The 57671-nt window shown below is 60.5% G+C and carries 47 protein-coding genes (2 of these 47 running past the window's edge); 27 read left to right on the forward strand and 20 right to left on the reverse strand.

Features of this window, described 5'->3' with window-relative positions:
* From N688_RS11245 to N688_RS11270, 6 genes are all read right to left on the reverse strand, one after another.
* Window positions 1-51, reverse strand: partial view of an alpha-ketoacid dehydrogenase subunit beta gene (locus N688_RS11245; protein ID WP_052889365.1) — the 5' end (the start) only. Its footprint begins 924 nt before the window's first position; only the first 51 of its 975 coding nucleotides appear in the window; its start codon is at window positions 49-51; its stop codon lies off the left edge, out of view.
* A 43-nt stretch (window positions 52-94) separates the two neighbouring features.
* On the reverse strand, window positions 95-1069 hold the full coding sequence (locus tag N688_RS11250; RefSeq protein ID WP_052889366.1) for a thiamine pyrophosphate-dependent dehydrogenase E1 component subunit alpha: 975 nt from the start codon (window positions 1067-1069) through the stop codon (window positions 95-97).
* A 68-nt stretch (window positions 1070-1137) separates the two neighbouring features.
* Window positions 1138-2508 (reverse strand): adenylosuccinate lyase, encoded by a 1371-nt coding sequence (purB, locus tag N688_RS11255; protein WP_052889367.1) that lies wholly within the window; start codon window positions 2506-2508, stop codon window positions 1138-1140.
* A 144-nt stretch (window positions 2509-2652) separates the two neighbouring features.
* Window positions 2653-3900, reverse strand: coding sequence for an ABC transporter permease (locus N688_RS11260; protein ID WP_081838747.1), 1248 nt, complete (start codon window positions 3898-3900; stop codon window positions 2653-2655).
* 5 nt (window positions 3901-3905) lie between these two features.
* Entirely contained in the window at window positions 3906-5462 is a 1557-nt protein-coding gene (locus N688_RS11265; RefSeq protein ID WP_052889368.1) for a sugar ABC transporter ATP-binding protein, read from the reverse strand.
* 6 nt (window positions 5463-5468) lie between these two features.
* Entirely contained in the window at window positions 5469-6437 is a 969-nt protein-coding gene (locus tag N688_RS11270; RefSeq protein ID WP_141727636.1) for a sugar ABC transporter substrate-binding protein, read from the reverse strand.
* Between the two features lie 399 nt (window positions 6438-6836).
* Here N688_RS11270 and N688_RS11275 point away from each other — a divergent pair, with 399 nt between their 5' ends.
* The 4 genes from N688_RS11275 (at window position 6837) to N688_RS11290 (ending at window position 10403) form a co-directional block, all read left to right on the forward strand.
* The gene (locus tag N688_RS11275; protein WP_162179538.1) at window positions 6837-7934 is read left to right on the forward strand and encodes a LacI family DNA-binding transcriptional regulator; all 1098 of its coding nucleotides are present in this window, start codon (window positions 6837-6839) and stop codon (window positions 7932-7934) included.
* 44 nt (window positions 7935-7978) lie between these two features.
* A complete protein-coding gene (locus N688_RS11280) occupies window positions 7979-9070 on the forward strand; it encodes a Gfo/Idh/MocA family protein (protein ID WP_052889371.1) in 1092 nt (363 codons plus the stop codon).
* Between the two features lie 143 nt (window positions 9071-9213).
* The gene (locus N688_RS11285) at window positions 9214-10050 is read left to right on the forward strand and encodes an amidohydrolase family protein (protein ID WP_052889372.1); all 837 of its coding nucleotides are present in this window, start codon (window positions 9214-9216) and stop codon (window positions 10048-10050) included.
* A 29-nt stretch (window positions 10051-10079) separates the two neighbouring features.
* The gene (locus N688_RS11290) at window positions 10080-10403 is read left to right on the forward strand and encodes an L-rhamnose mutarotase (protein ID WP_052889373.1); all 324 of its coding nucleotides are present in this window, start codon (window positions 10080-10082) and stop codon (window positions 10401-10403) included.
* 412 nt (window positions 10404-10815) lie between these two features.
* Here the strand turns inward: N688_RS11290 and N688_RS11300 are convergent, their stop codons facing one another.
* From N688_RS11300 to N688_RS11320, 5 genes are all read right to left on the reverse strand, one after another.
* Complete coding sequence (locus N688_RS11300) at window positions 10816-12258, reverse strand: xylulokinase (protein WP_202901900.1); 1443 nt, start codon at window positions 12256-12258, stop codon at window positions 10816-10818.
* An 81-nt stretch (window positions 12259-12339) separates the two neighbouring features.
* On the reverse strand, window positions 12340-13212 hold the full coding sequence (locus N688_RS11305; protein ID WP_052889376.1) for a sugar phosphate isomerase/epimerase family protein: 873 nt from the start codon (window positions 13210-13212) through the stop codon (window positions 12340-12342).
* Between the two features lie 25 nt (window positions 13213-13237).
* The gene (locus N688_RS11310) at window positions 13238-14083 is read right to left on the reverse strand and encodes an ATP-binding cassette domain-containing protein (RefSeq protein ID WP_081838749.1); all 846 of its coding nucleotides are present in this window, start codon (window positions 14081-14083) and stop codon (window positions 13238-13240) included.
* Entirely contained in the window at window positions 14080-15072 is a 993-nt protein-coding gene (locus tag N688_RS11315; RefSeq protein ID WP_052889377.1) for an ABC transporter permease, read from the reverse strand. Before N688_RS11315 ends, N688_RS11310 begins: the two co-directional genes overlap by 4 nt.
* Window positions 15073-15192: 120 nt before the next feature.
* Window positions 15193-16221 (reverse strand): sugar ABC transporter substrate-binding protein, encoded by a 1029-nt coding sequence (locus tag N688_RS11320; protein WP_052889378.1) that lies wholly within the window; start codon window positions 16219-16221, stop codon window positions 15193-15195.
* A gap of 324 nt (window positions 16222-16545) precedes the next feature.
* Between N688_RS11320 and N688_RS11325 the strand changes: the two genes are divergently transcribed.
* The 5 genes from N688_RS11325 (at window position 16546) to N688_RS11350 (ending at window position 24355) form a co-directional block, all read left to right on the forward strand.
* Window positions 16546-17838 carry an ROK family protein gene (locus N688_RS11325; protein WP_081838750.1) on the forward strand — a complete coding sequence of 431 codons (1293 nt, stop codon included), beginning with the start codon at window positions 16546-16548 and terminating at the stop codon, window positions 17836-17838.
* Between the two features lie 678 nt (window positions 17839-18516).
* The gene (locus N688_RS11335; protein ID WP_052889380.1) at window positions 18517-19011 is read left to right on the forward strand and encodes a DinB family protein; all 495 of its coding nucleotides are present in this window, start codon (window positions 18517-18519) and stop codon (window positions 19009-19011) included.
* A 33-nt stretch (window positions 19012-19044) separates the two neighbouring features.
* On the forward strand, window positions 19045-20034 hold the full coding sequence (locus tag N688_RS11340) for a hypothetical protein (protein WP_052889381.1): 990 nt from the start codon (window positions 19045-19047) through the stop codon (window positions 20032-20034).
* 1036 nt (window positions 20035-21070) lie between these two features.
* On the forward strand, window positions 21071-22861 hold the full coding sequence (locus tag N688_RS11345; protein ID WP_081838751.1) for an ABC transporter permease: 1791 nt from the start codon (window positions 21071-21073) through the stop codon (window positions 22859-22861).
* 87 nt (window positions 22862-22948) lie between these two features.
* Entirely contained in the window at window positions 22949-24355 is a 1407-nt protein-coding gene (locus tag N688_RS11350; RefSeq protein ID WP_052889383.1) for an ABC transporter ATP-binding protein, read from the forward strand.
* A gap of 85 nt (window positions 24356-24440) precedes the next feature.
* Here the strand turns inward: N688_RS11350 and N688_RS11355 are convergent, their stop codons facing one another.
* The gene (locus N688_RS11355; protein WP_052889384.1) at window positions 24441-26414 is read right to left on the reverse strand and encodes a serine/threonine-protein kinase; all 1974 of its coding nucleotides are present in this window, start codon (window positions 26412-26414) and stop codon (window positions 24441-24443) included.
* A gap of 237 nt (window positions 26415-26651) precedes the next feature.
* On the opposite strand from N688_RS11355, the gene N688_RS11360 reads away from it, so the two are divergent.
* Window positions 26652-26969: a MerR family transcriptional regulator gene (locus N688_RS11360; RefSeq protein ID WP_052889385.1), complete on the forward strand. Its 318-nt coding sequence runs from the start codon at window positions 26652-26654 to the stop codon at window positions 26967-26969.
* Window positions 26970-27345: 376 nt separating this feature from the next.
* Here the strand turns inward: N688_RS11360 and N688_RS11370 are convergent, their stop codons facing one another.
* A complete protein-coding gene (locus N688_RS11370) occupies window positions 27346-28290 on the reverse strand; it encodes a class I SAM-dependent methyltransferase (protein ID WP_052889387.1) in 945 nt (314 codons plus the stop codon).
* 939 nt (window positions 28291-29229) lie between these two features.
* On the opposite strand from N688_RS11370, the gene N688_RS11375 reads away from it, so the two are divergent.
* From N688_RS11375 to N688_RS23790, 3 genes are all read left to right on the forward strand, one after another.
* Window positions 29230-33936 carry a caspase family protein gene (locus N688_RS11375; RefSeq protein WP_052889388.1) on the forward strand — a complete coding sequence of 1569 codons (4707 nt, stop codon included), beginning with the start codon at window positions 29230-29232 and terminating at the stop codon, window positions 33934-33936.
* A complete protein-coding gene (locus N688_RS23565; protein ID WP_052889389.1) occupies window positions 33933-34544 on the forward strand; it encodes a hypothetical protein in 612 nt (203 codons plus the stop codon). The genes N688_RS11375 and N688_RS23565 overlap by 4 nt, the downstream gene beginning before the upstream one ends.
* Before the next feature lie 156 nt (window positions 34545-34700).
* Window positions 34701-34832 carry a hypothetical protein gene (locus N688_RS23790; RefSeq protein ID WP_272945039.1) on the forward strand — a complete coding sequence of 44 codons (132 nt, stop codon included), beginning with the start codon at window positions 34701-34703 and terminating at the stop codon, window positions 34830-34832.
* A 194-nt stretch (window positions 34833-35026) separates the two neighbouring features.
* Here N688_RS23790 and N688_RS11385 read toward each other — a convergent pair whose 3' ends face one another.
* Window positions 35027-36133, reverse strand: coding sequence for a MarR family winged helix-turn-helix transcriptional regulator (locus N688_RS11385; protein ID WP_081838755.1), 1107 nt, complete (start codon window positions 36131-36133; stop codon window positions 35027-35029).
* Between the two features lie 246 nt (window positions 36134-36379).
* Between N688_RS11385 and N688_RS11390 the strand changes: the two genes are divergently transcribed.
* Together N688_RS11390 and N688_RS11395 are read left to right on the forward strand one after the other, a co-directional pair.
* Window positions 36380-37141, forward strand: a complete 762-nt coding sequence (locus tag N688_RS11390; protein WP_052889391.1) for an ABC transporter ATP-binding protein — start codon at window positions 36380-36382, stop codon at window positions 37139-37141.
* Complete coding sequence (locus N688_RS11395) at window positions 37142-37930, forward strand: ABC transporter permease (protein ID WP_052889392.1); 789 nt, start codon at window positions 37142-37144, stop codon at window positions 37928-37930.
* 125 nt (window positions 37931-38055) lie between these two features.
* Here N688_RS11395 and N688_RS11400 read toward each other — a convergent pair whose 3' ends face one another.
* A complete protein-coding gene (locus tag N688_RS11400) occupies window positions 38056-38610 on the reverse strand; it encodes a hypothetical protein (RefSeq protein WP_052889393.1) in 555 nt (184 codons plus the stop codon).
* Between the two features lie 750 nt (window positions 38611-39360).
* On the opposite strand from N688_RS11400, the gene N688_RS11410 reads away from it, so the two are divergent.
* Window positions 39361-39942 carry a hypothetical protein gene (locus N688_RS11410; RefSeq protein ID WP_052889395.1) on the forward strand — a complete coding sequence of 194 codons (582 nt, stop codon included), beginning with the start codon at window positions 39361-39363 and terminating at the stop codon, window positions 39940-39942.
* A gap of 790 nt (window positions 39943-40732) precedes the next feature.
* On the opposite strand, the gene N688_RS11420 is transcribed toward N688_RS11410, so the two are convergent.
* Window positions 40733-41221, reverse strand: coding sequence for a quercetin 2,3-dioxygenase (locus tag N688_RS11420; RefSeq protein ID WP_052889397.1), 489 nt, complete (start codon window positions 41219-41221; stop codon window positions 40733-40735).
* A 172-nt stretch (window positions 41222-41393) separates the two neighbouring features.
* Here N688_RS11420 and N688_RS11425 point away from each other — a divergent pair, with 172 nt between their 5' ends.
* Window positions 41394-41858, forward strand: a complete 465-nt coding sequence (locus tag N688_RS11425) for a MarR family winged helix-turn-helix transcriptional regulator (protein ID WP_052889398.1) — start codon at window positions 41394-41396, stop codon at window positions 41856-41858.
* A gap of 126 nt (window positions 41859-41984) precedes the next feature.
* Here the strand turns inward: N688_RS11425 and N688_RS11430 are convergent, their stop codons facing one another.
* On the reverse strand, window positions 41985-43082 hold the full coding sequence (locus N688_RS11430; RefSeq protein ID WP_052889399.1) for a baeRF3 domain-containing protein: 1098 nt from the start codon (window positions 43080-43082) through the stop codon (window positions 41985-41987).
* Window positions 43083-43528: 446 nt separating this feature from the next.
* Here N688_RS11430 and N688_RS11435 point away from each other — a divergent pair, with 446 nt between their 5' ends.
* A complete protein-coding gene (locus N688_RS11435; RefSeq protein ID WP_052889400.1) occupies window positions 43529-44599 on the forward strand; it encodes a universal stress protein in 1071 nt (356 codons plus the stop codon).
* 114 nt (window positions 44600-44713) lie between these two features.
* Here N688_RS11435 and N688_RS11440 read toward each other — a convergent pair whose 3' ends face one another.
* Complete coding sequence (locus N688_RS11440) at window positions 44714-45907, reverse strand: NAD(P)/FAD-dependent oxidoreductase (protein WP_052889401.1); 1194 nt, start codon at window positions 45905-45907, stop codon at window positions 44714-44716.
* An 88-nt stretch (window positions 45908-45995) separates the two neighbouring features.
* On the opposite strand from N688_RS11440, the gene N688_RS23370 reads away from it, so the two are divergent.
* The 5 genes from N688_RS23370 to N688_RS11470 all read left to right on the forward strand — a co-directional run bounded on the left by N688_RS23370 (window position 45996) and on the right by N688_RS11470 (window position 50195).
* Window positions 45996-46544 carry a molybdopterin oxidoreductase family protein gene (locus N688_RS23370; RefSeq protein WP_337588100.1) on the forward strand — a complete coding sequence of 183 codons (549 nt, stop codon included), beginning with the start codon at window positions 45996-45998 and terminating at the stop codon, window positions 46542-46544.
* A complete protein-coding gene (locus N688_RS22330) occupies window positions 46441-47724 on the forward strand; it encodes a molybdopterin oxidoreductase family protein (protein ID WP_202901902.1) in 1284 nt (427 codons plus the stop codon). Before N688_RS23370 ends, N688_RS22330 begins: the two co-directional genes overlap by 104 nt.
* 279 nt (window positions 47725-48003) lie before the next feature.
* The gene (locus N688_RS23375; RefSeq protein WP_052889405.1) at window positions 48004-48558 is read left to right on the forward strand and encodes a QcrA and Rieske domain-containing protein; all 555 of its coding nucleotides are present in this window, start codon (window positions 48004-48006) and stop codon (window positions 48556-48558) included.
* A complete protein-coding gene (locus tag N688_RS11465; protein ID WP_052889406.1) occupies window positions 48555-48911 on the forward strand; it encodes a hypothetical protein in 357 nt (118 codons plus the stop codon). The genes N688_RS23375 and N688_RS11465 overlap by 4 nt, the downstream gene beginning before the upstream one ends.
* Window positions 48912-49091: 180 nt before the next feature.
* A complete protein-coding gene (locus tag N688_RS11470) occupies window positions 49092-50195 on the forward strand; it encodes a tellurite resistance/C4-dicarboxylate transporter family protein (protein ID WP_052889407.1) in 1104 nt (367 codons plus the stop codon).
* Here N688_RS11470 and N688_RS23160 read toward each other — a convergent pair.
* Window positions 50192-50584, reverse strand: a complete 393-nt coding sequence (locus N688_RS23160; protein ID WP_162179539.1) for a hypothetical protein — start codon at window positions 50582-50584, stop codon at window positions 50192-50194. The two genes, N688_RS11470 and N688_RS23160, sit on opposite strands and share 4 nt — an antisense overlap.
* 433 nt (window positions 50585-51017) lie before the next feature.
* Between N688_RS23160 and N688_RS11480 the strand changes: the two genes are divergently transcribed.
* Both N688_RS11480 and N688_RS23380 read left to right on the forward strand, forming a co-directional pair.
* Window positions 51018-51815, forward strand: coding sequence for a MerR family transcriptional regulator (locus tag N688_RS11480; protein WP_081838757.1), 798 nt, complete (start codon window positions 51018-51020; stop codon window positions 51813-51815).
* Entirely contained in the window at window positions 51796-52437 is a 642-nt protein-coding gene (locus tag N688_RS23380; RefSeq protein ID WP_052889410.1) for a VOC family protein, read from the forward strand. Before N688_RS11480 ends, N688_RS23380 begins: the two co-directional genes overlap by 20 nt.
* A 1431-nt stretch (window positions 52438-53868) precedes the next feature.
* On the opposite strand, the gene N688_RS11495 is transcribed toward N688_RS23380, so the two are convergent.
* Complete coding sequence (locus N688_RS11495) at window positions 53869-54411, reverse strand: dihydrofolate reductase family protein (RefSeq protein WP_052889412.1); 543 nt, start codon at window positions 54409-54411, stop codon at window positions 53869-53871.
* A gap of 334 nt (window positions 54412-54745) precedes the next feature.
* Here N688_RS11495 and N688_RS11500 point away from each other — a divergent pair, with 334 nt between their 5' ends.
* Both N688_RS11500 and N688_RS11505 read left to right on the forward strand, forming a co-directional pair.
* Entirely contained in the window at window positions 54746-55174 is a 429-nt protein-coding gene (locus N688_RS11500) for a tyrosine-type recombinase/integrase (RefSeq protein WP_052889413.1), read from the forward strand.
* Between the two features lie 1410 nt (window positions 55175-56584).
* Window positions 56585-57671 carry the 5' portion of an MDR family MFS transporter gene (locus tag N688_RS11505; protein ID WP_052889414.1) on the forward strand. Its footprint extends 419 nt past the window's final position, so 1087 of the gene's 1506 nt are visible here — the first part of the coding sequence; it begins with the start codon at window positions 56585-56587; its stop codon lies beyond the right edge, outside the window.

The raw sequence follows: 57671 nt of genomic DNA on the forward strand, positions 1-57671 counted from the left end.
CTCTTCAGCCAGCGCTACATTGATGGCCTGGGCATAGCTTAGCTCACGCATCTCTTGCGACGATGCCGCCGTTGACCCCTGCCCAGCTGTCTCGTTAAGCCTGGATGGATGCATACACTCCCTCCGTCAGAACCTCAGCTTCCGGCCACGGATCTGCCAGCGCCCGCCGTTCACATTCCTCCAAATAGGCCTTCACTTCCTCTTCCAGCGCGGTCAGCATGCGCTCCGTATCGACCTGCTGCTCGCAGAGCCGAGCGCGTAGCAGCTTGAGCGGATCGCGCGCGCGCCAGCGCTGAACCTCTTCCGCCGAGCGGTAAGCTGTGCCCGGATCGGCCTGATAGTGGCCCAGAAAGCGATAGGTACGGGCCTCGATAAAGATCGGTCCCTGACCGGCACGAGCCTGCTCGACGGCTTGCATAGTCCCCTCAGCAACGGCACAAACATCCATGCCATCGACTTCATACGTCGCGATGCCATAGGCGCGCACGCGAGCCGCAAAGCTCTCTCCCTTGATCATGCTGTAGGCCGGCGTCATCTCAGCATAGCCGTTATTCTCACAGAGAAAGATCACCGGCAAATCCCAGATGGCCGCTAGATTGAGAGCCTCATGAGCTGCACCTTGATTCAGCGCCCCCTCACCAAAGGTACAGAGAACCACGCTCGTGCGGCGCAGGTAGCGCTGCGCCAGGGCCACACCAGTCGCAATCGGTAGACCTGCCGCAACGATCGAATTAGGAGGCAATACTCCTTGAGCAACAGCGGTAAGATGCATTGACCCACCTTTGCCCCCACATAAGCCGCTGCGCCGCCCAAGCATCTCAGCAAAGGCTCGATAGGGATCAACACCACGCGCCAGTACATGACCATGACCACGATAGGTGGTCACGGTGAGATCCTCCTCCTGCAGCGCTTCAGCAGCCCCAACAGCGACCGCTTCCTGCCCTACACAGAGATGAATCGAGCCGGCAATCTGTCCCTGGTAGCTTAAGCGCAAACAACGCTCCTCAAAAGTACGAATCAAGAACATCAGACGATAGAGCTTCAGTAGCTTCTCGACGCTCCATTGCATGGCTAGGCTTGCTCCTCTCCGCTCTCAAACAAGGAACTGTAGCAGCGGCCTTCGCCCTACCTCCCCGGTCAATGTTCTTGCTGCTCAGACAGGGGCAGGGTCAGAGCAACCACCCGATCAACACTTGCCCGAGCTGATCCCAGATAGTGCTCCGGCTCCAATAACGAGCGAATCTGCTCGGGCGACAAATAGGCCTGGACCTCACGGTCGTTCTGTAGGGCTTCACTGAAAGAGACCTTCCCCTCAGAAGCCACCGCCATAGCAATGCGATAGACTACGTCGTGAGCCTTCTGACGCCCAATAAAGCGTCCTAGCTGTAGCATGACAGCCTCCGAGAGCGCCAGGCCACCTGTCAGCTCGATGTTGGCTCGCATACGCTCGGCATTGACAGAGAGATCTCGCGCCACGTGTAGCGCATATACAAGAGCACTATCGGTCAGGATGCAGCAGCGAGGGATGTACTCCCATTCGGCCTGCCAGGCCGCCATATCACGCTCATGCTCCTGTACCATAGTATCAAGAGCCAGAGCAGCATCTTGACGCACAATGCGCCCTAGTGCAGCAATCAGCTCGCAGATCATCGGATTTCGCTTATGGGGCATCGTACTACTGCCTACCTTGCCCCAGATAAAAGGCTCCTCCACCTCAGCAACCTCGGTCGCCTGCAGATGAATGATCTCCATCGCCACCTTGCCCAAAGTGGCACAGACCAGGCCCAGCAGGCCGACAAATTCAGCCAGATTATCGCGAGCCGTATGCCAGCAGATAGGCGGGACGTTCAACCCGAGCCGCTGCATTACCAGACGCTGTACCTCCAGGCCATGATCGCCCAGCGAGGCAAGCGAGCCAGTCGCACCCGCAAGCTGACCGACCAGCAGGCGCGGCTTGCAGGCGCGGAGCCGTTCTAGATGCCGATTCATCTCGGCCACCCAGACGGCGGCCTTGAAGCCAAAGGTAATAGGGGGACCATGCTGCCCATGAGTACGACCGGGCATCAGGGTATCTCGATAGCGGATCGCCAGCTCGCGCCAGGCATCACGCACCGCTAGCATGCGCTCTTCCAGCAAGGCCAGAGCCTCGCGCAGCTGCAAAATCAGGCCTGTATCCATAATATCCTGAGTCGTTGCTCCCCAGTGGACATAGGCCCCAGCCTCTCCACAGGCCTCGGAGAGGACCCGAATGGCCGGCACCAGTGGGTGAAAGGTCTCGGCGATCCCGCGGGCTAGCACTTCGAAATCCCACTGCTCACGCTCGACGCGCTCGGCGATCACCTGGGCCGCCTCGCGAGGAATCAGTCCCACTTCGGCTTCGGCCCAGGCAAGCGCCGCTTCAACCTCCATCCAGGCGCGCACCATCGCTCGATCGTCAAAGAGACGGCGCATCTCTTCCGTACCAAACTGATCACCAAAAAGCGTTGAATCGATTAGGTGTGCTCCCATCACTATTCCTTTTCTTTCCACTGACTGACAATGTTGGCGGAACCTCATGCTCCGCCCAGTAGTAATACCGCGCCTTCCACCGTCGCGCGTAGCAACGCGGCAGCAAACAGGCCAAGATCAGGCAGACCGTTTCCTCCTCTTTCCTCACTCCCTTGACCCCTTGCTGCTGACCAGCGCATTGTTGCGATGAGGCTCTCTGAGAGCGGGGGCAAGACCAGCCTGACGCAGATGCACACGTCCTCCTCGTCGAGAGCGATCCGCCACGGTATAGACGCCGGCAGCCACGATGAGCACGATTCCTTCGATTAATCCCTGGTAGTTGGCTCCCAGATTCAGAATATTGAAGCCGTTGGCCAGCATAAAGAGGATCAAGGTGCCGATCACTGACTTGACCACACTTCCAGATCCCCCAAAGAGAGAGGTGCCGCCCAAGATCGCGCCGGCAAGGACCGTCAGCTCCGTGCCACTCAGCGCGTTGGGGTTGATAGCTCCCAGCTTGCCGGCATAGAGAATGCCCACAAAAGCCGCCGTGAAGCCGCTCAGCACAAAGGTGCCAATCTTGTAGAGGCTGACATTGACGCCAGAGAGGCGGGCTGCTTCAGCGTTCCCCCCGACAGCGTAGAGGTGGCGTCCCAGTACCGTATAGCGGAGCAGCAACCAGACGAGAAACATATAGCCGAAGAGGAACCAGGTCGGATGCGAGAGGCTCCAATCCCAATCAGCGAAGAAGCTGGCCGCCAGCGCCGCCAGCCCCGCCACCGCCAGTAGACAGCTCTCCGGCGCCAAAGAGAGTTGATGAGCCCGTCGCGAGGCCAGCACAATCATCAGAGCAGCCACCACCACCAACACGATACCAGCCACCAACAGCACATGGGGAATGGTCCAGGAATCGTTCTCTAAGACGCTAAAAGCATCGCTTTGCGCACTGATGGTACGGGCATTGGTCAGGATCAAGACCAACCCACGAATAGCCGTCAACGTGCCTAGAGTGACGATAAAAGCATTGATGCCAACCACCTGCACCAGCAGCCCATTGATCAATCCGATCACCACGCCACTGAGTAAGGCAGCCATCACCGCCACTGGTACCCCGTACCGGTCAACCAGGCTGAGGGCAATCGCTCCCCCAAGGGCTGCCACCGAGCCAACAGAGAGATCAAAATTGCCACTGATCAGGACCACCGTCATAGAGATTGCCAGCAGACCTACCAGGGAGGACTGATCGAAGATGTTCGCTATATTGCGCGGGTCCAAATAGTTGGACTGGCTGCTGATGGCTGTAGCGACAGTCAAGAGTGCCGCCAGAGTGAGAAAGGCATAGACTACCCCGGCATTCCGCAGAGAGAAGCGCTCTCTCTCGAAGAGAAAGCGATATCTACGATCTGTGCTCATCCTTGTCACCCTTCGTCTTCTAGTGGAGTCGCCCCGCTGCTTTGCCGCTCTCTGGCTAAACCGCTGGCCAGCCGGACCAGCTCATCTTCCGAAGTCTCAGCAGCCAGGCGCTCCGCAACGATGCGGCCTTGGTGCACCACCAGAATGCGCTGAGCAACCGCTAAGAGTTCTTCAAACTCTGAAGAAACCAACACAACGGCCTTGCCCTCACGGGCGAAGCGACGAATCAGCTCCAGAATCTCAGCTTTGGCGCCCACATCCACACCGACAGTCGGCTCATCCAGCAGAAAAACTTTGACCGGACCATACATCCACTTGGCAAAGACGACCTTCTGAGCGTTCCCCCCACTCAGGGAGTCAACTGGAACAGCAGTGGAAGGAGCAACAATACGCAGGGCGGACATAGCCCGGAGAGCACGCTCCTGCTCTCGCTCCCAGCGCGGGATCAGGCCGGCAGTAGCAAGATGAGCCAGATCGGGCAGACTGATATTGCGCCAGATCGGCCAGTCCCGGATGAGACCCTGACGGGTCCGATCTTCAGGAACCAGGGCCAGGCCGGCTCGCACGGCACCCACCGGCGAGCGCGGAACCGGACGCCCTGCCACACGCACCAGGCCACGCGCCTCAGCATCAGCCCCAAAAATGGCGTGCAGAATTTCAGAACGCCCTGAACTCAGGAAGCCAGCCAGACCTACAATCTCCCCACTGCGCACAGTAAAGGAGACATCTTTCACCTTGTTGGGCGAATGCAAATGAGCCACTTCCAGCAGGATCGGAGCCTCTTGCCCTCCAGATGGCGGCCCACTCCTCCGACTGAGCAGTTTCTTGCCCACCATAGCTTCGATCAGCTGCTCCTCGCTCAAGGTGGCCGTCTCCATCTCGGCTACTACCTGGCCATCGCGTAAGACCGTCACACGATCGGTCAGGTGCAGTACTTCCTCCAAAAAGTGAGAAACATACAAGAAGGTAGTCTGCCCCTCACGACAGAGCTGGCGCACTAAGCGAAAGACCAGCTCACGTTCGCTTTGGGCTAGCGAGGCGGTTGGCTCATCCATAATGACCAGCTCAGCCCCACGCATCAAAGCCTGGAGAATGGCCACCATCTGACGCTGACCGATCGAGAGTTCGCTCACTGGTACGAGGGGATCGATAGTATAGCCAACACGCGACAGCAGCCGCTCAATTTCAGCCAGATGGCGCCGCTCGGTGCGCCACCAGCCACGGCGCCCGAGGAGGAGGTTATCAAGCACTGAGAGCGTCGGCACCAGCGGAATATGCTGGTAGATCGCCGCCACTCCGGCTGTACGCGCATCGGCAGGGGTACGCCAGCGTACCCGCTGCCCTTTCCAGAGAATCTCACCCGAGGAGGCTTCCAGAGCACCCGCCAGGATCTTAATGAGCGTCGACTTGCCGGCTCCATTGGCCCCTACCAGGCCATGAATTGAATGGGGGTGGATGCGCAGGTTAACCCCGCGCATCGCCACCGTCCCATTCGGGTAGACTTTGGTCACCTGGCGTAGCTCAACGAGCGGCGCCCCAGCCCCATGCTCCTTCGTGGACATAGTCGCTCACCATTGGGGAACACACTGATCAACGTTGTCCTTGGTAATCGGGGGAATGTCATAGGTCAGAAACGTGTGGCTATAATGCTGCTTCCCCGCCAGCTGATCGTAAATCGCTTGCAAGGCCAGCTCACCCATCGTCTCCGGCTTGTAGCAGACCGTACCCAGCATCTGCCCCTCTTTGACAGCCTGGATGCCGAGATGTGATCCCCCAATACCGATCACCTGCGCGTGCGAGTGGGCAGCCGTTACTGCTTTAGCACAACCGACCGCCATGTCGTCCGATTCAGCATAGAACAGGTCGATATCAGGATGAGCCTGGAGGATGTTTGCACAAGCGGCTTGCCCTTTATCAGGAAGCCAGTCACCAGGCTGGCTGGCTATAAACGTAAATTTGCCCTGCTGGCTCAGGATACTTTTGAAATCTTGCTCGCGCTCCTGGACCTCTGCAAAGCCAGCCTGCCCTTCGATGATCGCAACCTTGGCTCCCTGGGGAAAAGCTTTGAGGGCGATCTGGGCAGCCTGGGCCCCAGCCTTGATCTCATCCTGCGTAATGAGGGCCGTAAGCTTTGGATAAACATCTTTGAGCGGTCGATCTTTCCCGACCGCCGAGGCCACAGCAATGACCGGAATATGGGCCGCATAAATACGATCCACCAGCTGTTGGGCCAGCCCCGCGTCAAGTGGCAAGAGCAGGATACCGTTGGGGTTGCGCGCTATCAGATCCTGTACATCGTTGCTCTGTTTGTCAGCGCTTCCTTGCGCGTCCAGCTCGATCACTTGCACACCCAGCTGAGCCGCCCGCTTTTTAATGCCACGCGCAATCGCTGCCGGGAAAGGATAGCTCAGCCCAAGATTCGATTCGCCGATGACAAGCTTGGTGCCACCTCCACCCTGGCCTTGACTATTGCCACAGGCCGTTAGAAGCAGAACCAGCACGAGGAGGATCGCCGTCGATAGTCGCTTGTTCTTCATCACGCTGGTGCCCTCCGCAAAATAGAAAGCTAACAACGCTTTTCGCTACCTGTTGCAACACACCGCAGCAGCCCGAGCAGCACGCGCGCCCTGGCTCCCTCCACTGCAAGCCATATGCTGCAACATGCGCCATTGTGGGCGCTGCAATCGCCTTCACCTGCCATCAGCATCGATGGCTCTGCCGGCAGCCTTTTTGAAAACGATTGCATTTTCTAGGAATCAACTATAATCAACCCGGCGGCAGAAGTCAACCCCTCGATCAGCTCAAGAGGATAGTCGTTTATGCTCTGCGCAGTTGAGCGGCCACCTTTCCTGCTGCCTATTGACAAGGCTGGTCGCTCCGACTATACTTGCAAACGTTACCACTTTCTTTGGAGAGTCTGTATAAAGCTGTGGGAGATGAGTACCTCACCTGCTGACCAGAATACTACGTTGAAGGAGATCTCACGACGGTTGGGGATCTCCCCTTCAACCGTTTCGCGCGCCCTTAGCGGACAGGACTTGAAGCGGCCACAAGCGCGTCAGCGCGCCGAGGAGATTCGCCGCCTGGCTGCCGAGTTGGGCTATGCCCCTAACAGCATCGCCCGCAGCTTGAAGACCAACCAGCGGCGGCTGATCGGGCTGATTATTCCCGATATTATGAATGACTACTATGCTACAGCGGCGACGCTGGTCCAGGAAACTCTAGCTGAGGAGGATTATCGGGTGATGCTCTGTGTCACTAACGATGATCCTCGCACCGAAGCCATGCAGATGCGCGTCTTGCGAGAGGAGCGCGTTGCTGGGATTATCCGCGTTCCAGCTCCGCAAGACCCTGCTGTGAAAATGGCTCCGCTCAGGGCTTCCCCTATTCCAGTAGTAGAGTTGGTGCGCCGCAGCTCTTCCCACCAGTTCGACGCTGTCCTGCTGGATGATGTGCAGGCCGGTTTTCAGGGAACTGCACATCTACTGGAGCTTGGTCATCGCGAGATTGCTATTGTGCTCGGCCCTTTGAGCGTGGAGACGGCGCGTCAGCGTCTTGAAGGTTATCGACTAGCCTTTGAGCGCGCGCAGGTGCCAGTCAATGAGGCCCTGATCTGTTCTGGCCCCTACCGGCGCGAGGTCGCCTACAGTGTGACGCTGGCACTCCTTGACCGGCCTCACCGCCCTACGGCTATTATCGCGACCAGCAACGAGCTGGTCATTGGTACTTTGCAGGCGCTGGCAGAGCGCGGGATGCGCGTCCCCGAAGAGATCTCGCTTGTTGGCTTCGGTAACGCTGACTGGTTCACTCTGCTCCGCCCTTCGCTCACTACTGTGGCGCTGCCGATCAGGCAGATGGCCGTAGTGGCAGCTCATACGCTGTTGGCGCGCATTCGTGCCCTGCACGATCCCACCGCGGTGGAACAGATTGAGGCTGCGCCGGTGGTCTCACGCTACGCTACCCAGCTGATCGTTCGTCAATCTACGCAGCCACCGGCTCACGGTTCGTCGATCCGCACCGATGAGTGTCTTTGATCGAGGTCAACTCAACTGGCAAGACAAGAAAGGAGACGCTGCGCATGGCTCAAGAGGAGCGCTTGCCATTCTCGGTAGAGCCTCCCCTGCCGCGACGACGCGACTATCCGATCGCGGTGGTTGGCGCAGGCAGTATTGTGAATGATGCCCACCTGCCTGCTTATCATAAGGCCGGTTTCCAGGTCATTGGCATTTATGATATCAGACATGAGCGAGCCGTGGAGACCGCTCAGCGTTTCGCTATTCCTAGGGTTTACCAGAGTCTGGAGGAGCTGCTTGCCAGTGAGGCTGCTATTGTCGATGTGGCTGTACCGGCACGTGAGAATCTGGCCATCGCTCGCCAGGTGGCAGCTAGCGGTAAGGCTCTGCTCTTGCAGAAACCACTCGCTGAGGATCTGGCTACGGCCCGCGCTATTCTAGCCTGTGTTGAAGAGGCCGGGATCGTGGCAGCGGTCAATCAGCAAGCTCGCTGGATGCCTGCGGCTCTGGCCATTCGCTCGCTGATGCGCTTGGGCCTGCTCGGTACGGTCTATCAGATCTCGTTTTTGATCAATGTCGAGACTCCCTGGCACCTCTGGCCCTGGATTCTGGAGGGACCTACCGTCGAGGTAATGTATCATTCGATCCACTATCTGGATACCATTCGGAGCCTGGTCCAACAGGAGCCGCGCCTGCTCTTCGCCGACGGCACTACTCTGCCAGGCTATGCGAGCAATGGGGAGACGCGCACGCTTCTTCATCTGATCTTCGATGGCCATCTGCGCGCAACAGTGCTGGATAACCATCATAATAGCGGGGGACTGGAGGATCAATATGCAACGCTGCGCGTTGAGGGAACAGAGGGAACAGCGGTAGCCGAGCTGGGTCTCTTGAAACATTATCCAACAGGAGTGCCCGACCATTTTCGCTACCGCAGCTCCCATATATATGGAGGCGCCTGGATTAGTCCCCGCTTACCAGGCTCCTGGTTCCCGGATGCCTTCATCGGTACGATGGCTAGTGTGATGCGTGGCTTGGAGGGCGAGCCTGGCGCCCCCGAAACGTCAATACGCGATAATGTGCGTACACTGCAGCTGGTGATGGCCGCTTATGAGTCAATGCGACAACGTTGCCCTATTGATCCGGCAACTCTCTAGGCCCGAGCACAAGCGTGGGAAGAGGCACGCTCAGGGAGCTATTCCTCTAGTGGTACCATCCATACTTTCCTGATCGGCTGTAGATATGCCTGGGCAACAGGCAGAGCGCCCCAGAAGGCGAGCAAACAGGAGGAGCTGTAACGATGAGCAGATACATCGATACTCATCAGCATTTCTGGAATCTCGCCGAGGTTGATTATCCCTGGCTGACTCCTGAGTCCGGCTCAATCTATCGGACGTTTACGCCAGAGGAGCTGGAGCCGCAACTGAAGGCGGCTGGCATCGCTCAGACGGTGCTGGTACAGTCGGCTAATTCCTATGCGGATACCGATTCGATGCTGCGTCTGGCCGACCGCTACGAGTGGATCGGGGCAGTCATCGGCTGGGTGCCCCTGTGGGAACCGGAGGAGGCTGCACGAGCTTTGGAAGGCTATGAGCGCCATCCGCGCTTTCGAGGGGTACGCCATTTGATCCATAACGAGCCTGATCCGGATTGGGTGATTCAAGACCGCGTCATTGAGGGATTGCGTTTGCTGGAGGCCCATCATTTGATCTTCGAGGTGGTGGCAGTTTTCCCTAACCATCTCAAGCATGTGCCTTTGCTGGCTGAGCACCTGCCTCAATTGCAGCTGGTTATTGACCATTTGGCCAAGCCTCCGATTCGTGAGAAGCTGTGGGAACCGTGGGCCTCTCAGCTGGCAGCAGCGGCCTCGTATCCGAACGTGTATGCGAAAATTTCGGGCCTGAATACAGCCGCTGGTCCCCAGTGGTCAGCTGCCGATCTGCAGCCCTACATCGATTTCGCCATCCAGTGCTTTGGCCCCGAGCGCCTGATGTTTGGCAGCGATTGGCCGGTCTGTACGCTGGCAGGAGACTATGCCCAGGTCTGGCAGGAGACACGCCGTGCGCTAGCCCGTTACAGTCAGGCAGAGCAGGAGGCAATCCTGAGTACAACGGCTCTGCGCCTCTACCGTCTCTGATCTCCATCGTCTAAGGAGGCTCTGTTATCGTGCAACGCTATGGACAGTTGATTCGCCTGAAGCCCGCCTGTATTGCCGAGTATGAGCGGCTGCACGCGGCTGTCTGGCCAGACGTGCTGGCCACAATCCAAGCCTGTAATATCCGTAACTATTCGATCTTTCGTTACGATACACTTTTGTTCGCTTATTTCGAATACGTGGGCGAGAACTTCGCTGCCGATATGGAAAAGATGGCCGCTGACCCGGTAACGCAGCGCTGGTGGAGTCTCTGCAAGCCACTGCAGGAGCCTCTTCCGGAGCGTGATCCCGGGGAATGGTGGCTGACGATGAAGGAAGTCTTTCATTGCCAGTAGAAGTGCCAGCACGGCGGCAAGGCGCCGCTGCGAGGAGAGAATTGGCAGCGGGGCGCAGTCTGGCAGTTGGGAGCAATGCGCATCTACCGCTGCCAGCTCCAGCCGCATGCCTGGCACGCTACGAGAGCGATGGGGTTGCAGGCAGACGGGTAGACGGACAGGTAGGAAGCCTGCCCCTGTTATTCAGCTCACTGACGAGCGCGCTCAAGCTCTTCGGCAGCGCGGAGGGCACGATCTCACGCCGAATCGCGAAGAGCTGACGGATGCATGCTACGCTCTCCTCTTCCGTCGCGCGCATCTCCAGCGCCCCCCGCTCCGGTGGCAGGCGCTTGCCGGGTGTCAGCACGCCCTGCTCGACAGGGCAGACCAAGAATATAGGAAACGACGCCTCTGCCAGGCTGGGATGATTTATCTATCTTGTACCACCTGCCTCGTGCTCCTCTAGCACGGCAGCCGCAGATGAGAGTAGCAGCTCGCGATAGTGCAGGTAGCGCTCTTGATAGAGGGCTTGACGTGCTCCAGGAGCGGTCACTGTCAGAACCGGCGGGCGCCACGCATCCAGAGCAGCGGCATCCTTCCAATAGCCTGCCGCCAGTCCGGCCAGGAGCGCCGCCCCACGCACCGCCGTGTCCTTCTCAGCGACAGCTCGAAGCTCCCGTCCCAGGATATCCGCCAGCATCTGGCGCCAGCCAGGGTGCAAGCTTCCTCCACCGACAACAAGAAGCTGGCCATCCTCCTTCCCCTCAGAGAGCGCCTCTAGAGCCAGACGCATTCCAAAGGCTACCCCTTCCAGAGCGGCGTGGAGGAGGTGGCGGCGCTCATGCCCAAGACGTAGATGGAGCCAGCCGGCAGCCTGTGGTCTCGGATGATATGGTCGCTCTGGCGTCAGACAGGGCAGGAAGAACAGCGGTTCCTGGACGGCTACCTCCGCCTCGCTGCTGGCATATAGCTCGGTCCAATTGGCCTGGAGGGTCCGCCGTACCCAATCCAGAGCCAGCCCGGCATTCTGCACCGCCGCCATCCGATACCAATGCTGCCCGTCCGCCGCTCGATAGAGATGGATTCTCCGCCGGGGATCAGGTCGCGGCTCTTGACAGAGGAGGACAAATTGCGCTCCCGAACCCAGCGAGAACAAGAGTGAGCCCGGTGCCAGTACGCCAGCCCCCAGCAGCGAAGCCGCCACATCGGCTGCTCCCGTCGCCACTGGCAGGCCCGGCCTCAGTCCTAACTCCCTGGCTGCTGACGGCTGTAGATATCCTGCTGGCCCCCCTGCAGGCAGCAAGGGAGCAAACAGCTCCTTTGGCAACCCGAGGGCCTCCATCACCTCCGTCGCCCACTGATCCCGCCCCACATCATAGAGCAGCGTCGCCGAGGCATCGCTGGCTTCGGTTGCCACTTCCCCGGTCAAACGCCAGCGGAGCCAGTCTTTGGGCTGAAGCGCCCACCGCATGCGCGCAAACGTCTCAGGCTCCTTCTCCGCGAGCCAGCAAAGCAGCGGGCCGGCCATGCCAGGGGCCAAGGGATTCGCCAATTGCTCTTGCAACTGCACAGGCAATTGTTCAAAACGCGCCAGTTGGTCGATAGCTCGTTGATCAGGCCAGAGCAGGGCAGCGCGCACAGGGTTCCCTGCTGCATCGACAGGAACCACGCCGTGCATCTGCCCGGTGACCCCGATCGCCGCTACTTGCCCTGGTTCCACGAGACGCAGGGCCATACGCACCGCCACCACTGTCTGCCGCCACCACTCTTCAGGATCTCCCTCGGCCCACCCAGGCCGATGTGTCAGCAAGGGATACTCAGCGCGCCCCTCGCCCAGTCGTCGCCCGCTGGCAGCATCCAGGACCAGTGCTTTCACCGCACTGGTTCCTAAATCAATGCCTAACAGCGCTTTGTCCCTGGTCTGTGTCTTCCCTCTTCCGTCTTCCATGATGGTTAACTAGTCCTCTTGGGTGTCCGTCGCCTCCAGGCCTGCCGCAATGAAAGCCCGGGCCTGCCTGGCCAGGTCAAAACGGTCGGTCCAGGTATGACGCCAGATTGCGAGAGAGCCAGAGAGGTTCGCAATCTCCTGCGCCCGAGAAAAGCTCTCGAAGGTGACCGGCCCTTGATACCCAGCCTGACGCAGCGCCCGGAAAAACCCGGGGAAATCCACCGTGCCTGTGCCGAGGTAGCCGCGATGGCTTTCACCGACATGGACATAGCCCAGCCGCTTGCCACAGGCCACTACCGGCTTCACAAAGTTTTCTTCTTCGATATTCATATGATAGGTATCGAGATGAACCACGAGATTGGGCGCACCGATTTCCTCAATCAGGTTCAGCGCCTGTTCCGCTGTATTGAGGAAATTGCTCTCATAGCGGTTCACCACTTCGAGACCTAGCTGCATGCCATTGACCGCCGCCTGCTCGGCCAGACGAGCCAGGACGCGCATGCTGTTCAGCCGCCCGGCAGGAGCAAGCGGCTCCCGATAGCGCGTCAAGGCGCCGAAGATCACCCCACCAAGATAGCTGGCCCCCAGATCCCGGGCCACAGCCAGCGCATCATGCAGCAACCGCTCGCCACGTGCTACTATTGCCTCATCTGTGCTGGAAATATCTGTCTCGGGCGTCAGGGCCAGTGTGCACGTTGCCTCGAGACCAGTCTTTTCCAGCAGGCTTCTGGTCAGCGCCACATCGATCGCGGCAGGCTCAAGCAAGGGGATTTCAATCAGATCATAGCCGCTCGCGCGACTACTTTCGAGCGCCTGACGACATTCTTCCTCGCTCCAGCCACCCACCCAGACGAAGGCATGAATACCTATTTTCTGTTTCATGGCATCTCCACAGCTGTTCTAGCGATCACTCATCACTCTTGACGCCGGTGATCATCGCCACCAGTTCATCACTGGTCGTCTCGTTCGTCCGGCGCCCTCCGACCACTCGTCCGCTGCGCATGACCCATACCTGCTGAGAGAGGCGCAGCACCTGCTCAAAGTTATGGCTGATCAGCAAGATGGCTAGCCCCTGGTCGCGCAGGCGAAGAATCAGCTCCTCAACACGTCGCGTCTCCCGTACCCCCAGCGCTGCCGTTGGCTCATCCATGATCAACAGGCGCGACCCCCAGCTTGCAGCTCGCGCGATGGCAATGGCCTGCCGCTGTCCGCCGGAGAGCTGCCGCAGTCGGGCATGGATGGAGGGCAGATGAACCTCAAATTGCCGAAGCATGCGCAGGGCCTCGCGGCGCATCGTCCGGCGATCCAGGATCGCTAAGGGTCCCAGACGCTTGACTCGCTCGCGGTTGAGAAAGAGATTCTGCCAGACGGTGAGATCTTCAATCATAGCCAGGTTCTGATAGACGGTCTCGATGCCGGCCTGACGCGCCTCCTGGGGAGAGGCAAAATGGACCTCTTTCCCCTCAAAGAAGAGGCGCCCGCTGCTCGGAGAGTGCAGGCCCGAGATGCATTTAATCAAGGTCGATTTGCCTGCCCCGTTGTCCCCGACAATGGCCGTGATCTCTCCACGTCGCGCCCACAGCGTCACTTCATGCAGCGCCACAATGGCCCCAAAATGCTTGCTGACCCGCTCCACCAGGAGCAACACCTCAGCAGGACCAGGCACTCCAGAGCCAGGCGGAGCGCCTGGCGTGGGGCTGCTCTCCGGAGTCTGAGGGGCAGAGAAAACACGTTCAAATTCCGTAGGACTCATCGCCAGTACCTCACCAGCAAGGCGGCCAACACGACCGCCAAACCAACCACCACCGGTTGGTAGAATTGTGAGAGTCCAAGTAAGGTCAGCCCGTTGACGAGCACCGTGAGTAAGAGCGCGCCAGCAGCAGGACCGGCTATTGTGCCACGCCCCCCAAAGAGACTGACGCCTCCCAGGACTACTGCCGCGACAGAGTTGAGCAAGTAGCTGGTATCGACCGCCGGTTCGGCAGCGCCAATGCGCGCCGTGAAGAGGATGGCAGCCAAACCAGCCAGGCCCCCTGCCAGCAGGTAGGCAGCCAGCTTGATCCCCGCAGTACGAATGCCCATCGCGCGTGCCGCCTCGGCATCCCCCCCAGTGGCTAGCAGGTGGGTCCCAAAGCGCGTGTAAAAGAGTAAGAAATGTCCCAGCAATACCACGAGCAGGGCGATCAGGACAAAGTAGGGCAGCGGGCCAAGTGAGCCTGTGGCGAGCTGAAGCAGGAAGGTACTGACAAGTGTCACCGGCTCACCATTGGAGAAGATCAGGGCTGCCCCAGAGGCGGCGCTGAGCGTGCCGAGCGTCGCAATGAAATCGGGAATCCGCCCCCAGGCAACCAGCAGGCCATTGATGAGACCCACGAGCAGGCCGGCAACGATGGCCGAGAGGCAGGCCAGTCCGATCGGGCCTCCGTGGGCGACCACCTGCCCCAGGACCACGCCAGCCCAGGTCATGGTGGATGCCAAAGAGAGATCGATGCCTCCCGTCAGGATGACAAAGGTCTGCCCCACCGTCAGGATCACCAGGAGAGCTGCGGCCACCAGCACAGCGCGGATATTGCCGAAGCTTAAGAATGCCGGTGAGGCGATCCCAAAGATGATGATTAGCACCGCCAGGGCAATCACCGCTGTCCAGTTGATCCAGAACTCGGGATCACTGAGCCGCTCTCTCCAGCTCAGTCGCTCAGCCTGCACCGGAAGCGCTGTCACTGAGGTGTTGCTCTGTTCCATCTGCTGTCTCCTTCCTCCCGCGTGAGTGAGGGAGCGTCGCGCAGCCAGTCCTGCAGGCCCGTGCGGATACCTGCTTGCTCCGTCACACTCCACTCACTCACTGACTTGCTTCCTTCCCGGCTACTTCAGGAGGTCTTGGAAGGGATCGACATAGCTGCTGAACGGCTTGGGGAAATTGGCCAGAGCCTGAGCAACATTATCGCTGGTCACGACGAGCACCGGAGCAGTGACTTTGGCTGGCAGGGTTTTGCCCGCCAAGGCTGCTTTGCAGGCCTCGACCCCCATTGCTCCAATCGTATAGGGATACTGAGAAACGGTCGCCGAGAGCTGACCCGCCTGAATGGATTTCAGGGCATCCTGGATGCCGTCGACGCTGACCACCTTGACCTGGCCCTGTTTCCCAGCGTCCGCAATGGCTCGAACAACCCCAAGAGCCATGTCATCGTTGGCGACAAAAAAGCCTTTGAGATCCGGGTGAGCGCGCAGGATATCACCAGCGGCTGTCAGCGCTTTCTGGCGATCCCAATCTGCTGCCACTGTCTGCACGATCTGGATCGTCGCAGGAATACCCTGGCTAAAACCCTGAAGACGCTGCTGGCTGGTGACGTCCCCAGCGATGCCCCCAATCAGGGCAACCTTGCCCCCTGTCGGCAGCAGCTTGGCCATCTCATTGGCCGCCTGCTGCCCGGCACTGACGTTGTCTGTTCCAATGTAGGTGCTGATCTTGATGCCAGCCGCCTGGGCTGCCTGGGCACTAATAGGATTGTCGATGTTGATAATCGGTTTGCCAGCCTGCGCGATCGGCGCCAGCGCCTGAACCAGGTTGGTGCCACTGATAGGGTTGACGATGTAACAGCCATAGTTCTGACCCGCGAGAGCCTGAAGCTTGTCCGCCTGGCCAGTGGTGTCGGTGATGCTCGTGGCAGCCTGAATAGTAACAGACACGCCCACGGTCCCGGCTTCGTCTTGAATGCCCCGCTGCATGGCCTGGAAGAACGGGTTGTCTAGCCCTTTGATCACGGCTGCAACTTGCGTGCTTCCATTGCTTCCGCTCCCACCGCTGCTGGCTCCGCCACAGGCTGTGACGATCACGCCAAGCACCGCCAGCAGGATCAGGCTCATCTTTGTTATCAGCGATTGCCTGCACACTGCAGCGCCTCCTTCTGTCTGTCTTCGACAGGACTAAAAATAGTCGATGAACCAACCGCTTTGGTCGACTCAGCAATGACTTCTGCCGGACTGAGTCGAGGGGCCCCTTCACTATTGGCAAATTATAGTCACACTTATGTATTATGTCAAGCAAAAGTCTGGCATCTTCCGACCGAATAGAGGAGAATCCTGGCAGATAATCTTGAGAAGGCTCCCTCTCTTTGGTAGAATAAAGGCGAATATGTCAGATACACCTGTGGTTAGCATGGACTGCAGGCGCAGGTAGCCTTCTCTATTTTCGGAGCTGTGAGGAGTGCCACGCTGATGAAATCGCCACTTGAGGGCAACGATGCCTCTCGGTCAGGAACTGTTCTCGCGCTGTTTCGCACTGGCCAGGCGCGCACGCGGGCGGATGTGATCCGCCTGACCGGCCTGGCACGCTCGACAGTCACGCAGCGCCTGGAGCAGCTGCTCGCTGCCGGCCTGCTGGTACCGGATGGAGCCAGCGCCTCGACGGGAGGCCGTCCTCCGACGCAATTCAAATTCAATGCGGCACGTGGGGTATTTTTGACTGCCGACGTTGGAGCCAGCCATTTGCGCTGTGCCCTGACAGATCTGGCTGGGACTATTCTGGCAGAGGAAGCCAGTGAGCTAGATGTCGCTGCCGGGCCCCATCCTGTGCTTGAGCGGGTGACGAGGACGTTTTTGGACCTTCTGCAACAGCAGCAGGTGCCTCCCCAGAAGGTGCATGGAATCGGGATTAGCGTTCCTGGCCCCGTGGAGTTCGCCACCGGACGGGTGGTCAGCCCTCCGATTATGACCGGCTGGGATGGCTTTGATATTCCGGGCTACTTCCTCGAGCGCTTTGCCTGTCCGACGCTGGTGGACAATGATGTGAACGTGATGGCCTTTGGGGAATACAAGGCCTGCTGGCCAGAGCATCCGCATATGTTGATGGTGAAGGTCGGGACGGGAGTCGGCTGCGGCATCATTTCGAATGGGCAGATCCTGCGTGGCGCCCAAGGAGCAGCTGGGGACCTCGGCCACATCCCCTACAGCGGCGACCTGGCTAATCTGGCAACTCCTCCCCTCTGCCGCTGTGGCAATCATGGCTGTGTGGAAGCCTATGCTGGCGGTTGGGCATTGCTGCGCGATCTCCGCGCACTCGGCCACCAGGTCCATTCGACCTACGAGGTGGTCCGCCTGATTCGAGCCGGCCAGCAGGACGCGGTCCATCTGGCTCGTCAGGCGGCCCGTGTGCTGGGTCAGGCCATCTCCGATGCGGTGAGTCTGCTGAACCCTTCGCTGGTGGTCTTAGGCGGTCGTCTGGCTCATGCCGATGAGCCATTGCTCGCCGGCATTCGCGAAGTGGTCTATCGGCGTTCCTTGCCGCTGGCAACCCGCGCCTTGCAGATTACCACCAGTCGCCTGGATATCCACGCTGGCATTACTGGCCTGGCGCTCCTGCTCGGGGAGTATCTCTACGCACCCGAGCTGGTTGATCTGGCGCTTGACCCCGAGGCCCCGGCTCTTCCCGCGGGACGCTTCGGGCCGCTGAGTGGGCAAGCACTCGGTTATACGCTGCGTCTTCTGAGCCAGGGAGCCGCCACTCCTTAGCTCTGGCCAGCCCTCTTTTTGGCTGGCTTTCTCGCCGTCGTCTGTCGCTCCGCCATTTCTCTCCCTCCAGGCATACCCTGAGCACAGACTCGCGCATGCATTGTACTCAGTACATTCGCAACGAGGGCGCCTGGTTTGACCACCCCTGGCAGCTTTCGGCGAAGAGGTCGATTTCGGATGGGGAGCAGGCGTCATCTCCAGTCTCACCGATAAAGCGCTCTTCTCGCTGGCTCCGGCAGTATTCCTGGTTTCCGTCATTATCCCCATCACCCTGGGCAATATCCTGTTTACGGCCCTGGTTTTCCTGGTCCTGCATGGCCTCGGGCTACCTAAGATGATCTTCTTGATAGTGCTGGGTATATTAAACTGGCTTCTGCTCCTCGGCTTCGTCTGGCTCGTCAATCGTGTCGCTGTGACCACCACCCGCCGTGCTCAGCCCTCCGCCATTGCTGCCCGACGCCGACGCCCCGCAGCGGCAGCAGCGCAACTGGCAGCGCGTGCTGAGGACATGGGCAGGCAAAACGTGAACCACGCCCAGACAATAGCGACAGGGTCGCGAGGCCACGACTGCTGATCGGTAAAATAGGAGGATAGCGGTGCTATGACTTGCGACGATAGCGCGGTGAACCAATTGCCGTATGGGACGTATAACATTCTAGGTAAAAAGGAGGACTATCCATGACGGACCATCCATTCGTGATTGCACCCTTCTACAAGGGCTGGGATGTCTATCAGAACCATCTCATTCGTGCGATTGCTCCGCTTTCCGCTGAGCAACTGGCGCTCTCTGCAGGAGGTGATCTTCGCTCGATTGGCCAGATAGCGACTCATATCGTCGCCGTGCGCGCCAGGTGGCTCTACTGGGTCTTGAAGGAGGGAGATGAACAACTCATCGCCATTGGCCGGTGGGACCGTCCCGGCCAGCCTGACAGGTCCGCTGCTGAAATCGTCCACGGCCTCGAAACTACCTGGAAGGTGATTGAAGCAGCCCTCCAGCGCTGGACGTCCGCCGATTTAGAGGAGATCTTGTACGATGTTGATGAGGAGACTGGTGAGGAAGAGACTTTCACGCGCCAGTGGGTCATCTGGCATTTGCTCGAACATGATCTGCATCATGGTGGAGAACTCTCATTCTCGCTCGGCATGCATGGCCTGGCCGCGATCGATCTGTAGGAAGAAGAGAGCTTCAGCGAAGGAGTTACCTGTATGCGTCGGTTCTTCCCTGTCCTCACCCTGGTTGTGATGGCCCCGGTGATCGCTGAACTGCTATGGGGATCGACCCCCATCAGCCGCGCCGCTTATCTCATCAGCCAGGTGCCGATGTACGGAGCAGGGACGCTCTTGATCCGCGAGGTGGTGCGCAGGAGTGACCGCGGATGGGCCAGTGTGCTGCTGTTGGGCGTCGCCTACGGCATTGTCGAGGAAGGTCTTGCCATTCAATCGTTTTTTCATCCCACCCTCTTTGGCGCATCCGACTGGGGAGCACGCATCTTCGGCATCAATGGCGTTTATGCCCTCTGGGCCGTCGGCTATCATGCCGTCTGGAGTGTCGCCATCCCTATCTTACTGACAGACCTGCTCTTTCCAGCGCAACGGCAACAGCCTTACCTGGGCACGGTTGGCCTTATCGTTACCGGCATATTCTATGTTCTGGGGGTCGCGCTGATCGGGTTCTTCCTATTCCGCTCGACACACTACCTTGCTCCCCCTGCCCTGCTCGCTCTCGCCGTGCTTGCCGTAGCGCTGCTCGTCCTGGCCGCGCTGCGTCTGCTGCCCAGGAACAGGCCCGAGGCAGCGCGGCCAGCGAAGGCCCCTTCGCCCTGGGTCGTCCTGCTGGTAGCTGGGATCAGCGGCTTTGCCTGGCAGTTTGTCTTGATCTGGCTGAGACACTTTCTGCCGGTGTTGTTCACAGGAGCCTGGGTAGTGCTGCCGATGCTGCTCGCGGTCCTCATGGCCGGAGCGGTCGGCTGGCTGGTACAGCACTGGGCACGAAGTCAGCATTGGAGCAACCTTCATCTTCTGGCCCTGGCAAGTGGGGCGCTCATTGCCCACACGCTCTTTGGGGCGCTTGTCCTCACTCAGACCACCGTTGATCGTCTGGGACTCGTGGTGCTGGGACTGGTGATGATGGTCATGCTCAGCGTACTGGCTTTTCGCCTTCGCGCCAGCAATGCCTACGACGCCACGCCGGTGTAGGAGCCTGCTGTCCTCTACATCTCTCGTCCTCTCTCGCCAGCTCCCACGCCACCTGTATACAAGACGGGCGGCTCGTACTCTTTAGTGAAGAAAAGGGGAGGGACCGATGCTCGATGCAAAGAGCAGGCACGGTCTGCCTCACAGTGGCTTTCTCGTCATCGGAGCGGCTGGGCAAGTCGACAGCAGCGATAACAGATGAACGATTCTGTGATCAGCTCCGAGCGTCCGCCCGGCCTCACCATCATGGAAAGTGCCTGGCAGGGCTTACCAGGGAGCCGACAAAAATCTTTATGATCGGCCAACCCCTTGACGACCCTCCTCTGGCAGCCATATAATCCTCGGCAGAGATTGTTTTCACTAGAAAGAGAACCTCTGGTTTGATCCGCCTGGAAGCTCCTGACCTCAAAGGTCGATCGTGAGAGGAGAGGGAGCAACAGCCATCAAACTGGGTCATTGTCGAGGAGGATTGTGACCATCTATGGAACCGGCGAGTAGATGCGCAGAGCCACCGTCGCGCAGAGCGGTTTGCCTGGGCGCGAGAAAGGTGGGTGCTGACGAGAAGGGGAGGTGGAAGACTGGCTGAAGGATCACCTGTGTTTATCGACTCTTTCACCTTCCCTCTCGTCTCTCCCCCACTGTTTTTCCCGCCTCGTTCTTTTCTCATCGTCTGAACGTGAAGGCAGCTCTTTCCTTCTAGCCTTGTGCGCCAGGCGCTCCAGGTCAGAAGTTGGCTGTTCCCTTTCTTCATCGCTCACTGGGCATCTGCGGCTAGAGCTAGATGCTGCAGAGGATACACATACGCTCTGCTTCTGCCTCTGGAAGGTCATCTTTCTGGGCTCACGCATTGTGGGCTGTGAGCGGCACCGCCGAAGCAGGTTCTCGGTGACTGCCGGCGGGGAAGCTTTGCCTTTGCCCACATGCGGACGACCCCCTCTGTCTTCCCGGTGGCCTGCGTAAGCCAGCCTGCTTGTCGGCTGTCCAGCGATGGACACGATCGATCATCCTGGCCAATTTTCACCGGCACCGGAGAGACATCATGGCTCGTATGCTTCATTCCTTACCACAGCAGCGACGGGGCCCGTCAGAGTCAGGAGGTCATCGTTGGCTCTGGCTACGGGACTTGATCCTGGGAGGAGGCTTCCTGCTGCTGCTCTGCGCCTTGCTCGTGCTGGCTGCCTCACGCTGGGCGGCTCCACTCACCCCGCTGGTGGCTCTCTCGCTTTCGCCGCTGGCGCTGCCCCTCTATGCCGGCTATTCACTGCTGCGCATGCTGTTGGCATACGGTCTGGCGCTGCTGTTCACCTTGCTCTATGGCCATGTGGCCGCTACCAATCGTCAGGCCGAGCGCGTTCTGATCCCGCTGCTTGACCTGCTCCAGAGTATTCCCATTCTCTCCTTTCTCCCGGCAGTGGTGCTGGCCCTGGTCGTGGCTTTTCCCCACAGCAATATTGGGCTGGAACTGGCCAGCATCCTGCTCATCTTTACGAGCCAGGCCTGGAATATGACCTTTAGCTTCTACCATTCTGTTTTAACACTGCCTCGCGATCTCATAGATGTCTGTCGTTTATTGCGCCTGAGACCCTGGCAGCGCTTTTTGAAGCTTGAACTGGCGGCCTCGGTCATTGGCCTGGTCTGGAACAGTATGATGAGCTGGGCCGGCGGCTGGTTCTTTCTAATGGCCTCCGAGCAATTTTCATTAGGAGAACGCTCCTTCCGGCTGCCCGGCCTGGGCTCCTATCTGCAGCTCGCCGCTGACCGAGGCGATGCGCAGGCGCTCGCTCTTGGGCTGCTCACGCTGGTCGGCATGATTGTCCTGCTTGATGTTTGCCTCTGGCGCCCTCTGGTGGCCTGGGTCGAACGCTTTAAGGTCGAAGAGCAGGCGGAGACGGCTCCGCCGCGCTCGCTGGTGCTCGATCTGCTTCGAGGCTCGCCAACCGTGCGCTGGCTGTGGAAGCACCTGGGCCAGCCGCTCGGGGAGGGACTGGCCTGGTTGCTCAACCGCCTGCAACCACAGCCGGAGGACAGGTCAGCATGCCTGTCCGCAGTGGAGCAGGCCCGTCGAGATCAGCTTCTCCACTGGACACGGCGCGGCGTGGGCGTGCTGTTCCTGGGCTTACTCGTATTGCTAGCGCTCTGGATCGGCTGGCAAGGAGGGTTATTGCTAATGCAGGTGCCACCTGTGACATGGGGACGCCTGGTGCTGGCTGCCGGAGCGACCTGGCTCCGTACGCTGAGCGCTCTGGCGATCGGCACGCTGTGGACAGTTCCCGTTGGCGTGGCAATTGGCCTTTCACCCCGTTGGTCACGCCGCCTGCAGCCGCTGGTCCAGATCGTTGCCTCGATCCCGGCCACAGCCCTCTTCCCGGCGCTGCTGGCTCTTCTGGTAGCTCTGCCGGGCAGCCTCTCGTTGGCTGCGATCCTGCTCATGCTGTTGGGAACCCAGTGGTATGTGCTCTTCAATGTGATTGCCGGGGCGATGGCCATCCCTCGCGATTTGTTGGAGGCTGCCGCCCTCTTCGGCGTGACTGGCTGGCGCCGCTGGCGCACGCTGATTTTACCCGCGCTCTTTCCTTTCCTGGTGACTGGGTTACTTACCGCCAGCGGGGGTGCCTGGAACGCCAGCATCGTCTCCGAGCTGGTGCAGTTTCATGGCCAAACGCTGCACACCTTTGGGCTGGGCGCCGAAATTGCCGCAGCGGCTGGGGCCGGCAATTATCCGGTGCTATTGGCAGGTACGCTGCTCATGGCTGCTGTAGTTGTCCTGTTCAATCGACTTGTGTGGCGGCGGCTCTACCAGCTGGCCGAGCGGCGCTATCGCCTGGCCTAGCACCATCTCTCGTGGAAGGCCAGGCAGACTGCGATGAAAGGCCCCCGATTCCTTAGCATGAGATGAAAGGACAAAAGGAGGAACACAATGGCTCAGAGACAGACGATTGAGGCGAACGGCTCGGTGATCCTGGAGGCCCAGCAGGTTACTCATCTGTACCAGGGGCGGGGAGAGCAGAGACGGGGAGGACACGCTCCGGTCGTGCTGGAAGCGATCTCGCTGCAGATCCGCTCTGGTGAGTTGGTAGCCCTGCTGGGGCCCTCGGGATCGGGAAAGTCCACGTTGCTGCGCATCCTGGCGGGGTTGATCCGTCCAACACAGGGAGCGGTCTATGTGCATGGCCAGCCACTGCAGGGTCCTACTCCTTCGTGCGCGATGGTGTTCCAGAGCTTTGCCCTCTTCCCCTGGCTGACCGTGCTCCAGAATGTTGAGCTGGGACTGGAGGCCCTGGGGCTTCCCCGCCTGCAGCGCTTGAAGCGCGCTCTGGCGATTATCGATAAGATTGGGCTGGATGGCTTCGAGGAAGCCTATCCCAAAGAGCTGTCGGGCGGGATGAGGCAGCGCGTCGGCTTTGCCCGCGCGTTGGTGGTCGAACCAGAGCTGCTCTTGCTGGATGAGCCTTTCAGCGCGCTCGATGTGCTCACCGCTGCCAATCTACGCCGCGAGCTGCTGCAGCTCTGGTACCAGGCAAGTATTCCAACGCGTGCCATGCTGCTGGTCACCCACAATATCGATGAGGCTGTGAGCATGGCCGATCGCTTGCTGATCCTGGGGGCCGACCCCGGCCACATCCGCGCGGAGATTCGGGGATTGCCCCGTGGGAGGCGGGAGCCACATAGCCCCGCCTATCTACAGCTGGTGGATCTGATCTATCGACTGATGACAAGCCCGGATGAGGATGGGGCTGCCTTGCTGGAGGAGGAGCCCGCACTGGTACGACGGGGGCAGCGCCGCCCGTCACGCCCCTATCAAATGCTGCCCCACGTTGCACCAGCCGATATCATCGGCTTGCTGGAGCTAGTCCAGGCCCGCGGGAGCCGGGCCGACCTGGCCGAGTTGGGTCGCGAGCTGCAGCTGGAGCTAGATGAGCTGCTCCCGCTGGTCGATGCCGCCGCTTTGCTCCAACTGGCCCGCCCGGAAGCGGGGGATCTGGTTCTGACGGAGGTGGGCCAGCAGCTCGCCGAGGCCGATCTCCAGAAGGAGAAGCAACTCTTCCGCCAGCAGGCGCTAGCACGCGTGGCACTGCTGTGTCGCATCGCGGAAGACCTGGCAGCAGCACCCGAGCAGCGGATGGATAAGGAGCGCTACCTCGAGCGCTTGCGCGAGCATTTCAGTGAGGGAGAGGCAGAGGCCCAGCTGCAAACGCTCATCGAGTGGGGGCGCTACGCTGAAATCTTTACTTACCAGGAAGAAGCGGGGATCTTTGCGCTGGAAACGGATGCGGAAAGAGAAGACCTGGCCGCTGAGGCCGCCGGTGGCACACGGGAGCAATGAGGTTGTCAGGGAGCCTACACCAACAGCTCCCGTCTGCTACCGACGTGCTCCTCCTGTAACCAGCCAGTCCGCGTAGCAATCAGAATCAGTTCCGCCCTTCTCCATCGATAGCCTGCTGGACCTCGTTCAGCGCCTGTTGAAGCACCGGATTGGTAGGATTGAGGCGCAGGGCTGTGGTGAAATCGGCCAGGGCCTGGGAAAGGTTACCCTGCTTCTGATGAAGGCGACCGCGGTTGTAGTAGACGGCGAAGGCGGTGGGATCGAGGTCGAGAGGATCGAGGCGGATAGCTTCGCTGTAGTCGGCCAGGGCCCGCTCGACCTCGCCCTGCCGCTCGTAAAGAGCACCACGGTTGTTGTATGCAGCGGCGAAAGTGGGATCGAGGCGGATAGCTTCACTGTAGTCGGCCAGGGCGTGCTCGACGTTACCCAGGCGGTAGTTGCAGTTGCCACGGTTGTAGTAGGCAAGGACAAAGGTGGGATTGAACCGGATGGCCTCGGTATAGTCGGCGAGGGCGCGCTCAATGTTACCCTGCCGCTCGTAGAGACTACCACGGTTGTAGTAGGCGATGGCATAGGTAGGATCGAGGCGCAGGGCCTCGTTATAATCGGCCAGGGCCCGCTCGACGTCGCCCTGCCTGACATAGAGATTGGCCCGGTTGCAGTAGATGCGGGCAAAGGAGGGATCGAGGCGGATGGCCTCGCTGTAGTCAGCGAAGGCTCGCTCGACCTCGCCCCGCTTGGCGTAGAGGATGCCACGATTGATATAAGCGGCGGTGTAGGCAGGATCGAGACGCAGGGCCTCGTTATAGTCGGCCAGGGCCTGCTCAAGCTTGCCCAGGTAGTCATGGGCCAGGCCGCGGTTAGTATAGGCGACGGCCAGGGTGGGATCGAGACGGATAGCTTCGCTGTAGTCGGTCAGGGCCCGCTCGAAGTTACCTTGCTTGACATCGAGGTCGGCTCGGCTGACATAAGCGACGGCCAGGGTGGGATCGAGGCGAATGGCCTCGTTGTAGTCGGCGAAGGCCCGCTCGACGTCGCCTCGTTCGGCGTAGAGGAGGCCACGGCTATAATAGACGGAGCCATCAGTGGGGTCGCGGCGAATGGCCTCGGTATAGTCAGCCAGGGCCTGCTCGGCGTCGCCCTGCTTTTCATGCAGAGCACCACGGTAGCGATAGGCGATGGCATCAGAGGCAGAGATGGCCTGTGACAGGTCAAGGCTCTGCTGGTGAGCGACAGCCTGCTTGAGGGCCGCAGCAAAGGCCTCGACGGAGGGAAAGCGCTCTGCAGGCTCTTTGGCCAGAGCGCGCAAGATCACTGCTTCCACCGCCGGGGGCAACTTCGGGGTGTGCTCGCGCAGGGACGGCGGCGGCGTGTGTTGATGGTGCATGGCTAGCTCGGGGTAGGTTCCGCGGAATGGGGGAGTTCCACAGAGCCATTCATAGGCCATAATGGCCAGCGCATACTGATCGCTGGCCTGCTGCGGCTGCCCGACAAACTGCTCTGGAGCCATGTAGGCGGCGATGCCTTCTGCTTCGGCGTCGGGCTTGGGGGCCGCAGAGAAGCGGATGGCCAGGAGTCCGATGCCGAAGTCGCTGAGCAGGAGGCGGCCCGCCGCATCGAGCAAGACATTGTCGGGCTTGAGATCGCCGTGAATAACTCCGGCCTGATGGGCATACTGCAGCGCGGAAGCGAGCTGGCTGACAGCACGCAGGACGGTGGACAAGGGTAGACGCGAGCCGCGGGAAAGGCGCTGGCGTAGGGAGCCACTGGGGGTGTAGGCCATCACCAGGAAGGGAAGCGAATGCTTGGGGTCGAAACCGAGATCGAGCAAGGGCAGGATATAAGCATGGCGCAGGCGCAGCAGGGTGCGGGCCTCGTTGAGGAAGGCAGGCAGGTCGGCTGAGGAAAGCGGGCAGGAGGTGAGGAGCTTGAGGGCCACAGGGACGGAAGAGGGGCGGCGCTGGTCCTCGGCAAGATAGACCTGACCGAAACTGCCGGCACCGAGCAGACGGACGAGCTGATAGCGATCGAGAGATTGACCGGAGAGATCCGGGAGCATCAGGCAGCTCTCCTTTCAAGCAACAGAGGTCATACTGTTCAAGCCTATAAGCAAGTCGCAGGCTGCGGAGTCGGCATACAGGGACAGTATAGCACAGAGCGGGGAAAACACGTAAGATGTGGAGGAGAGAGTTAGCCATTTATGATGGCTAGCAGATGCTCCTCTGTTCACGCCCACCTGCCGTGAACAACGCCTTGCAGGCGGGCAGCTTCGTATTCTGCTTCGTCAGTGGACTATATGATCGGGCAGCTCGCCCGGCTGGCCCGCGTCAGCGCGCGCACCCTGCACCACTACGATCGTATCGGTTTGTTGCATCCCAGCGCTCACTCAGAAGCTGGCCACCGCCTGTACTCCAGCCAGGACCTGGAGCGTCGTCTACAACGTATTCTCTGCTATCGCCAGCTTGGCTTCTCGCTGCGCCAGACCAAAGCGCTGCTCTCAGCGCCAGCGACCGACCCCCTCGCTGATCTGCGGCAACAACGTGCCTTTGGCGGCAACGGCCCGGGCAGTAGGCGAGGGGACGATCGAGGGGCCCTACGCGACGCCCTGGAATAGGCTCGATGTGCTCGCCCGCGACCCCGACGGACACGAGATCGTTTTCACGTCCAGGCTCCCTGCCGAGCAACACGATCCAGCTTTTGCGGCGCGGATGGAGCAGGTCCGCCAGCAGATGCAGGAGGCCAGGCCGCCTTCTCATCGGGCGACGGCCCCGTCCAAGCATGAGTCTTTTCTCTGCCAGAGAGGCACGGTGAGGAGGTCCCTGGTTCCTCTTGAGGGACTTGGATGGGCTTCCCTCAGTCGCACTGCACGGGACGACTGCGAGTGACAGCAGCGGTGAGCGTGCTCTCCTGGGTGATCCCTGGTGAGCTTCGCACCGCTGCGAAGGCGAGATGCTCGCGCAGCAGACTTCTGCTCCGAGGTACGGGTGGAATCACTGTTTTTGTCCATAGGCCGCGACAAACTGATAGGTTGTCTGTAGCTGATTGCATTCTTGGAGCATGGTCTGGAGAAGCGCTTGATACTGCTGTGGACTCAACTGAAAGCGTTTCGTCGCCACCCCGCTCAGGGCCAGGGCGAACTCGCGGAAGTCCAGGGCGAGCAAGGAGCCGATGCGCCCACCCCAGTCTCCGAAAGGAACCTGGATCACTTGTCGCTGCACCTGTGACAAGCCAGCCTCCCAGAGGTAACGATCCAGCGAAGCAGTGACTGTTCCCTCTCCATCCAGCCCCCTGAGCGCCGCCAGTTCCTTAATCATGGCATCCAGCTGCCGATGGGTTGGTCCCATAGGCGCTGCTTCCAGGCCAGGCTCCAGCAGTTCAATCCAGCCGCCAGGAGCGGTCACCCGTGCCAACTCCTGGACCACGCGGGGCCAGGCCGCCAGCGGCAGAGCCGTCCACAAGAAGCGCTGATGGACGAAATCGAAGGAGTGATCTGGGAAGGGCAAGCCTTTCAGCACATCCCCTTTGACAAAGCGGTAATTAGGTGGGGGAGCTGTCTGTTGCTTGGCTTCCTCAACATCTAGACCGATCACGTTCGCCTGGGGGAACTCACGCGCCAGCTCTGAGGCCCATTGTCCAGTGCCACAGCCAACATCAAGGATCTGACGCGGTGCCTGGATGGGAGCCAGGTAGTTGCGGTGCAGAACAGCGCGCAGGACGTAGTGTTGAAAGTCGAGACGGTTAACTTCCTGTAGATCCTTGGGGAGTAGATAGGGCTGCTCATCAAGATAGCGGCGCTGGTCGCCATCGACGTTGTCTGGAGAAGTGACCGCGTTGGTCCGACGAAGGGATCGGGCTGCTTCAGGAGTGTCAGAGCCCGGCGGAGCACTGTTAGAGGGCACCGCTGGACTCTTGCGTCTGAAAAACCACCAGGGCATACAGCTACCTCCTTGGCATGTGGTCCCGCTCTGTCTGAGAGCTATGTGAGTATGAGGCAGTGAGCGCAGCATGGAGATCGAACGCTGTCCAGTCTAGGGGAAGAGGAAGGAGATGTCAATGAGCCGCGCTGGCGATCACGTCTGATCGTTCGATTTTTATGGATTTTTAATGCAAAACAGCTCCGGCAGGCCAGGCTGGAGCGAGCGGGTTTTCTGGCTCTGCTCTTGAAACGTATCAGCTCTCACACTGCCACGCTCTGCGAACGGCTCATCTTTGCGGTTGGAGGAGTCCACTCCACCCTTTCCTCTCCTCACGCGCTCTCTCAGTCGTGGCTGATCCCGCCGGCTGTGCTTTGGGGTGGAGGTCGCTGATCTGCCTCTTTCTTTCAGGCCCAGACGGGCAACCTGGCTGATTCTGATGGTACTCCCTGTAGGGGAGCATCTGGAGCCGCGCCAGTCAAGCTGATTCGATGCTTCCCCAAAATCGACCATCTTCGATCTATGTCCAGGTTCAGGCAGGATTGCAGATGAGAAGCCGGCGGAAGGGTAAAGTGTGATCCCGCCCAGGGTTATCCAGGAAGGTAACGGCTCCTCGTGGCGAGCAGTATCTGTCTATGAGTGCCCGGGCCAGGCATGGATAAATGCGGCAGGAAGACGAGCGCCTTCTTAGTAGCGGCTAGCAATCCCTGCTCTACTGGCAGAGACGAGCAAGCTGGCCTGTCCATGCTTCCTGGCCAGGGTAGGTCTTCTTTTATTTCTTCTATTTCTTCTTTCATTTGATGAGGACACAGAAGAGATACACAATTGGCCTGTTCTGGCGTATACTCTTGATAGATGCGCCGCTCTCTTCCTGAACCCCAGGAGTGAGATGGCTCGCGACAGAGACGATGCTGCTGGCTGGTTTGCACTGATATGCCGGGAGGGAGGCCGTCGCTCACAATGTCCACACCGTCCTCTCCTGCGTTTGCTATGGCCGGCTCAGGCCAAAGGCTGGCGCTGGTTATCGGGGTCAATGGGCCCCCGGCGGCTTACCGAGCGCCGCTGGCCTATGCAGAGGCCGATGCCTGCGGCATGGCGGAAGTCTTGGCACAGGACTGCTGTGGCTTCACGCTGGTGGTTCCCCCGGTGTTGGGTGCGCAGGCCACCTCGGCGCAGGTTCGCAAGGCCGTAGTGCAACTGGCCCGCGAGCTGCAGGCGGGCGATTTCGGGCTGGTCTTCTTTAGCGGCCATGCCGAAGCTCTGCCGCGCGAAGCCGACCTGGATGAGGTCTATCTGGTGACGGCGGACTTTGATCCTGCTGATCTGATGGTCGATCCGCAGGCCCACCTCTCGTTTCGCTGGCTGCGGCAGGTGCTCTTTGAGCATGAGCGGGCAGCTCAGCTGCTGCTCATCCTGGACTGTTGCTATGGGGGTAAGTTTGCAGAGAGCGCGCCCGATCCCTCTTGGGACGAACTGCAGCGGCGCCTGAGCTACTACTTTGGGGAGCCAGGCGAGCGCAGTCCGGCGCCGGCGGGTGGCGTGCGGTTGGCGTTGACGGCGACCGGTCTGGAAGCGGCCAGAGAGCAGGACGGGCATGGGCTACTGACGGGGCAGCTGCTCAAGCTCCTGCGGGGCGAGGTACCGGAGGCAGCGGATGCCCAGGGGAGGGTGACCTTCGCGCGGGCCTTTGCCTCCCTGGCGCAGACGCTCCGGGAGCAGCCACCGCGCTTCTACGGGGCCGGCGATGATCTGGTGCTGGCGCGCCATCCACAGCTGGCTCAGGCGCGGCGACGATCTCGGGCAGAGGATGAGGAGCGACAGCGGCTGCTGTCGCTGATGCAGCGTCGCGATGGCTTCTACGAGGATCGCCGGCGCAGCTGCGTGGGGCGACGGACCGAGCAAGAGGCGGTCTGGCGCCTGGTAGAGGAGTTGCTGCCCACAGGGGGCTATGTGACCATCACTGGGGAGGCTGGGCAGGGCAAGAGCTGCCTGATGGCCAGGCTGATCGAAGAGCGGGCCCGAGCGCAGGGAGGCGAGGAGCGGGTGGCCTTCCACTTCATTCCGCTGGTGCCTCCCTCAGACTATCAGGTGACCTTACTGAAAGCGCTGCTGGCGCGCCTGGTCCTCAAGTATGAGCTGCCGGCCTGGTGGCTGGCGGGGGAGAGTCGCACGACGCTGAGTGAGGCGCTGGTGACGGTCCTGCAGGAGATCGCGCGGCGTGGGGAGCAGGAAGTCATCTTTATCGATGGGCTGGACCAGCTGCAGCCTGATCCGCAGAGCGGCTGGCGGGATCTGAGTTTTCTGCCGCAGGGTCCAGCCAATCCGCCACCCGGGATCGTCTTCGTGCTGGGCACGCGCCCCAACGACACGCTGCGTCCGTTGGAGCTGTGCAAGCCACGGCGGGAGTATCGGCTACCGCGGCTCTCCCTGGCCGATTTTGCAGAGCTGCTGCAGCAGCGGCAGGTAGATCTCTCTGCCGATCTAGAGGAACAGTCGTATGAGGTGCTGGATGGGCACGCCCTCTTTCTGGATCTCCTGGCCAGGGAGCTGGCGACCCGGCGTGGGCAGGCACCAGCGGAGGTGGAGGCCCTGATCGCGCGCCTGAGCAGCGACCCGGAGCAATTGTTTACGCTGGCGCTGGATCGGCTGCGGGGAGAGCCAGCACGGTGGCACCGGGTGATCAAGCCGCTGCTGGGGATCTTGCTGGTGGCGCAGGAGCCGCTCCCGATCGCAGCGCTCCGGCAGCTGCTGGCGCTCGCCAGGGGTGAGACGATTGACCTGGATGAGGTGCGGCAGGGACTGCGACGGTTAGGTGGACTGGTAATGCAGGATCAGCAGGGAGGCTATACCCTCTTTCATCTGAAGTTTCGCGACTATCTGCGAGGCGGGCCGGGAGAGGCAGACGGACCGCAGAAGGAGCCGGAGGGGCTGTTTGATGAGGAGGAGGAACGGCGCTGGCATGGGGTATTGGCGGCCTGGTGCGAGCAGGGGAGACTGGCCCGGCTCTGGCAAGACGGGGCCAGGGAGAAGCGTGAGCGCTACCGGAGGCAGTACGGACAGCGGCACTACGTACGCCATCTCTACGAGGCGGGAGAGTGGGAGCGGCTCTTTGCGGTGCTGGACGAGGGAAGCTATGGGCGGGCGAAGGTGCAGGCAGACCCGAGCATGCGCGACTACGCGCGCGATCTGGATCTGGGGCGGCGAGCGGCGGCGGAAGCAGGGGAGACGCTGGAGGAGCAACTGGAGCAGCTGCCGCGGCTGTGGGGCTACACGCTGCTACGCTGCAGCCTGGGGAGTCGGGCGGATGCCTATCCCGATGCGGCGTTTGTACTGTTGTGCCAGTTGGGACAGGAGGCGAAGGCGTTGGGGCTGGTGGAGCTGCTCACGGAGCAGGAGCGACGGGCGGACCTGCTGATCGACCTGTCCGAGTGGTTGCTGAGGCAGCCGGAACGCCGTGACGAGAGACGACAGCTCTACCGGCGAGCAGAGCAGGCGATTGCGCTGCTGGCGGATGGGTGGGACAAAGCGAACTTGTTCATTCGGCTGGGCGAGGTGCTGGCGAAGGCAGAGCTACCACAGGAGGCGGAGCGCTGCTGGCAGGAGGCGGAGCGGGTGATCGCTAGTCTGTCTGAAGATGCAGAGAAAGCGACTATGCTGGTGCGGCTGGGGAAAGCTCTGGCGGCAACGCGGCCACAGCAAGCCGAGCAATGCTGGCTCCAGGCCGAACGGCTTAGCTCCTCGCACTCTAACACCAGGGAGAAAGTGTGGACCCTGATCAGCCTGGGTGAAGCGCTGGCAAAGTGGTCACTACGACAGCAGCAGGCCGAGCGCTGCTGGCAAGAGGCGGAACGACTTATTGCCTCCTTCGCTGATCAGGATTGGAACCGCGTGGATGCGCTGATCAAACTAGGAGAAGCTCTGGCGGGTGCACAATGCTGGGAGCAAGCCGAGCAGTGCTGGCAGCAAGCTGAACAGCTCATCACCGCCATTCCTGATGAGAAAGATAGCTGGAGGAAGGTTCAGCCGCTCAGCAGCCTGGCCGAAGCATTTATAGGAACTCAACGCTGGTTAGAGGCAGAGCGGGTCATCGCCTCTCTTCCCGAGCATGACTGGCGGAAGGCTATGGCACTCATAGCGCTGGGCAAGGCCCTGGCCAAGGCCCAGCGTTGGCAGGACGCCGAACAGTGCTGGGTCCAGGCCCAACGGCTCGTCACAATCCTGTCCGATGGCAGTGACAGGGTGGAGGTGCTTGCAGAACTCGCCAAAGCACTGGCGGAGACAGAACGTTGGCAAGAAGCCAAACAGTGCTGGGCCCAGGCCGAACGGCTCATTGCTGTCTCCCCTATCGACAAGGCAGAAGCTCTGACTGAACTGAGCAATGCGCTGATCAGCGTGCAGCGCTGGGAAGAGGCCGAACAGTGCTGGCAGCAAGCGGAAAGAGCCGTCGCATCCTATACCCTTGACAACTGGAGCAAAGCAGAAGTTTACGTCCAACTGGCCAGGACACTGATGAGAGCCCAGCGCTGGCAGGACGCTGAACAGTGCTGGGCCCAGGCTGAACTCCTGATCTCCTCCCTAGACGATGAGAAGATAGCGGCACGGAGCCGCTTGAGTGAAGCGTTAGCGCACGCCCAACGCTGGTTAGAGGCAGAGCGGGTCATCGCCTCTCTTCCCGAGCACGACTGGCGGAAAGCTGAGGCGCTCATAGCACTGGGCAAGGCCCTGGCCAAGGCCCAGCGTCAGCAGGAGGCTCTAAAGTGCTGGCAGCAAGCTGAACAGCTCATCACCGCCATTCCTGATGAGGAGGATAGCTGGAGGAAGGTTCAGCCGCTCAGCAGCCTGGCCGAAGCATTTATAGGAACTCAACGCTGGTTAGAGGCAGAGCGGGTCATCGCCTCTCTTCCCGAGCACGACTGGCGGAAAGCTATGGCACTCATAGCGCTGGGCAAGGCCCTGGCCAAGGCCCAGCGTTGGCAGGACGCCGAACAGTGCTGGGTCCAGGCCCAACGGCTCGTCACTCTACTTGCCGAGGATAGCGACAAAGTGAAAGTCCTAACAGAGCTTGCCACGGCATGCGCAACGATACAACGCTGGAAAGAGGCCGAACAGTGCTGGTTGCAGAGCGAGCAGCTCATTGCCGTCATGTCCGATCAAGGAGACAGCCCGAGGAAAATGCAGGCGCTCAGCCAGCTGGCAGCTTCCCTGGCCACAGCAGAACGTTGGCAGGATGCTCAACGTATCATCGCCTCTCTTCCTGAAGACAGCTCAGAGAAAGCCGTAGCTCTGACTGCGTTGATCGAAGCGCTGGCCAATGCCCGGCAAGGGCAAGAGACTGAGCAGTGCTTGCAAGAGGTTGCACGGATGCTTATCGTCCTTCCCGCAAGGTGGGAGGAAGCCAAGTCCTTGACCCGCCTGACCAGGGTACTGATCAGCTACGGTCACGAGGCTGAGGCTATCCGCCTCATTCAACACGCCTGGTTGCGCGACATGAGACTGAACGAGGCAGTCTGGTACCTCCCCGCCGCTTTCCCCCTCTTGACCAGATATCCCAAGCTGGGATCAGCTCTCTATGACGCCATCTGCTGGGCCGATGCTTTCTTGCAAGGTGGCGCGTCAGGTCCTGTTTCCCTCTCACTTCTACGAGCAAGGAGCAGTGAATCTGTATGAGCGAGCAGCAACCGTCTTCTCTCCCCGATCAGATGCAACCCTCTGAGCGGCTGCAGGTCTTGTTCGAACTGGTGCCCGCCCCTGGAGCAGAGGGAGCCGCCGATCTCGCCCTGCTCACCGCCCTTCACCACGAGCTGGCGACCAACCTCCAGCAAGAAGGCTTTGTCCTCTACCCTCCTGCCCCCACCGGCCAGAAGGGAACGCCCGACTTCTTCACCGAAGCCTGGCTGATCCTGCAGCAGGTGGCTGGCGCCGTCTGGCAGCGCCATGCCGCTATCGCCGAAGGGCTGGCCGACCTGAGCGCCCTCGTCACCCTCTTCGAGAAGCTGCTGCCCGTCCTTAAACGCCTGCGCGAGCACCATGCCAGGCTCGTTGGTCAGGGGGTCAGCCAGGAGCGAGCACTCAGCTGGACGATCGAGCTGCAAGGCGCCCGCCTGACGCTGGAGGCAACAGATCTTGAGCAGGCCAAGGCGGCGCTGCAGCTCGCTAAAAAGCTGCAGGCAGCGCTCGCCCGCGATCGAGCCAGATCCGGCAAGCCTCCAAAGCAGCCAAACAAGCTCACCATCACGGCCTCGGTTCCCCCACGCCGGAGGCGCAAAGGCCGCTGAGCTGATCCCTCCGTCAGCTGGCAGAAGAAAGGCCCTGGCTGACCACTCTCGAGCCAGGCCCAACGCCATGAGGTAGCCTCGATTGAGGAGGCGATAAAAGGCCTCTTCGAGATTCAGGGCAAGGCCGAAGCCGCCGCGCTCCAGGGTAGCGAAGCCGTGGACCATGCTACGCAGCATCCGCACCGCATGGATGGCGTCCTCATCTGCCAGGCGCTAGGTCGAGAGGGCGCGGCGCGCGATCTCCAGGACCTCGTTCTGGACTATCTCAAGAAGGTCATCATTGATTGATAATCCCGAAGTCAAAGGGATAGTCCTTGACTTTCTCCCGAATTACCACCCCTACCCCCATTTCGCCCCCAACGTGACTATATCCGACGACCGCTGATCATTGGCTCGCCCAGCCAGGCGGCAGCCGGCTCAGTGTCCACCTAAGCGAGAAGAACCAGCCTTCCATCACCAGCAAGGCGAGCAGAAAAAAAGCCTCAATGAGAGGTGATCGTGACCATGCCTCCAGAGCTGACCACCTCGAGGCTGTAATAACAGGGAGCTGTCGGATCAAAGCCGGCGCTTTGCAGCCACAGGTTGTTACCGAAATGAGTCTGGCCGTCAACGGTACAGGCAGACCCCCAACCTTTGAGATGCACCTGGATGGCAATGCCAGCAGGCCGTCGCACCACCATCTCTGCCCCTCCTCCACCCAGCCGGACAGGAATCACTCCCGAGGGCACAGGAAGCTCCACGTGGATTCTGCTGCCGACTCCCCTGATCTCGCAGGAGGTCAGTTCCAGATCCCCCAAATCGGCAATGATGTCTGACCCCCCGCTCTGGACCGCGATCTGCCAGGGGATGGCGCGATTCAGCGTGATGACTGCCTGACGCTGCTCCCCCGTCAAAATCAGAAAGCGTCGCGGATAGCGGATCGTCACCACGCCGTCTTGAACCGTTACTGTGGGCACCGCTCCCTCAAAACGGGCCTGATAGAGGTCAGTCAGGCCTTCCTCCGTCCGTAAGACCAGCCGGATACCGGCAGAGCTAACAACCAGTCGGCCACATGAAAGATCATCCAGGGGGGCAGAGAAGACGTTTCTCTCGTCCGGCGCCACTGTCGCCACTGTCTGCAACTCGGCCAGTCTCTGACGAGCCAGGGTGTTGCTGCGCTGGAGAAACGCGAAGAGGAGAGCAAGCTCTTCCTCGCCATAACTCGAGACGACATCATCCCAGGTCTCTTCAAGTGAGGCCAGGATAGCGCGAACCTTATCCAGCGCCTCCTGACCTTGGGCAAGCCGGACAATGACTCTGCGCCCATCGCTCTTGTCCCGTTCCCGTTGCACCAGCCCGGAGGCCTCCAGACGGTTGAGAACCTTCGCAATGGCCCCACTGGTCATGCCCGTCAGCTCGGCTAGCTGACCCGCAGAAGCTTCACCGGTCAGATCGAGCAGGTCCAGGACCTGGATGTCTGTGTCAGCCGCTAAGCCTGTCTGTGTGGCGGCCACCCGGAAGAAAGAGGCGCCAAAACTGCTGCTCTTCCTCAATTCGCGCTTGAGGGCCGCGAGCATCTCCACACGCTTTCCCTGAGAGCCGCTTGACACGGTCGGTTCCTCCGTGGTATCTTCTATTTATCTGACTGAGTCACCTAAATTTTTGACAACTCAGTGACTCGTTCTTAAAAGTGTGAGAATGACCACTGATTAGGTCAGTAGTCAAGTATACCATAGGCAGATCTTCCCTGTCATGCTAAGGCGCAAGGGCCATAGTGGGTCAGCTTACGGCGGCGGCTCCCAGTGTCGTCCCTTGTTTGGGGAAGATCACGCTGCTACCCCAAAGAGGAGGATCGCATGACAGACATCGCCATTCGCGTGACAGATCTCCACAAAGCATATGGGCAGCTCGCAGTCTTGCAAGGCGTAGAGTTCGCTGTCGAGCCGGGGCGCATTTTCGCTCTGCTTGGCTCCAATGGGGCAGGCAAGACGACGCTCATCAAGATCCTCAGTACGCTTTTGAGACCTGACAGGGGCACAGCCATCGTCGGCGGCTTTGACGTCGTGTCCCAGCCAGCCCAGGTGCGGCAATCCATCAGTCTGACCGGGCAGTTTGCCGCTGTTGATGAGCTGTTGACCGGGCGAGAAAACCTGATGATGATCGCCCGACTGCGGCATCTCCAACAGCCGCGCCAGGTGGCCGACGAGTTGCTGGCGCGCTTCGGCCTCAGCGAAGCGGCCAACCGCCGGGTGGCGACCTATTCAGGAGGCATGCGTCGCCGACTGGACCTGGCCATGAGTCTGGCGGGCAGACCTCCAATCATGTTCCTTGACGAACCAACGACCGGGCTTGACCCAGAGGGTCGCCTGGAAGTATGGAAAGTGGTCAAGGAGCTGGCTGAAGGAGGAAGGACCGTCTTCTTAACGACGCAGTACCTGGATGAGGCAGAACAGCTGGCCGATCATATCGCCATTCTCCACCAGGGCAAAATCATCGCCAGCGGCACACTCAGGGAGCTGAAACAGCTCTTTCCCGCGGCTCGGGTCGAATATGTGGAGAAACAACCAACGCTGGAAGAGATCTTTCTCGCCATTATTGGCAAAAAGGAGAGCTGTTAGATGGAAATGATACAGAAGCAAGATGCTGCACAGCACCACTTTTTTAGCGATCTGAGTGTGATGCTTGGTCGGTCCTTGCGGCATATCTTCCGCAGTATGGACACGATCATCACGGCAACGATTACGCCGATCGGGCTCATGCTCCTGTTTGTGTATGTGTTCGGGGGCGCTATCCAAAGCGGGGCAGGCAACTATGTCAATTACGTATTGCCAGGAATCTTTTTAGTAGCGATTGCAAGCGGGACCTCCTATACCTCTTTGCGTTTATTCACCGATGTGCAGCGGGGGATCATGGAGCGCTTTCGCTCCATGCCGATTGCCTCCTCCACCCTGCTATGGGGCCATGTGCTGGCCTCGCTGGTCTTCAACGCGATTTCTCTGCTGGTGATCATGCTTGTTGCGCTCCTGATGGGCTTCCGTTCGTCGGCAGGCCTGCTGCCCTGGCTGGCCGTTGTTGCCATGCTGGCCCTGGTGACGCTGGCCTTCACCTGGCTGGCGGTGATCCCGGGATTGACGGCTCGCTCGATCGATGGTGCTGCCGCCTTTGCCTATCCGCTGATCTTCCTGCCGTTTATCAGTTCGGCGTTTGTGCCCACCCGCTCGATGCCGCCGGTCGTGCGCGCCTTCGCCGAGAATCAGCCAATGACGGCGATCGTCAATACGATCCGCGCCTTACTGGCTGGGGAGCCTGCCCCTCATGAGATCTGGATTGCGCTGGCCTGGTGCGTCGGTATGCTGTTGGTGGCCTCCTTCTTGGCGCTGAGGGTCTACAAAAAGCGTGTGTCATAGGCTGTCCTGCTGAGGGTGTTCTACTCTGCCTGTCCGTTCGTCTGTCTGTCATCTTCTTCTGGCCACCTCTCGCGAGCCTCTCTGTTGCTGCAGCCTGCACAGTGCCTGCTGAGTGGCTGTGCTGATCAGTTCGCCTGAGTGCACATGTGGGGGGTGGTCTCTGCACCAGAACCGATCGAGGTCGGGCATGTTAGCTGATGCGTTCCCAGATCTGCCAGGTACGGCAGGCTCCGGGGGCTTTCGATGGCGAGTTCCTCGCGCCGCGCGTGCAGCAGGCCAGTAGCGGCTAGCGCTACCCAGTGCAGTTGCTCGCCATGCAGGACGAGCTGCTGGCGGGTGGCGTCGACAAAGAGCAGGTCCAGGGCGATGGCGAAGCGGGTGTCCTGGTCACGAAGCGGCATGGCCGTTCTCTCCGCTGCCCGCTGCCGGGGGGACGGAGTGCAGGGATCGTGCTGGGATGGGACTGAGGCAGCTGGTGCCAGCAAACTGGCGGGGCAGACCTGCAGCCCAAAGGGAGCAAGCAGGACCTGCCAGGCCAGCCCGTGCGGCAGGTGCTCGAGCTGAATGAGGGCCTGCTCGATGGCTTGCCAGGCTTCGAGAATCGCTTCGCAGCTGATGGTTCCAGCTTCGGCGGGGCCGCCCTCGTCGGGGAGGTGCACCGCCAGCACCGTCTGACTCATGACGCCAGGAATCTCCTTTCTTCCAGCATGCTCTCGAGAGAGAGGCAAGCGGCACAGAGAGGAAGCGGAGAGTCACGCTGCGTGTTCGTCAATTCAGCCCCTCGCGTTGGGGCTGGAAGCGCACAGCCCGTCCCAGGCGTCGCAGGAGTGGGGGACCCTGGCGCAGCTGCGCCAGAGCCTGGGCTGAAAGCGAGGAGCGGGACCGCTGCAGGAAGCGGCGCAGGAAGCGTTCTACCAGCCCCAGCAGCCTCGAGACGGTGCCCTGCAGGAGGGGAGACCGCCGGCTCCTCTTCTGTTGGAGCAAACGGCTTCGGGGAAGGAACAGTGGGCTGGGCCAGCTCACAGGCGACGTCACAGGCTACTGAGCACGCAGCAACCCTCTCGCTGGGCATAAAACAGGGAGGCGTCCTTCTCTGCCCCTTGACAGCGCTTGTTGTCGCTTCTACAATGCGTACAAAACATGTAGAAGAGCTTTGCGAGCAGTTCAGGCTGGCTGGGTGGGAGCACGAAGTATAGAGCACCCTTTCATGACTGATCTCGCTATTTATTTTTTCTGCTTTATAAAAAATGAGGTGAGCGATGTGCGCGGATGATCCGACGAGGCTGCCACAAGAAACGCCCCAGTCTCCGACGAGCAGTGATCTCCCCGACGCGACAGCTGTCGCAGGTCCCTATCCGTATGATGAAACATGGGAGCTTCCACCACTCCCGCCGCCACCTCCTGCTTCAGGGCATACAAGAAAGCGTCTCATGACTCTGCTACTGCTGCTCTGGCTGGTGCTCGTCTCCGCCAGTGCTGGGGCGCTTGCGGCAACGCTGTACTGGCGAAGTCAGGGGAGGACCGACACAGCCTCTTCCACGGCTGTCAGATGGGCGCCATCGCCGGGCACCACTGCGGCTGCAGCGGCTCCGGCGACTCCTCTGCCTACCCCGACGTCGGACCTGAGCTACACCGCCGAGGATATCTTGCGAGATTTTATCGCCGCCGGTGCTCATCCTATCTCCATCCAACACAACATCACCATCTCAGCGTGGACTGGCGGTGCCTTCTCCGTCTCGGTCCCGGCGACCAGCTCAGTGACATTTGGCGACGCCTCCGACTGTAACGGTCCATGTGAGCCTCGCAATATGGGCCTGTGGGTCTACCAGGATAATACAACGGCGGATCAGGCCTACGATGAGGTGAGTGAGGAGAACAACCAGGCCTTGATGCATCCTCCCCAGGGACTCTCAGTTGTCCCGACGACCATCTTTATCCATGCTCGCTGCCTGCTGCTAGGGGCTGATACCTTTTCGATCTATGTCCAGGTAGTCAAGCAATACTGTACCTGAGCAGCCCGAGGACAGGGAATACGCCGGTGCGTGAAGGGATGTTCCTCACGCTTGTGGAGGCAGGCGTTGGCCACTGTTCTCTCCAGCCTCTCTTCATGACTGTACCAGTGCGGCGTGGGGGGGAAGCCAGGTGACTGGGAATCCTCTTCCCCGCTACTGACTGGAACAGACCCCGGCGATCCCCTGTGTGTGATGCCAGAGGAAGACAAGGTGCCCGGGGAGCTTTGCAGACCTCAACGCCGTAGCTTCGTTTGAACTGGTGCGAGCGCTCTCGACGCGGCATCAGTTGTCACCAGCGGCCCTCTGGGTTGCTGCCTGTTGCGCATCGCATCTTCCAGGCCCCCATCCACTTGAGGGGATGGAACACTTCTCCGACGAAGAGGTCTCCGAGCACGTGCGCGCTCTGGGTGGAACTCCTGAATATGTTCTGGCCAATGCTCGTCTCCTGCTGGTCATCCTTCCCAACCAGTAGGATAACACGCTCATCAGCCTGGCGAAGCGGTGGGATGCTGATCTGGACCGGCATGGGCGCCTGTAGTGAGACCTGCCAGCGCTGGCAGGTCTTTCCAATCCAGCACCAGCAATCTGAACAAGGCCAGCTTCATTCCCCCGTGGTCACGGCCTCGACAGCGGACGCAGTCAGTCGCACACCCCCAGACCTACACGCAATGCCGGGCGACGCCAGAAAAGATGGCCCCCGATTTCCTGCTTCCTCCTGGCCTGGAGACCAATCACGGCTGATGCAGCTGGAGAAGCTTTTATCCGATCAGTGCATCCCCCCGCTGCAGCGTTACTCTGGTCCTACAGGGGGGCCGACGATCTCAAAGTGATATTTGGCGGCAAGGGCCTGCATCTTCGCAAGATCAGGCGGGGTGGGTGCTGGAAGCGTCAACGATTGGGCCGGCTCGCCCATTTCGGCGTGAAACTGTTCGAAGCCGGCTGGAACGGTGAACTGCAAGAGCCTGGCTGGCTGACTCCCCTCGACCAGGAAGCCATGAGCGATATCTCTGGGCAGGAAAATGAAGGCACCAGCACCAGCATGCCAGCGCTGTTCGCCACAGACAAAGGTGAGTTCCCCTTCGAGGATATAGAAAGCCTCATCTTCGGCATGATGCACATGCAGCGGTGGAGCGAAGCCCGGCGGCAAGGTCTGTTCGATCAGGCTGAAGCTCTGAGCGGTCTCCTGCCCGGTCGCTTTGAACAGCATGAGCGTGCCGAGAAACCAGACAGCCTGGCCTTCCTCGCGGGTGAGGATGTAGGGTACATTGTTTGAGGTCATCGGATGGTTCTCCTTCCAGAAGCGAGCGGGTGATCTGGCTGCACCCTCTCGCCTCCACGGATCAGCCAGCAGGCCACAGCCTGAACGTGAGAGGGCCATCCAGCAAACTAGTAAGCTAAACTTACTAATTATAGAATAAGCTAAACTTACCAGAAATGCAAGAGGGAAGACAATGGAGAGCATTCAGCCCTTACCTCGGATGATTGGCGCTTTGCTCCGCATCCCATTTCAGCAGACAGTGGCGCGAGTCTATCAGCGCCTCACGGAAGCAGGATATACCGACCTCCGTCCCACTCACTTCGTCTTGTTACAGCAGCTGCGCCCGGAGGGCATGCGAGTGACCGAATTAGCGAGCCTGGCCCAGATGACCAAGCAATCGATGGGAGCAATTGTCGACTACGTTGAGGAACGAGGGTATATTGAGCGGATTCCTGATCCAAGAGACGGACGAGCACGGCTCGTTCGCTTGACGCCGCGCGGTCGTGAGGTGGAGCGGGTCGCCCGTGCTGCCATCGCGGAACTGGAAAGCGAGTGGGCCCAGTACCTGGGCCACGAGCGGTTTGCAGCGTTACGCAGCGCCTTGCAAGACCTCGTCACGTTCATCGAGTCCCAAGGTGAGGGCGCCACACTCCCCTGACTGACACCTCGCACACCTTGGCCGTGGCCAGAGCAGAGCTGGTTCGGGAAGTTGGAGGTCACTATCCAGGCCCGGCGCCAGCTCTTGCCGCCGAGCGAGTTGATGACCCTTCTCCCTTGGCAATTACTATCTCTGTTTCGTATACCCTATTTCGGATAGTTGATCGACCAAGTCTTCATCGCCGGGCCGTGCTTCGGCGTGGACATTGATGGTCTGTGTCACGGGATCCAACCGTCCCCAGATAGTGGCTTCCTCAGCGATGAAGAGGAGCTGGATGCGCCCACTGCAGGCCGCCCGAGCAATCTCGTCCAGGTCAGCAGACGCTTGCCCGGTGCCCTCACGCTCGCGAAAGCGGGCCAGGGTCTTCTGTTGCGCCTGCCGCAAGGAAGAGACGACCAGCGGCCAGGCTCGCTGACGGAGCAGAGCGGCGCTCACCTCATCAAAATTCCCCTCCAGGCTCTCTTTGAGAAGAAACGGATAGGTGTTGACACGGCGGTAGAGCGCCTGGAGTGAGGAAACGGCGGCCAGCACCAGTGGAGCTTGCTGGCTGCGCAGGAGGGCATGCACTGCATGGTCGATCTGCCGGATATACCGTAACTCATCCGCCTGCTCCTCCGGTTCGCCCGCTCCCTGGCCGTGATACATCACGGTTCCACGCCTTCCGTGGTGAGTCACAGGGCTACCACTATGGTATTGGAGCGCATGGACTCGTGACCAACGCTCCCGCCAGGAGCCTGGGGGACTGGCGAGGCTCTCGGGCAAAGGTACCTCTTGCTGGCCGAATGGGTGACAGACCAGCAGCCGCATGTGCTTGCGGCTCAGCACGAGGAGATAGAAATGTTCATTGTGGCTCAATAGTGGTAACAGCGGCTTGATGAAAAAGTGCGCTCCAACCACTACCTGGGGGCGAGGGGCATACGAGAGGTGATAGATCCGATAAAGGGTAGCTGAACGGAAGACCGCCAGCCCGGGTGAAACGGTGTTCCACAGCGAGGGCTCAGTGGGCAGGGCCTCGATGGGCGCGAGGAGACTCCGCTGCTCGGCCACACTGAGCTGCGTTTGCGCCAGGCGCTCACGCGCCTCGTGGAGCAAGCGCTTCAGCAGCCGTGGCCCAAGGTAATAGCCCTGACCTTTGCTGGGCGTGGGCAGATAGAGCGAGAGGCACGGAGCATCCTCGCTCGACAGCACCGTCTTGATTTCCTGATAGTATCGGCTCTGCTGCATAGGGCATCTCCCTGACAACCGACTATGCTTTAGCTTTCTCTTCTTGAGAAAAGCCTAGAACGGACCGCTCACGAGCCTCTCTCAGGAGGCCCTGTCGTCTTCACAGCCTGGTTACAGGATGCAGGCGCGACAGCGCGCTCGTTGCACCGGGGTGGCAGCTCCCTCCTTCCTATTCTGCTTCTGCTGCGTTCAGGAGGGCTGTTTGTGAGGCAGGCACACGCCCCTGTAACGCTTTTGTGAGATCGATCAGGTATGCTCGGAAACAAGGAGGAGACAGGCAGATGGTAGAGCACCAGTCAGACGATGCAATGACCAGCGGTCTCCAGCCAGTGCGTCTGGTATGCTCCGAGGCGGAGCCCGGGTGGCGCTGTGGGGATGAGCGAGCAGCAGAGCAGCAGACCACTGAACGCCGCTGGCAGCACAGAGCAGAAAGGAGGAATAGACCCATGTTTCGCCGCACCCTTGTCCCCCTGGATGGCACCCCCGCCGCTGAGCGAGCCTTGCTGATCGCCGCGCACCTGGCGCGTGCGGCCCAGGGGTCAGTGAGGGTGTTGCGCGTGATCGAGTGGCCTCCCCCGGGGGTGCTCGCCGACAGCAGCACACTCTTCGACCCTTCCAGCAGCCTGGCAGAGCACGAGATTGCCAGGGCCACGCGCTACCTCAACGAGACCGTCCAGAACTACGCGCAGGCCCTTGAGCGCCTGCCAGTCGAGCAGGAGGTGGCCTTTGGCCCTCCGGCCTCGACGGTGTTTTCGGCAGCGCGCCTGGAGCAAACGGATCTCATCATCCTATGTACCCACGCCGCCAGTCAGCTCAAACGGTGGCTTGTTGGCAGTATGGCACAGCAGGCCGTCAGACGCAGCCCGGCCCCCTTGCTGATCTTCCATGAGCAGGGGCCACTGCTGCCGTTCCCACGGCCAGGGCGCCCGCTGCGCTTGCTGCTGCCACTGGACGGCTCGCAGACCGCAGAGGCCGCCCTCAAACCGGCCTTGCAGCTCCTGGCCCTGCTTGCTCCACCCGAGCTGAGCCTGGTACAGCTGTTGAGTGTCGTCGATGTTCCTGGCTACGGGACGCTGGGGGGACTGCGTATCCCGGACCCGGGCCTGCGCGAGCAGCTCCAGGAGGAAGCCAGGAGCTACCTGGAGGGAGTGATACAGCGCGTGCGCCAGGAGCAACTGGCCGACCCCGCTGTGACGATCACGTCTGCGGTGATCGCCAGGAGCAATGTCCCAGGGGCCATTCTCAAGCATGCCGCGACTGAGGATGCGCAGGACCCGGCCCAGCACTTCGATCTGATCGCGCTGGCCACCCACGGACGCAGTGGCCTGGCCCGTCTCCTGCTCGGTAGCGTCACTGAGCAATTGCTTGCGAGCAGTAAGCTCCCCCTGTTTATTGTTCGTCCTGGGATGCTGCATGAGGGCGAAGGCTCAGCAGAGGAGTCAGCGGGCCAGACAGAGGAGCACAAGCCGCCAGCAGCTGACGAGTCAGGGGCCGCCAGCTGGACGGGCCTCCTCTGATCTGACCTCGACCGGCTGGGGCTGGAGCGTCCAGCTTTGACGCTGAGAGGCGTGCCCGGAAAGATGGCACGCCTCTCTCGTTGATGATCGTCGGTCCGCCGCGCCGGCTTCAGCCTAAATGAGACCCTGGGGGATCAGGTACCAGTAGGCATGGTTCAGCAACTGCTTCTCCAGGTGGTAGAAGAGGCTTGGGCGCGGAGGCTCGGGCGGGTGCTCGTAGTTAAACACCAGCTGCGTGGCCCGGCGGTTCCCTGTCTCCAGGAAACACATCACCTCTCCATCGTAGAGAGCCTCATCCCCCTCAAGTGCCTCTCCACGGATCGCTGCCACCAGACGCCTGGCCAGGACGCGGGCTTCAAAGTGGGCGGCGGAACCGCTTTTAGGCACCGGCAGATCGGTGGCATCCCCGAGAGCGTACACATGCTCCTGTCCTTTGACCTGCAGGGTGTAGCGATCGGTCGGAATCCATCCCTGGCTATCTCCCAAACCGGATGCCTCGATGACCTGCGCCCCTCGATGCGGTGGGACCAGGATCAGCAGGTCGAAGGGGACCTCTTCGCCTTCCAGCGAGCGAATCACCCGGCGCTGCTGGTCGATAGCTTCCGGCATAAAGAAGACCCGTGTGGCGATCTCACGCTCTTCCAGCAGAGGAGCCACCATTTCCGCCACCCGCTCGATGGTAAAGACGCGCGGGAGCGGATAGAGGTACTCGATGACGGTGTGCTCCCGGAGGCAATGCTGGCGAAGCCAGTCGTCGAGCAGAAAGGTGAATTCCAGGGGGGCAGGAGGGCAGCGGTAGGGGATACCGGCTACTGCAATCACGATGCGCCCGCCGGGAAAGGTGCTCAGGGCCTGACGAAGCCGCAGCGCTCCCTCGGTATCGTAGAAATGATGCCATACCCCCGGCCCCTCTTCCAATCCTGGCAGATCGGCGAAGGCGAGCCGCGCCCCTGTGGCCAGCACCAGATCGTCGTAGACAAGGACGCTCTTCCTCTTTCCACCGGCTGGTTCGAGGCCACTGCGCTGGGAGACGTGCACCTGATGATTGGCCACATCGATCTGTTCCACCTGCCCGATCAGCAGGTGAACGCGCTGGTGCAACAATGTCCGCTCATCACGGACCAGCAATTGGCTCTGCGGATCGCTGTCGTTGAAGGGCATATAGAGCCAGAAAGGCATGTAGACATGCCTTCCCGTGCTATCAATGAGGGTGATCTCGGCTTCATGCGGGCGTAACTGCCGCGCCAGCATATTGGCCGTGACCGTCCCTCCGACTCCTCCACCGATGATGATAATCTGTCGAGGCATAGGTAGGCCCTCCTCTCGGCCTGCCTGGCATTAGCGTTTTCTGCGGACAACGAAACGGGTATATCCCTGCTCCGGGAAAGCCCCAGCAATTCGTGCCCGGCCTTCTGTACCCAGGCCAAGAGGCAAGGAGAACCCGTTAGAGCCTGTGGGCTGGGACGAGGTGCTTGATACCATCGTCCAGCGTTTCCAGGAGGTACAGCGCACCTATGGTAAGGATGCGGTGGCAGTCTTCAGCGGTTCGACGATGACGAACGAGAAATGCTATCTGATGGGGAAATTCGCCCGGGTCGCTCTCGGGACCCGTCATATCGACTACAACGGGCGTCTGTGTATGTCCTCCGCCACCGGGGCCAACGAGCGCGCGCTGGGGATCGATCGGGCCACCAATCCCATCAGCGACATGCTGCACGCCGACTGCATCTTCGTCATCGGTGCCAACGTTGGTGAGTGCTTCCCGATCGTCACGAGCTATCTCTGGCAGGCGCGCGATCGCGGCTGTAAGCTCATCGTGGCCGACCCTCGCCAGACGCCGATTGCCCGTACGGCTGATCTTTTCCTGCCACTGCGCCCCGGGACCGACTCGGCCCTGCTCAACGGCATGTTGCACGTCCTCATCAAGGAAGGTCATCATCGATGAGGACTTCATTCGCGAGCGCACCGTAGGCTGGGAGGAGGCCCGTGCGCTGGCGGAGCAGTATCCCCCGGAACGGGTCGCGCGCGTCTGCGGGCTGCGTCCGGAGGCGATCGTCGAAGCGGCACGTCTCTACGGGCAGGCACGCGCGGCCCTGATCTACACGGCACGCGGATTGGAGCACCAGAGCAAGGGCGTTGATAATGGGCTGGCGGCGATCAATTTAGCCCTGGCCACCGGCAATTTTGGCCGACCAGGCGCAGGCTACAGCACCCTGACCGGGCAGGGCAATGGTCAAGGAGGGCGGGAAGTCGGTCAAAAGGCCACGCAGCTGCCAGGTTGCCGGGAGATCGAAGATCCTGAAGACCGGGCCTACATCTGCTCGGTCTGGGGCATTCGTGAGGAGGAGCTGCCCCACGCTGGCTATCCAGCCACCTTGATGATCCCGGCGATGCTGCGGAAAGAAATTCGCGCCTGCTTGCTGATCTGCTCGAATCCTCTGGTGTCCCTACCCGATCTACATACCGCCGAGCGAGCCTTTCGCGGCCTGGACTTCTTTGTCGTCATCGATCCCTTCCTCTCGGAGACTGCTGAGCTGGCCGATGTGGTGCTACCGGGCAGCCTGTGGGCCGAAGAAGAGGGCACCACAACCTCGCTGGAAGGGCGGGTCATGAAGTACAATCAGGCCGTTGACCCGCCTGCAGGACGCCAGGACTGGCAAACGATTTGCGAGCTGGCGCGGCGCCTGGGCAAGGGGCAATACTTCGCCTATGGCTCGTCTCGTGATATCTTTGATGAGCTGCGCCTCTGCACACGCGGCGCCAGGTCTGACTATTGGGGGATCACCTATGAGAAGATCGAAGCGCAGGGAGGGGTCTTCTGGCCCTGCCCCAGTGAGGAGCATCCGGGGACGCCGCGCCTGTACGAGGAGCGCTTTGGCTTTCCCGATGGGCGCGCCCGCTTTCACGCTGTGCCCTACATTCCGCCGGCGGAGGAGCCAGACGAGACCTATCCCTTTGTCCTGACCACAGGGCGGGTGATCTACCATTACCTCTCGGGTAACCAGACGCGGCGCATTCCCTTCCTGCGCGAAATGGCCCCCTATCCCTGGGTCGAGCTGCACGAGCAGGTATTTTGGGCGCCAGCGCGTGCGGACCCGCAACTACGTGGTGCTCACCGAGGATGACGAGGCTCTCGACCTGCTCGCCCTGCTGGACGAGGCCTCTCTGGGCCTTCGACAGGAGGCCACCGCGGCAACAGCGAGCCGCAACGCTGCTGGCTGGGTAGACGCTCGGACGGCAGGCATCCCTGAGCGGGCTGCACCTGCTCAGCCGTGGACGCCACGCGAGCCGGCTCCTGCTCCGATACCAGCCAGTCCGGCAGGCCCTGTCTGAAAGGGTGCAGCCAGATTAACCGGCCTGCCTGACAACCGTGCCAGTAACGCAGACGGAAGGAGATTCTGCCTATGGAACCAGCAACGCATCGCTTTCGGGTCCGGCGCCAGGATCAGCCCGGGTCGGCGCCTCACCCCCCTGGACCTGCCGCCGAATGGCGCCGGGAGTTCCCGTATGTCTGGAGCGAAGACGAAGTCGTGACACGACGAGATACGCTCTTCTTCTTGCTCGCCGGCTCGGGGGCGCTCTGTCTGGCAACGGGCACGCTGGCGCTCATCGGCAAGCTTTCAGAAGGCAGTCCTGCGAAGATGGTGCCCGTCGCGCGCGTGGGCGAGCTGGCAGAGAATCGCTGGAAGGTCTTCGCCTACCCGGACGAGTACGCTCAGGGCATCCTTATCCATTTGCCAGGCAAGGGGCTGGTAGCCTACAGCGATGTCTGTACCCATCTCTCTTGCGCGGTGACCTACCAGCCGGAGAGCCAGCGGCTCTCCTGTCCCTGTCACGAGGGTCTCTTTGATGCCGCCACGGGCAACGTGCTGGCTGGACCGCCCACTCGCCCGCTGCCGGTGATCGAGTTAGAGGAGCATCAGGGGATGATCTACGCCGTGAGGATGGTGCTGCGATGAGTCAGACAGTCAACAGCGGGACAGGTCCAGCCCGGCCCCTGCGTCGTTCGCTGGGGCCAGCGCGGGCCAATCCCGATGACCCGCCAGTTCAGCCGCCCCCGCGCGGTCGGTATGGTCCGCTCCCCGGTCCGCGCTATCTGGGCATTCCCGGGCGTGCAGCCATCGTTCAAGGGCAGGTCTTACTCGTCGCGCTCATTGTCATTGTGCAGCTGTGGCTGGTGACCGACGCGCTCTACGAGCTGCTCTCAGGGAGGACCAGCCTGCTGCCCTGGTTGGCGCTCGTCAGCTTGCTGGGCTTTGGGCTGGCCCTGCTGATCACGCTCTGGCCCCGCCGCCAGCTTGCGGAAGAATAGGGGCAAGCCTGGTGGCCGCTCTGTCTGCCTGGCAGAGTGAGGAAGGGAGCGCTCGGGCTTGGCTGAGCGAAGAAGAGCCGGCCAGCCCGGTGCCGTGTGCGGCGCGGCGAGCGAGCAAGGAGCGTGCCCAGGCTGAGCATCATTCAGGAAAGCAAGTGCACATGTGCAGAGGAGGGTGCTGTGAAGAAACGGCCTCTGAGTGACTACCAGGTACGTTGGTGGAACTGGGTCAGGCAGCTCTATCCTGGCTATTTTGCCAGTGTCATGGCGACGGGCATTGTCTCCATTGCGCTCCTCTTGAATCGGGCTGTGCTCGTGTCGGTGATCCTGGGCTGGCTCGGTGGTGGCCTCTTTCTCTTGCTGCTCGCCCTCTATCTCCTGCGCCTTGTGCGTTATCCTCGGGAAGTGCTCCAGGATGCCACCGATCCGGGCAAGCTTTTTGGCTATTTTACGGCGGTAGCGGCTCCGGGAGTACTGGCTACCCGGGCCGCCCTGAGCCACTGGATCGGGCTGCCCGTACTGCTGATCGCCTTTGCTGCAGGAATCTGGTGCTTCCTGATCTACTGGGCTTTCGCCGTGCTCCTCTTCCGCAATGAGCGGCCTCTGCAACGGGCTGTCAATGGGAGCTGGCTCATCAGCATTGTGGGGACCGAATCGCTGGCGATTAACTGGACGGTGCTGGCCACCTTCTGGCCGGAACAGGCCTCGGTACTGCAACTGGTGGCTTATGCCTTCTGGACGCTGGGGGTCTTGCTCTATCTGATTTTCATCACCTTCATTGTCTATCGGTTCTTCTTTGGAAAGATCCTGCCCGCCGATCTAACACCTCCCTACTGGATCAACATGGGGACAATGGCGATCACCACCGTAGCCGGCATCCGCTTGTTGCAGGCGCCCCATCCGGCGCCGCTGCTCGTCAGCGTCCATTCCTACATCACCGGGTTCACCCTCATGATGTGGGCCTGGGGAACCTGGTGGTTGCCCCTGCTGGTCCTCATCGGGATATGGAAGTATGGGATCATGCGCCAGCCGCTGCGCTACGAGCCGGCACTTTGGAGCATCGTCTTTCCGCTGGGGATGTATGCGACAGCCCTGCACCTGCTCGGGCAGCTTCCGGGTATAGCCTTCTTTGAGGCAGTGGCAGCCCCTTTCACCTGGGTTGCGTTCAGCGCCTGGCTACTGGTGATGGGAGGCTGGTTCTTCTCGGTTGGTCGGACACTGAGCCGACTACGGGCGCGTGCCCAGGCGAGCGAGACGCCGCCGCTGGCTGTTTCCGAGCACTAGGGGCAAGCTGGCAACGAAAGGTCACCTGCCGTCCCCGAGAAAGGCCAACGCAACGGCAGCCAACGCTGAGCATACGCCTGGCCGTCAGCGAGGGAGGTACGCAGGCGCACATTGAGCGCGGCGATGTCAGGCGCCCCGCCTTGTGGTGCCTGGGGCCACTCAGTGACGTGTACCCCCAATACTGAGACGGTGCCCAGGGATGGCGAGCACTCAGATGGAGATACAGGTGTGGAATGTGATCCTCCAGGAGAAAGGCGTAGACGTGCTTGGCCTGGAGGGAGGACCTCCTTGCGCATCTGGCTGAGCCGCCCCATGAGCAGGCCAACCGCTTGGGCCTCGTCAGTGGTCAGATCCGCCAGCCCTGGTGCATGGCGCAGCAGCTCGATCATCAGCTATCCCAGAGAGACAGACCCATCAGGACCCGGGAACAGGTGCGTGGCCTGCACCAGCTCATCCGGTAGATGAGTCCCCCAGGAATGGCGATCGCGCCCTGGACCTTCTGGCAGATGAAACACGTCGACAGTGCCTCCATCAGATGCTCCTCTTTTCAAACCTGCCCGCTGTGAACAGCGTCTTCCCGCCAGAGGGAGATCCCTGGCAGCGCTGTTTATAGCGCTCCTTGTGGGCAGGCAGGTTCATATGCCTCTTTCCTGAACGATGGGCAAGCCCTTTTCTTAGGAGGTGAAGCAAGCGCTGGAATGCGGCGGGGAAGGCCGGTGGCCGGGCCGGTCACAGCGACCAGGGCTGCTCTTGCCGGCAGACAGACCTTGACCCTGACACAACGTCATGGAGTAGCATACCTTCAAGAAGGAGGTGACAGCAGTGGACTATACGATCGGGCAGCTCGCCCAGCTGGCCCGCGTCAGCGTGCGCACCCTGCGCCACTACGATCGCATCGGTTTGTTGCATCCCAGCGCTCACTCAGAAGCTGGCTACCGCCTCTACTCCAGCCAGGACCTGGAGCGCCTGCAACGTATTCTGTGCTATCGCCAGCTTGGCTTCTCGCTGCGCCAGATCAAAGCGCTGCTCTCAGCGCCAGCGACCGACTCCCTCGCTGATCTGCGGCAACAACGTGCCTTGCTCTGCCAGCGGATCGCCTCGCTCCAACGGATGCTGGAGGCCGTCGACAAGCTGCTCAAAGCCCGCTCACTGGGGATTATGCTGGAGCCGGACGAGATGCAGGCTGCCTTCGGTGAGGATGATCCTGTTGCCTTCTCCGAAGAAGTGCAACAGCGCTGGGAAGAGACAGCCGCCTGGGCCGAGGCCAAACGGCGCGCTGCATCCTTTAGCCGGGCGGATTGGCAAGCGATGCAGGCCGAATTCAGCGCGCTCATGCGTGATCTTGCCGCCGCCTCCACTCAAGGGGTGCCTGCTGCGAGCGCAGAGGCGAGGCGGCTGGCCGAAGCCCATCGCCTGTATATCGAGCGCTGGTTTTACCCGTGTAGTGTCCATCTACATTGTCGACTGGCCGATCTCTATGTGAGCGATGCACGCTTTACTGAGAGCTTTCAGCGCTTTGCCCCCCAGCTCGCACAGTATCTGCGCACCGCCATCTATGCGAATGCGAGGGTAGGAGCGTCCGCGAGAGAGGAGATGACCGATGACGTCTTCGGCTTTTGATGCTGAGCAGCCTCACGATGAGGCCGCTGTGGAGGTGCCCACGCCTGAGATTGACCTGAGCATCTATGTGATGCCCTTCTTCGCCACGCTCACAGTCAGCCAGCTGGAACGCTCGCGGCGCTGGTACGTTGACGGACTGGGCTTCGTGGTGCTGGCAACCATCCCGGGGCCAACAGGCGAGCCGGCGCTCATCCATTTGCGACGCTGGCGCTATCAAGATCTGTTGCTGGTTCCGGCCCGTCAGGAGCAACAGCGAGCGCCATCCTCGCTGGCGCTGCCAGCGGCAGGCCCGCGCATCCGGCTGACGTTCGCCGCCTACGGTACTGATCTGGCTCAGCTGGCGGCGACGGCCCGGGCAGTAGGCGAGGGGACGATTGAGGGGCCCTACGCGACGCCCTGGAATACGTTCGATGTGCTCGCCCGCGACCCCGACGGACACGAGATCGTTTTCACGTCCAGGCTCCCTGCCGAGCAGCACGATCCAGCTTTTGCGGCGCAGATGGAGCAGGTCCGCCAGCAGATGCAGGAAACTGGGCAGCCTTCTCATCGAGCGGCGGCCCCCTCCAGGCATGGATCTTCTCTTCCAGAGAGGCACGGCGAGGAGGTCCCTGGTTCCTCTTGATGGACTTGGATGGGCTTCCCTCAGTCGCACCGCACAGGACGACTGCGAGTGACAGCAGCGGTGAGCGTGCTCTCCTGGGTGATCCCTGGTGAGCCTCACACCGCTGCAAAGGCGAGATGCTCGCGCAGCAGACTCCTGCTCCAAGGTACGAGTGGGATCACTTTTTTGTCCATAGGCGGCGACAAACTGATAGGTTGTCTGCAGCTGATTGCCTTCCTGGAGCATGGTCTGGAGAAGCGTTTGATACTGCTGTGGACTCAACTGAAAGCGTTTCGTCGCCACCCCGCTCAGGGCCAGGGCGAACTCGCGGAAGTCCTGCGTGAGCAAGGAGCCGACGCGCCCGCCCCAGTTTCCGAAACACCGTCTTCAGCATGAACTGACCATGCCAGCCAGCGTGCTCACCTCCACGGGGGTCAATGCCCCGGCACTGCCCTGGGTTGCCTCTCTGTCCGCCCTGGCTTTGCTCTTGAAACCCTCAATTCTCACGCTGCCACGCTCTGCGAACGGCTCATCTTTGCGGTTGAAGGAGTCCACTCCACCCATTCCTCTCCTCACGCGCCCTCTCAACCCTGGCTGATCCCGCCGGCTGCGCTTCGGCGTGGACGCCGATAGCCTGCCTGCCACTTTCTTTCAACCCCGACGAGCGACCTGGCTGATTCTGACCCTGCACTATGTAAAAGGATGGTATCTCGTAATAGCGTTTCAATCCCAGATGGGCAACTTCTCTAATGCTGACGGTACCCCCGTAGGGGAGCATCTGGAGCCGTGCCGCGCCGGTCAAGCTGACTCGATGATCCCCCAAAATCGTCTATCTTCGATCTATGTCCAGGCAGTCAGGCAGGATTGCAGACGAGAAGCCGGCGGAAGGGTAAAGTGTGATCCCGCCCAGGGTTATCCAGGAAGGTAACGGCCCCTCGTGGTGAGCTGTATTTGCATATGAGTGCCTGGTCCAGGGCGGGTCTTCCTTTACTTCTCCTTTCATTAGGGCGCAGAAGAAGTACACAATCGGCGTGTTCTGGCGTATACTCTTGAGAGATATTCTGCTCTCCTCTTGACTACAGGAGTGAGCTGGCTCGCGACAGAGACGATGCTGCTGGCTGGTTTGCACTGATACGCCGAGAGGAAGGCCATCGCTCACAATGTCCACATAAGCCTGATCAGCACAATCGCCCCGCCTGACCTGATCAGAAAAGCCGGCCCCCTATGGATGGGCATCATATGGGGAGCCGGAGCACGCCTGCCCTATCTGCTGCTGTCCTATGCACGTCTGGTATAGCGCATGACCGGCACCAATGTCGCCGGCATTGATCAGAGAGGCAGATGTCTCTGCCTCTCTGGGTCCTGCAGGAGGAACAAACCGTTTCATACTCCAGGACCAGAAACATCACACGGGCCCGTAGCGATCGCCGACGGCTGACAGCTTCGCTCCGGCTAAGACCGCTCTGGTCGGTAGGTGAGGACGACGACACCGGAACTGAAGGTCCTGGTTTCGATCAGTTTCAGCACCTTCATCTCGCTTCCCTCTCGGAAGAGACGCTTGCCTCTGCCCACCACAACAGGGAAGACCATAAGCCGATATTCATCGATCAGATCCAGGGACATCAGGCTGTGGACCAGTTCCCCACTGCCAAAAATCAATATCTCCTGCCCTGGCTGCTGCTTGAGCCGGGAGACTGCTTCCGGGAGATCGCCCGTGAGCAAGCTGGCGTTCCACTCCACTTCTGAGAGCGTAGTAGAGACCACAAACTTAGGCAAACTGTTCATGCGCTCTCCATATGCCCCAGTTCCCTGCATGCTCGGCCAGCTGGCAGCGAATCCCTGGTAGGTTCTGCGCCCCAGAAGAAGTGCAGAGCAGCTCAAAAGCTCATCGAATTTATACTTTTGCGATTCTTCGCATGTAAATCGAAAAGTCCAGTTAGGATTTTCAACAATGCCATCTAGAGACACGAACATTGAAGCAACAATTTTGGCCATATTCATCTCCTTAAAAGGAATATCGCAGCAATGCACTTGCTGATTCCAAGCGTTCGCCTCAAACCATTCTCATGTAGCTAATCAAAAACGGTAAAGATCCTTGAGTACGCACCCGTTGCGCATGTTGTGGACCTTGAGGGTCTCATAGCTTTTACAAGCGTCTACTTCAATGATCCGAGGGAGAGGTTTGCCCACCTTGGGCATTCTGACATCTGCTGCCGGGGATCGCGAGATATAGCCTCGGGCTTCCAGTCAATTGCAGAAAGCCCGCACGGACCGCGCGTAGGCGCGGCGCACCGTTAGCTATAAGGCTGGCAATGGCTTCTATGGCTTCGTGGAGACGGAGACCAAGGCCCGCAAGGGCAAGCGCTCTATCGTGCTCCCCTCGCTCGCCATTGACGCCTTGAAAGCGCACCAGGAAGGGCAACAGGAGGCTTGCCGCAAGGCGGGCGCCCGCTGGCAGCAGAAGGATCTGGTCTTCTGCACGCAGCACGGCAATTTCCTGACCGATAGCTTCGTGCGCCACCAGTATTACCAGATCCTGGACCAGGCCGGCTTGTCGCGGATCCATTTTCACGATCTGAGGCATAGCACGGCCACCATCCTGCACGCGCTGGGAGTCCCTATCAATGTGATCCAGGAGCTCCTCGGTCACAGCCAGGTGACGGTCACGCTGGGCATCTATGGACATGTGTTGCCAGGGATGCAAGGGGAGGCCCTGCGGAAAATGGAAGAGCTGTTGAGGAGAGAGCAGGAAAAATAACTGTCACTTAAGCTGTCTTGAGGACAAAGGGCGGCTCCCCTATGGTGGGGAGCCGGCCACGTGGCTTGGGAAGAGGGAGCGGGAGACGGGACTCGAACCCGCGACAGCCTGCTTGGAAGGCAGGTACCCAACAAAAGAGAAATCAATGCTGCCACTCGACTCCAGAAGCCAGTTCACACAACTCATCTACAAGCTTAATGACATCTACAAGCTTAATGAAAAGAGACAGGGATACATCGACAGAATGCTGCATTCCAAGGCAGACACTCTGAAAAGAGTATAACCTAGGCGTTGCCTCAAAGCAAGAGCAGAGGCTCTCGTTTGACTGACCTTCCTGCAGCCTTGCGAGCGGTGCGCGTCCCCAGCGTTGCTCCAGGGGCCTCCCCCAGAAGTCAGTCTCTACACCCGCTGCACCAGATTAAGCAAAGAGAACGACTCTCCCCAGTCCGCCTCAGAGAACATCCTCTCATACTCGGCACGGCGAATGACAAGATCCACACTCACACCTCACTCCAGCGCTCTCCTGACAAAGAGCCAATCAGTACCTCCAGCCAGAGCAACAAGCACTACAAGACATGGCCTTGTTGTCATTGAACCTCTTCTGAGATCTGCCGCAATGGAACCACGACCAAGGTCTCCGCCTGCTGCCTTCCCAAGGAAGCTGTTCCCTCCCGCTGCAGATCCACTCCCTTTCTCCCACCCTCCCGATCTTTTCCCGCTGCCTTCCCGCTTCCTTCCCAGACGCTTCCCACCACCGTCGTGTACGCTCTTCTTCGTCGAGCGCATCCAGGTCACGCAGAATGTGCAACATGGCCGGGAAGGGCCTTCTCCTCCTCCGCCAAACCACAGAGGGAGTCTATCAGATGCCAGTCTTGCCCCGGCTTATCGAACCGACACTCCTGACGCGAGCTTCTCTTGGGGTGAGGGCCGATGACTGGCTGCCGGTGTGGACCAGGAAGGGAAGAGGGCAGACGTTTCTGCTTCATTCTACTCCCAGCATGGCCCTGGCCAGAATCTCCCAGTGCCGTGCCGCTGGTCTCAGGAAGAGCTTATCAGGTCACGTTCTGGGTTTCTGCCATCAGCCCCATGCTGACCCACTCGGCGCATTCGCACACGGCGCCGGCCTCAACCGCGGCCTGGGGCCGCTCCTGTTTTCAATGGCCGTCGCCTTCCTCCTGCCTCGTCCACAGGCGATAGGGCACCTGGGAAGCAGCGTTCGATCAGGCCGCACGATCTTCATTCAGGGGGCAAGACACGTCAGCACGGGCAATGTTCTTCGCAGCAGATGGAGAGTTGGTGGCTTCTGCTACCCAAGGAGGAGCCAGCCAGCAGTTTCGCCTCTGCTTCTCCCAAGAGAGAGCCCGGCTATCTCCCTCCCGTACAGGAAAGGAGAAAGGAGCCATCACCACCATGCAACGACGACGAAGAGGCATCCTGGTGCCAGGGGCACCGTTCCCCCCCTCCTTCTGGATTCTGGTAGGCGGTATCTTCGTGAACCGGTTCGGCAGCTTTGTCGGGGTCTTTCTCCTGGTCTATCTGACGGCTCAAGGCTACCCCACAGCGCAAGCAGGCTTCGCTGCAGGAGCCTATGGGCTGGGCAGCATGGCCGCAGCTCTCTTCGGTGGCTCTCTGGCAGACCACCGGGGAAGACGGTGGACTATCGTGGTCGCCATGTTCTCTTCCGCCGCAGCCACCCTGGCCTTATCACAGGCGCGTGCCATGCCGGCGCTGGTGGGCCTGGCGACCCTGGCCGGCTTCTGTGCTGCCCTCTATCGTCCGGCGGCCAGCGCTTTGTTGACCGAGCTGGTGCCGAGGGAGCAGCGCCTGTCCGCCTTCGCCTGGTACCGGTTTGTCCTCAATGTCGGCTTTACTGCCGGTCCGCTCCTGGCTGGCTTCTTCGCCAGCCATGCCTTCTTCTTCTTGATCTTCCTGACAGATGCGCTCTCTTCCGTCATCTTCGGCGTGCTGGCCCTGGTCGCTTTGCCCGCTGAGAGCAGTGGTGCAGCTCAGCAGCAGCCACCCACAAGAGCCGGATTCGTGGAAGCCCTTCATCACGATCCTCGTTTTCTGCTCTTCCTGCTCGGCTCCCTGGCAGTGGCCATGGTGTACTTCCAGCATCAGTCCACGCTTGTTCTGCAGGTGCACAGTCTGGGTCTGTCCAACGCCGTCTATGGAGCGCTGCTTTCGCTCAATGGCCTGGTAGTCATCGTGTTCGAGCTGCCTCTCAGCCAGGTCACCAGCAAATGCCCTTTGCTGCCACTGATTGCCATAGGATGGCTGCTTACCGCCCTGGGATTTGGGCTGGTCGCCTTTGCCTCCAACCTGGTGTTCCTGGCCGGTACAGTGATACTCTGGAGTGTGGGTGAGATCCTCCATCACCCCGCCTCTGCAGCCTACGTCGCCGATCTGGCGCCAGCGCACTTGCGTGGTCGTTACCAGGGTGTCTGGGAGCTCACCTGGAACCTCGCCCAGACGGTCGGGCCGCCGCTGGGGACCC

The organism is Thermogemmatispora carboxidivorans, from assembly GCF_000702505.1.
GTDB classification, from domain to species: domain Bacteria; phylum Chloroflexota; class Ktedonobacteria; order Ktedonobacterales; family Ktedonobacteraceae; genus Thermogemmatispora; species Thermogemmatispora carboxidivorans.

Coding starts and splice junctions, on each gene's coding strand:
- N688_RS23565 (WP_052889389.1), top strand. CDS start 33,933: ATGAGCGAGCAGCAACCGTCTTCTCTCCCCGATCAGATGCAACCCTCT.
- N688_RS11440 (WP_052889401.1), bottom strand. CDS start 45,907: ATGCCTCGACAGATTATCATCATCGGTGGAGGAGTCGGAGGGACGGTC.
- N688_RS11270 (WP_141727636.1), bottom strand. CDS start 6,437: ATGAAGAACAAGCGACTATCGACGGCGATCCTCCTCGTGCTGGTTCTG.
- N688_RS11280 (WP_052889371.1), top strand. CDS start 7,979: ATGGCTCAAGAGGAGCGCTTGCCATTCTCGGTAGAGCCTCCCCTGCCG.
- N688_RS11355 (WP_052889384.1), bottom strand. CDS start 26,414: ATGCTCCCGGATCTCTCCGGTCAATCTCTCGATCGCTATCAGCTCGTC.
- N688_RS11260 (WP_081838747.1), bottom strand. CDS start 3,900: ATGAGCACAGATCGTAGATATCGCTTTCTCTTCGAGAGAGAGCGCTTC.
- N688_RS11310 (WP_081838749.1), bottom strand. CDS start 14,083: ATGAGTCCTACGGAATTTGAACGTGTTTTCTCTGCCCCTCAGACTCCG.
- N688_RS11305 (WP_052889376.1), bottom strand. CDS start 13,212: ATGAAACAGAAAATAGGTATTCATGCCTTCGTCTGGGTGGGTGGCTGG.
- N688_RS11285 (WP_052889372.1), top strand. CDS start 9,214: ATGAGCAGATACATCGATACTCATCAGCATTTCTGGAATCTCGCCGAG.
- N688_RS11370 (WP_052889387.1), bottom strand. CDS start 28,290: ATGCCCTGGTGGTTTTTCAGACGCAAGAGTCCAGCGGTGCCCTCTAAC.
- N688_RS11420 (WP_052889397.1), bottom strand. CDS start 41,221: ATGACCTCAAACAATGTACCCTACATCCTCACCCGCGAGGAAGGCCAG.
- N688_RS11465 (WP_052889406.1), top strand. CDS start 48,555: ATGAGTCAGACAGTCAACAGCGGGACAGGTCCAGCCCGGCCCCTGCGT.
- N688_RS11275 (WP_162179538.1), top strand. CDS start 6,837: ATGAGTACCTCACCTGCTGACCAGAATACTACGTTGAAGGAGATCTCA.
- N688_RS11265 (WP_052889368.1), bottom strand. CDS start 5,462: ATGTCCACGAAGGAGCATGGGGCTGGGGCGCCGCTCGTTGAGCTACGC.
- N688_RS11390 (WP_052889391.1), top strand. CDS start 36,380: ATGACAGACATCGCCATTCGCGTGACAGATCTCCACAAAGCATATGGG.
- N688_RS23380 (WP_052889410.1), top strand. CDS start 51,796: ATGACGTCTTCGGCTTTTGATGCTGAGCAGCCTCACGATGAGGCCGCT.
- N688_RS23375 (WP_052889405.1), top strand. CDS start 48,004: ATGGAACCAGCAACGCATCGCTTTCGGGTCCGGCGCCAGGATCAGCCC.
- N688_RS11345 (WP_081838751.1), top strand. CDS start 21,071: ATGGCTCGTATGCTTCATTCCTTACCACAGCAGCGACGGGGCCCGTCA.
- N688_RS11375 (WP_052889388.1), top strand. CDS start 29,230: ATGTCCACACCGTCCTCTCCTGCGTTTGCTATGGCCGGCTCAGGCCAA.
- N688_RS11410 (WP_052889395.1), top strand. CDS start 39,361: ATGACTCTGCTACTGCTGCTCTGGCTGGTGCTCGTCTCCGCCAGTGCT.
- N688_RS11400 (WP_052889393.1), bottom strand. CDS start 38,610: ATGAGTCAGACGGTGCTGGCGGTGCACCTCCCCGACGAGGGCGGCCCC.
- N688_RS11495 (WP_052889412.1), bottom strand. CDS start 54,411: ATGGCCAAAATTGTTGCTTCAATGTTCGTGTCTCTAGATGGCATTGTT.
- N688_RS11425 (WP_052889398.1), top strand. CDS start 41,394: ATGGAGAGCATTCAGCCCTTACCTCGGATGATTGGCGCTTTGCTCCGC.
- N688_RS11315 (WP_052889377.1), bottom strand. CDS start 15,072: ATGGAACAGAGCAACACCTCAGTGACAGCGCTTCCGGTGCAGGCTGAG.
- N688_RS11430 (WP_052889399.1), bottom strand. CDS start 43,082: ATGCAGCAGAGCCGATACTATCAGGAAATCAAGACGGTGCTGTCGAGC.
- N688_RS11250 (WP_052889366.1), bottom strand. CDS start 1,069: ATGCAATGGAGCGTCGAGAAGCTACTGAAGCTCTATCGTCTGATGTTC.
- N688_RS11325 (WP_081838750.1), top strand. CDS start 16,546: ATGAAATCGCCACTTGAGGGCAACGATGCCTCTCGGTCAGGAACTGTT.
- N688_RS11335 (WP_052889380.1), top strand. CDS start 18,517: ATGACGGACCATCCATTCGTGATTGCACCCTTCTACAAGGGCTGGGAT.
- N688_RS11435 (WP_052889400.1), top strand. CDS start 43,529: ATGTTTCGCCGCACCCTTGTCCCCCTGGATGGCACCCCCGCCGCTGAG.
- purB (WP_052889367.1), bottom strand. CDS start 2,508: ATGGGAGCACACCTAATCGATTCAACGCTTTTTGGTGATCAGTTTGGT.
- N688_RS11360 (WP_052889385.1), top strand. CDS start 26,652: ATGATCGGGCAGCTCGCCCGGCTGGCCCGCGTCAGCGCGCGCACCCTG.
- N688_RS11350 (WP_052889383.1), top strand. CDS start 22,949: ATGGCTCAGAGACAGACGATTGAGGCGAACGGCTCGGTGATCCTGGAG.
- N688_RS23160 (WP_162179539.1), bottom strand. CDS start 50,584: ATGATCGAGCTGCTGCGCCATGCACCAGGGCTGGCGGATCTGACCACT.
- N688_RS11395 (WP_052889392.1), top strand. CDS start 37,142: ATGGAAATGATACAGAAGCAAGATGCTGCACAGCACCACTTTTTTAGC.
- N688_RS11340 (WP_052889381.1), top strand. CDS start 19,045: ATGCGTCGGTTCTTCCCTGTCCTCACCCTGGTTGTGATGGCCCCGGTG.